Consider the following 57,671-nt stretch of genomic DNA (forward strand, 5'->3'; position numbering starts at 1 on the left):
TGTTCAGCTCGACTCTAATGATATTTCCGCTGGTCACGATCTGGTGCGCAGGCCCGATCATCGCCTACCGCCAACTCTGGCCCGCGCCTGACGCACCGCAGACCTGAAGAAGCGCCTCGATCGGCGAGGAAAGAGAGCGCGACCGGGACACCACCGCCGCCGGCCGATCTCCCGAAACACCACAACTAGTTGGATCGAACAAGTTTCAGCGAAGGGACGCGACCTTCCCTGCTACGGAAGTGGGTCGACTTCTTGCCGAGGCGGACGTGACCGTCTTGTGTTGCGGTGGATCCGGCGTCATGGCCGCTGTCGCCGAAAATCATGAAATCGACTGTGTGGAGCCCCCGAATTCCTACCCACTCATGATCATGTCACGACCGAAAACCGCTGTGAAGAAAAGAAATAAAAACGACCTTCGCCGACAGTATCTCGCTGAGTCATGTTTACTGATCCCGCCGGAAAAAGTGTGGACGGAACTCCGATCGCAGACTCGGAGCATTGTCGCACAAACCTCCCTCCTCACGTCCTCCAGCAAAGACGCCGGAAAAAGATCGATACGGTCGCGGCGGATTTCGCGCGCGTCGCGAACGGCTACCGCGCGCCTGAAGTACTCGATAATTGGACAAAGATAGAAGGATCAGACCAATGAAGCGTGGCATCAGTGTTGCTGTCGGTATGGTATCCGCGCTGTCCAGCGCCTTCCTGGCGGGAATTCCCGCGCATGCGGCTCCCCCTAAGCTCCCCGACCTCCAGGACGTGTTCCGGGCGCAGATCTTGGACTACCAGACTGCGGATACCAGCAAAGTGACGTTCACTAATAACTTTGTGGCGCTTACGGGAAGTCCCAAGGTCACTCTGGGTAAGCAGTGGTTCGCGGGCACGTCGACCTTGCGGAACACCAGCGACCAAGAACAGACCATGACCAGCCAGAGTTTCTCCAGGACCGTGGCCAACACGACGACGACGTCGGTCACGCGCGGGTTCGATGTCTGGACCAAGGTATCGGCCTCGCTGAATCTCAGTAAGGCACTGAACGTGGGTGCCGAACTGAATACGACCTGGAGCTTCAGCCAGACGCACAGCACCTCGACATCCACGTCGTCGACCTACACCGCTCCCGGACAGACTGTCAAGGTTCCTCCCCACTCCACAGCCACGGTCAACGTCACCTTGCAGCAGTCGGTGGCCACCGGAAACGTCGACCTGAACACCGACATCGGCGGCACCATCACCAACATGCGGGGTCGTAATGCGATGGGTCCCTTACCCTACTTCACATTCAAGATCTATGACACGATCAGGTACTTCCAAGATCACAAACAGACTGTTGATCACAGGGTGCCTCCACCGCTGCGAGATGGATTCTCGCTGAACGACGCCAGGAAGGTGCTCAACTTCAAGGGTGCCGGAACCTACAATGCTACTTACGGGGCGAACTTCCTGGTCAAGATTTCGATCAAGCCTGATGCTCCCAACGCGCCCGCGCCGAAGACCTTGACACGAACCTTCAAGGCGTTCTGATCTGCGTGCGTATACCCGCCGCAGGTGCTGGTTCGGTATGAGGGCCTCGGTAGTCGGTAGGGTACTACGGTGAGACACGGCGGTTCTTTCGGTCGCGTGGTGGATGCGTGAGTTGGCGCTTCACATCCTGCTGCCGGAAGAACCGCTCCTTTTCAGCTCATCCCATGCCGCACATCGGCGATGTCAGCCTGTTCACCACCTCCACCGTGCGGCGGGAACATAGCAAGGAGTACCGAGCACGCGCACCCCCTTTGCGACCTGCCGCCGTCTTTACCTGGATGTGGCGCCCGTCCCGATCTGTTGTGTCGTGTGACTTCGTGGAGTTGAGTTCCAGCACCCTGCCCCGGTCACTTCTTCCCAGACGCCAATCCGCTACGGAACTCCACGACATCGCCATCGGCCATCACATAGTCCTTGCCCTCCATCCGGACCTTCCCCGCCGCCTTGGCCGCTGCCATCGACCCGGCCTCGACCAGATCGCCGAAGGCCACGACCTCCGCCTTGATGAAGCCGCGTTCGAAGTCGGTGTGGATGACCCCCGCCGCCTTCGGCGCGGTATCACCCTGGTGAATGGTCCAGGCGCGTGCTTCTTTCGGGCCCGCGGTGAGGTAGGTCTGTAGGCCGAGGGTGTGGAAGCCCGCGCGGGCCAGAGCGTGCAGGCCGGGTTCGGACTGGCCGATGGATTCCAAGAGTTCGATGGCGGATTCCTCATCCAGTTCGAGGAGTTCGGCTTCTACTTTGGCGTCCAAGAAGACCGCGTCGGCCGGGGCGACCGAGGCTTTCAGCTGCTCGATCTTCGCCGCGTCGGTGAGCACCGACTCGTCGGCATTGAAGACGTAGAGGAAGGGTTTGGTGGTGAGCAGCGAGAGTTCTTTCAGCAGCTCGGTATCCACCTTGTCGCCCGCGGCGAACAGGGTGGTGCCGCTGTTGAGGATCTCCTGTGCGGCTTTGGCGGCGTCGGCGACCGGCTTGCGGTCCTTTTTGACCTTGGCTTCCTTATCCAGCCGCACGGCCGCTTTCTCCAGGGTCTGCAGGTCGGCGAGGATGAGTTCGGTCTCGATCACTTCGATGTCGGCGCCTGGATCGATCCGGCCGTCGACGTGCACGACATCGTCATCGGCGAAGACCCGCACCACCTGGCAGATGGCGTCGGCTTCGCGGATGTTGGCGAGGAATTTGTTGCCCAGGCCCGCACCCTCGGAGGCGCCCTTCACGATGCCCGCGATGTCGACGAACGACACGGTGGCCGGCACGATCCGCTCGGAGCCGAAGATCTCGGCCAGAGTGTTCAGCCGCGGATCGGGCAGCGGGACCACGCCGACATTGGGCTCGATGGTCGCGAACGGGTAGTTCGCGGCGAGCACGTCGTTCTTGGTCAACGCGTTGAACAGCGTCGATTTTCCGACGTTGGGCAGGCCGACGATTCCGAGGGTGAGACTCACGAGGAATAGAGTCTACGCCGGGTGCGGACTCTTCTACCCCGCGCCCGGCACGTCTGCCCTGGAAAGTGGTGTGCGCATGCAGTCCCGCCGCCGCGCACACCGCGCTGGGGCGACCCGCTCGATCAGGGGATCAGGACAACTTTGCCGAGGTTGGCGCGTGCTTCGATGACGGCGTGCGCGGCAGCGGCGTCTTCCAGAGCGAATTCGGCGTGCACAGCGGGGCGCAACTGACCGGAGACGAAATACTGCCACAGCTCTTGTCGCCAGTGCTCGTACCGGTCGGGCTGTTCCCGCGCGGTGCGGGCCAGCTGGAAACCGAGCACTGATGTGGCGTCGGCGGGCAGATCGGATGCCTGGTCGGTGTCGACACCGCTGCTGTAGGCGACCAACCGTCCGCCAGGAACCAAAGCCGCGAGCGCGGAGGTGCGCACGTCGCCACCGACGGCGTCGAGCGCGTAGTCGGCGGAAACGCCCCAGGGCTGCTCGTGATACTCGACCACTTCGTCAGCGCCGAGTTTCTGCGCGAATTCCGCCTTCGCGGGATCGGATACCGCGCCGACCACCCGCGTCGCGCCACGGACCCGCGCCAGCTGAACCGCGAGATGTCCGGTGCCACCCGCGGCGGCGGTGATGAGCGCGACCTCGCCGTCCTGCGCAGCAGCGGTATCGAGTGCGCCGAGCGCCACCAATCCGCTGCGCACCAGCGCGACCGCGTCGAGGGCCGAGGCGCTGTCGGGAATCGGCGACGCATCGGCCGCGGGAAGCAGCGCGTAGTCGGCATAGCCGTGCCCGGATACCAGACCGGTGACCCGGTATCCGGGCGTGTACCCGTCGACACCCTCACCTACCGCGACCACTTCACCGGCCACCTCACCACCCACTGCGATCGGTTCACGCTGCTCGCGCACCGTCCGCACCACCGGAACAGCCACACCGATCGCCTCGACACGAACCAGCAGCTCACCCGGTCCTGGCGTCGGCACCTCGACCGAGACGAGCTCGAGCACCTCGGGTCCACCGTTGTGCTCGTATTGCACCCGCCGCATCGCACCTCCAGAATTCGTCAGAAGGCGCAACGGTAACCGGCGCACAGCGCGCGACCACACTCCACTACGCTGTGTAGTGCTACATCTCACCATGGCGCGGCATAGACGGAGAGCTGGTGGCTGGTGGAGCGGCCGTTGTCGCGGACTTCGACTCGCGGGAGCCGAAGTCCTCATCTACTGGGCGCCTAACGCCCGCCGAACCCCGACATCACGATGCCGCGGACAAACGCGCGCTGGGCGATCGCGTAGATCACCAATAGCGGAAGCAGAATGATGACCGCGGCGGCAAGGAGGATCGGCCACTGGGTGTGGTATTGGCCTTGTAGCCGGACCAGACCCAATGTCGTGGTGGCGATGTCGTCACGCTGGATCATGACCAGCGGCCAGAGAAAGTCGTTCCACACGGTTATCCAGGTGAGCACGGCGAGCACCATGACGGCGGGACGGGTCTGTGGCAACAGCACCCGCCAGTAGACCTGCCAGGTGGAGCAGCCGTCGAGGATGGCTGCCTCCTCCAATTCCACGGGCAGAGTGCGGAAGAACTGGCGCATCAGGTAGGTACCGAACGCACTTCCGAACAGACCGGGCACAATCATCGCCCACGGCGTATCCACCCAGCCGAACGCCCGCATCAACAGGAACTGTGGGATCACTGTCACGGTCAGCGGCACCATCAATGTCGCGAGATAGGCGAGAAAAAGCAGGTCACGGCCGCGAAAATGTAGCCGAGCGAAGGCGTAGCCCGCCAAGGAACAGAAGAAGACCTGCCCCGCGGTGACACATGCCGCATAGACCGTTGTGTTGAACAACATCCGCCCCAGCGGCAGCAACTCGAAGACCTTCCCATAATTCGACCACTGCGGGTGTCGCGGAAACAATGCGGCGTCTGCAACGTTGCCGTTCGGTTTCAACGACCCGGCCACTGCCCACAGAATCGGCAAGAGCGCACACCACCCGATGCCGCCGAGTACGGCGTAGCCCACAGCCCCGCACACCATCCGCCGTACGATCGCCCGGTCCACCAGGCCGCGCATGCTGTCCATACCGATACGGCGGACCAGCCCGGCAGTCACGTCTCTGTCTCCACCCGCCGGGCCATACGCAGCTGAAGCAGCGTGCACAACAACAACATCGCGAAGATCACCCAGGCGAGTGCGGACGCGTAACCGATTTCGTAGAAACCGAAGGCATTCTGGAACAGCATGATCCCCAACAGGTAGGTACCGGTCTCGGGGCCGCCATTGCCACCGGTCAGCGCGTAGGCCTGATCGAAGGCCTGCACCGAATTGATAACGGTGATAGCGAGGACGAACGACAGCGGACCACGAATCAACGGCACAGTGATCGCGTAGAAACGCCGAAGCGCTCCGGCTCCATCGAGTTTCGCCGCCTCGTAGAGCGGCTCCGGCACCCCTTGTAAAGCGGCGAGCAGGATCACCGTCGCGAACGGCACACTCTTCCAGACCGTGACGATACTGAGCGACACCAACGCCCAGTTCGGATCGGTCAACCAGGGTACGGCGCCGAGACCTAGCCTGCCGAGCACGCTATTCAGCAGCCCTTCCTCGGTGAAGAGAAACCGCCATACCACCGCCATGGCGACGGCCGAAGCTACCAACGGCAGAAAGGCCATCGTACGAAACACGCCGATACCGACCAATGATCGATTCAGCACCACGGCAACGACGAGTCCGATTGCTGCCGTTGGCACCACGGTCAGCACCGTGAAAACGGCGGTATTACGCATCGCGATGAGAAACAACGGGTCAGAACCGAACAACCGCAGATAATTTTCCAGGCCGACAAACCGCATGGGGCCGAACAAGTCCCAGGAATGGAAACTCAGATACAGCGAAAACCCCAATGGGAACAGTAAGAAAATCGCGACGGCCACCAGGTTGGGTGCGACGAATACCCACCCCGCGCGTTCTCGTCGGCACGCCAGCCGAGAGAGGCCGCGCCGACTGGCTGCGCTTCTGGGTCGCGCTCGCTGCGCTTCGTTCATGACATGCCCAAAAGAGCATCGATATCGGCGCCGCAGTAGTCGTATAACGAGGCAGCGTCGGCGGCACCGCGCAGAACCCGATTACCGCCGCGCTCCAACAGGGCGGAGATCTTGCCCCAAACAGGGGTTACCGGCAGCGGCCTGGAATGAGCCGGACCGTCGGTGAATACCTCGAGATTGCCGATCCGACGATGCGCGGCGGCAAAACCCGGCGAGCGCATAGCAGACCCGAGCGCCGGGACGAACAGGCCGGATGCGGCGACGATGGCCTGTCCTACCGGTCCGGTCGCGAATTTGACGAATTCCCAAGCCTGTTCGATGCGCGGACTGTCCGCTGCGATGGCCAGGCCCGTACTGCCGACGGCGGTGATAGCACCAGGACCACCATGCGGACCGACCGGCAACACCGTGACATCGAGAGCGAGATCGTCGTGACCGGCGAATTCGGCGTAGAGCCAGTGGCCGCCCAGCGCCATCGCCGCGCGACCGCTCCGGAACAGTTCCGGCGCCGAGACCGACAGTGTTTCGGCCGCTCTCGGCGCTACGCAATACCGCACCGCCAGATCCGCGTAGAACTGGAATCCGGCGACGAATCGCGGATCTCCGAGGTTACTCCTGGTCGGATTCACTGGCGGGGTGAACCACTCGGCCCCATTGTTCCTGCCGAAACAGGCCGCCGAGAAGTACGGTACCCAGGCATCCACGAAACCCCACCGGGTCCGTCCGGATCGCTCGTGTCTGGTCAGTGCACGGGCGGCGATAAGGAACTCGTCGTAGGACCAGGCATCGGACCAGCGAGCAGGCGGGGTGATCCCGGTCTCGGCGAAGCATTCCCGGTTGTAGTACAAAAACACCCCAGACCACTGCTCGGGCAGGGCATACTGACCGCCTGCGTAGCTGAAGGTGTCGTACAGCACTGGGTAGCTGTCGGCGCGTAGCGTGGCGGCGTAGCCGGGATCACGGTCCAGCAGAGTATTCAGATCCAACAGCACACCACGGTCGGCCAATCCGGCATACAGCAGCTCCCAGGCCATCAGCACATCCGGGCACTTACCGCCCGCGCAGTAGGTGAGCATCTGCTGCAGCGGGTCCGGACCGGACATTATGGTGCGGATGCTGATATCTGGGTGGCGGCGACGGAACTCCTCGATGATCCGCAGCCGCACCAGCGCCTCCTGGGGCCGGGCCTGGAAGAAGAAGGTCAGCGCATTGTCATCGGTTCCGCAGCCACCTGCCGCCAGCAGCGCGGCGGCAGGTACCGAACCGAGCAGCGTCCGGCGACGGACCCGGGCGAAGGAATCGGCACGCGACACAGCCCTCCTTCAGGACGGATGTGGAGCTTCTCGAACCGCTGGCAGTACCGCCCGGCCGACGGTGCCGACCAGCGCATGAACAATATTTCACGCCGCGGGCCCAACTCCTGGAATCGGCACGACGGCGATTGTCGATCAGATAGGTTGGCATACGTTTCCGCAAGATCCTGCGTGTTCCACAGAAAAGTAGGCAGATGGCGACAATCGAATATCTACGAACCGATCCCGAGCTACCACCCGTCGGTGTGGTCGACCGGTCCCCGATCACTCCGGCCAAGAAAGCGATCTTCGCCGGGATCGCCGTACTCGGCGCCCTCGCCTGGGCGATACTCGCTATCTCGCGTGGTGAATCGGTCAACGCGGTGTGGATTGTGATCGCCGCAGTGTGCACGTACATCATCGCCTACCGGTTCTATGCCAGGTTCATCGAACGCACGATCACCAAGCCGCGCGACGATCTGGCCACCCCCGCCGAGATCCTGGAGAATGGCAAAGACTACATGCCGATGGATCGGCGGGTGCTCTACGGGCATCATTTCGCCGCCATCGCGGGCGCTGGTCCGCTGGTCGGTCCGGTGCTGGCCGCGCAGATGGGCTACCTGCCCGGCACCCTCTGGATCGTGATCGGCGTAGTGCTGGCGGGTGCGGTGCAAGACTACCTGGTGCTGTGGATCTCGATGAAGCGGCGCGGTCGCAGTCTCGGGCAGATGGCCCGCGACGAGCTGGGTGCGCTCGGCGGCTGGGCGGCGATGCTCGGCATTGTCGTGATCATGATGATCCTGCTGGCAGTGCTCGCGCTGGTGGTGGTGAACGCACTCGCGCACAGCCCATGGGGTGTCTTCTCGATCGGCATGACCATTCCGATCGCACTGTTCATGGGGGTTTATCTGCGGTTTCTGCGTCCGGGCCGAGTCGGAGAGGTGTCCGCGATCGGGTTCGGCCTACTGATTCTCGCCATCGTGAGCGGTGGCTGGGTGTCGGCAACCGATTGGGGCGCGGACTGGTTCACCCTCACCCCGGTGACTCTCTGCTGGCTGCTCATCGCCTACGGCTTCTTCGCCTCGGTGCTGCCCGTGTGGCTGCTACTTGCGCCGCGGGATTACCTGTCCACCTTCATGAAGGTCGGCACCATCGGCCTGCTGGCAGTCGGCATCCTGATCACGCTTCCAGTACTGCGGGCGCCCGCGGTCTCGACATTCGCTGCCTCCGGCACCGGTCCGGCTTTCGCAGGCTCGCTGTTCCCGTTCCTGTTCATCACCATCGCCTGCGGTGCGCTGAGCGGCTTCCACGCGCTTGTCTCCTCCGGAACCACCCCGAAGCTGCTGGAAAAGGAGTCACATGCGCGGATGATCGGCTACGGCGGCATGCTGATGGAGTCGTTCGTCGCGGTCATGGCCATCGTTACCGCCTCGATCATCGACCAGCACCTGTACTTCGCGATGAACGCGCCCGCCGGGCTCACCGGCGGCACTGCGGAGCAGGCCGCGGCCTATACCAACGGTCTCGGGCTCAGCGGTCCGCCCACGACACCGGCGCAGCTGAGCCAGGCGGCGAGCGATGTCGGCGAGACGACCATCGTCTCCCGCACCGGTGGCGCACCGACCTTGGCGGTCGGCATCGCTGAGGTGTTCCACCAGTTCCTCGGCGGCGCGAGCATGAAATCGTTCTGGTACCACTTTGCGATCATGTTCGAGGCGCTGTTCATCCTCACGACGATCGACGCGGGCACCCGCGTGGCACGGTTCATGCTGTCGGATGTGCTGGGCAACTTCGGCGGAGCGGCGAGGCGGTTCCGTGATCCGTCCTGGCGGGTCGGCGCGTGGCTGTGCTCGGCTCTAGTAGTCGCAGCCTGGGGGTCGATCCTGCTGATGGGCGTCACCGATCCACTGGGCGGCATCAACTCACTGTTCCCCTTGTTCGGCATCGCCAACCAATTGCTCGCGGCGATAGCGCTGACCGTCGTGCTAGTGATAGTGGTGAAGAAAGGCCTGGTGAAGTGGGCTTGGATTCCGGGCATTCCACTGGCCTGGGATCTGGTGGTGACCATGACCGCGTCCTGGCAGAAGATATTCTCCACTGACCCGAAACTAGGGTTCTGGAAGCAGCACGCGCTCTGCCGAGCTGCTCAGGACGCTGGAGAACTGTGCCTGACTGCGAAGACCCAGGGCGATATGAGCGCGATCGTGCGCAATACCTTCATTCAGGGTACGTTGTCGATCGTGTTCGCGGTGCTGGTGCTGCTCGTGGCGGTGGTCGGGTCGGTAGTCGCTTTCCGTGCCTGGCGCAGTGGCGACACCATGACCACCGAGACACCGCAGCAGCCGTCGAAGACCTTCGCGCCCAGCGGGTTCTTCGCCACCAAGACGGAGAAAGAAGTCCAGCGACAGTGGGACGAACTGTTCGCGACCGGAAACGCCGCCGACCCCGACGCCGAGCGTATCCACGCGCGATGAACGAGGCTGCGGCCACCGGCGCCGATCGATCCGCCCGATCGCTCGGCGCCCGGCTGCGCACTGTGGTCGCCGCCTGTCGCACAGGTGTTCGCACAGGCATCTGGTGGTTCGACTCAGTCCTGGGCGGGCGGGACTACCAGCGCTATGTCGCGCATCTGCGGCGCTCGCACCCGAACTGCGAAATTCCCACCGAGCGGGAGTACTGGCGACAACGGCATGCTGAAGCAGACCGCAATCCCGCCAATCGCTGCTGTTGAACGCCCGTCCCCGAGCGGGAATCCCGATCGATGCGCAATGGTGACAGTGACTGACATCAATGGCCGATTTCCGCTAGCGCAGGTCCTCGGCAACTGCCAATGTGGTGGGCGTGACGATCATGGGATTGGATTTCGAACAGTGCTACCGGGCGGTATCGACCCGCGACGCACGATTCGACGGACAATTCTTCACCGCGGTGCGAACCACCGGAATCTATTGCCGTCCCTCGTGTCCGGCGGTCACGCCGAAACCGGCCAATGTGTCGTTCCTGCCGACCGCCGCTGCGGCCCAGCAGGCCGGATACCGTGCCTGCCGCCGCTGCCTGCCGGACGCTACGCCTGGCTCGCCACGGTGGAACACCAGTGCGGATCTCGCAGCGCGCGCGATGCGGTTGATCAGTGACGGTGCCATCGAACGTGGCGGAGTGACCGGGTTGGCCGATGCTCTCGGCTATTCCCAGCGGCAGCTGAGTCGGGTACTGAGCACCGAGCTCGGCGCTGGCCCTCTGGCACTGGCCAGGGCGAATCGGGCACACACCGCGCGATTGCTGATCCAGACCACCACGATGTCCATGTCCGATATCGCATTCGCGGCGGGCTTCACCTCCATCCGCCAGTTCAACGACACGATGCGTGAGGTCTTCGCGGTCGCCCCAACCATCATGCGAACCGAGGCACAGCGCGCGAAATCCGGAATACTCGCCCCTGCCGGCGCGGGCAGGCTCACGGTACGACTGGCCTATCGGGAGCCTCTGGATCATACCTGGCTGGAGTGGTTTCTGTCCGCGCACCTCGTCCAGGGCATGGAGCTGTGGGAGGACCGCGTCTACACCAGAAACCTTCGCACACCACATGGGCACGCCACCGCACGGTTGAGTTTCCAGCGCCACCATGTGCGGGCAGAACTGGCCCTGCGTGATATGCGCGATCTGGCGCCGACAGTGTCCCGGCTGCGGCATCTGCTGGATTTGGATGCCGACCCCGTCGGAATCGATGCGGCGTTGGGCACCACATCCGATCGACCCTGGCCTGCTCTGCCACCACCGCCGGACGCGGAGACGAACACACCCGAGGCGACACCCGACATCGATCGCTCCGACCTCAGGCGACCGGCATTCCGTCCAGGCATCCGAGTGCCCGGCTGCCTGGACGGAGCCGAACTGCTGCTGCGCACCATGATCGGACAGCAGATCTCGGTGCCCGCCGCAGTGACGCACACCGCCCGGTTAGTCGAGGCGCTCGGTGTGCGAGTGGAGGGGCCGCTCCCGCTGCTGTTCCCCTCCCCTGAGACGATCGCCGCGCACGGCGCCGAAGTCTTGACTGGTCCGGCACGGCGAATTCAGGCCATCGTCGCGGCCGCAGAAGCTCTAGCCTGTGGCACGGTGCGGCTGCACCAAGGACGCACCGCCGCCGAGCTGCGCCACGAACTACTTGCGCTGGACGGCGTCGGGCCGTGGACGGCCGACTATGTGACCATGCGCCTGCTTGCCGCCCCAGACATACTTCTCGACACCGATCTGGTCGTGCGCCGCGGCGCGACCCTGCTCGGCGTCGACTTGTCGGACACCACGCGCTGGGCGCCCTGGCGGTCGTACCTGTCTATGCAGCTGTGGCAAGCGGCGTTGTCCGACCGGATCACGTTCTCGACGACCCCGCGTCGCCGATCCCCGCGTTCACCTCATGAAGGTGCACCACGAAAGCGCACCACGAAAGGCTCTGTCGAAACATGAACAATAACAGTGTTCTTCGCACCAATACGATTGGAAAAAAAAGCACAACAGCTGATTTCGCGATAATCGATACCACTCTGGGTCCGTTCACCGTCCTCATCGACGCAGACGGTGTGGTACTGGCTGCGGGCTGGACCCGCGACGCGGAGAACTTACGCAGCCTGATCCATGCCACCCTACGCCCGACGCAACTGCGACAACGGGATACGCTGGGTGCGGTAACCGAGGCGGTCACCGCCTACCATGCGGGTGATCTCACCGCGATCGAGCCGATTCCGGTGCGCCAACTCTCCGGACAGTTCCTGATGCGTGCCTGGGATGTGCTGCGTACCGTCCCGGCAGGCAACACACTCACCTACACCGAATTCGCGGCCCGCGCGGGTCGCCCCGAAGCCACCCGCGCCGCGGCCAACGCGTGCGCCCGCAATGCCGTCGCCCTATTCGTGCCTTGCCATCGGATCCTGCGTATCGGCGGTGCGCTCGGCGGATTCCGCTGGGGGGCAACGGTAAAACGCAAGCTACTCGACCACGAAAGTGGACATCTCGGCCTGCCGAGCACTGAATGGCCATGATCGGCGAATCCGGCAATAGCCGATCGCGGCAGCGGTCGTGGTGATCCCGACCGCGTGACTGCTCACCTCAGGCGATAGTCGCCTGAAGCCGAGAACCGGCGCGTCCACGGACAACATGCAGTCGGCTGGGAATGCGTTGCCGCATCTCGTCCACATGACTGACCACGCCGACCACCCGACCCCCTGCACGCAGTTCGTCGAGCACACCCATTACAGCGTCAAGGGTATCGGCGTCCAGACCACCGAAACCCTCATCGATGAAGAGTGTGTCCAGCACCATCCCACCGGATTCGGCTGCGACCGTATCGGCCAGGCCGAGCGCCAAAGACAAGGCGGCCATGAATGTCTCACCGCCGGAGAGCGTCTTGGCCGGACGAATGGCGCCAGTGTAATCATCACGGATATCGAGTCCGAGCCCGCCGCGACGACCACGCGGTCCAGCTTTATCCGAATGGACGAATTCGTAACGACCACCGGACATCCTGCGCAATCGTACAGAGCCTGCCTGCGCCACCTCTTCCAAGCGTGCGGCCAGAACATAGGAGTGCAAAGACATCCGGCGGTTGTTCGCGCCGCGCCCGGCGACCACATCAGCGAGCCCGTTCAATTCCTCGAAGACCTGTTGCGCAGGAGCGATCCGGCCGACCGCGGCCCAGAGCTGACTGCCCAGTTCCGCGAGCCTGCTCGCCCGCCTGCTCACTTCGGCATGGACGGCAACCGCGGTGTTCAGCGCGTCCTGCGCGGCCGCCATCTGTGCGTCCAGCTCCGTCAGGTCACCGGGCTCTCGTGTCATCGCCGCCTGGATCTCCGGCTCCACCAGCACGGCTTCCGCATGCGCACGGGCCCGGTCGGCAGCTACGAGTTCCGCTTCGATCTCATCCTGCCGCACACCGGTGCGGGATGCGGCAGCGACCACTTTCGCGTATGCGCTCAATACGGCGATGTCATCTGGAGCAACGCCGGGCGCGGCACGCGGGACAGGATCAACGGTCGCGAAACCTGCCGTACCAGCGAGCTTTACCACGCGGTCTGCGAGCGCCGAAACCTGCTCATCCGCCGCTACCGCTGCTGACCGGGCATCACGTAGGGCGGTCGCCTCAGCAACCAGGGCGGTGAGCCGGGCACGACGGCTGTCGATGGTTCCATCGGCACCGGCCACCGCGCGCAGCCGCTCGGTGAGCTCGGCGCGGTGTGTTTCAGCGGAGGCGATAGTTGCGGCGATCGCACTGCGGCGAGCTTCGTATTCGCGCAGCTGCTCGTGCACTCGCGCCTCCTCTGCGCGCAGGCTGCTGCGCTCAGCGGTCAGGCTATCGGCGTGCTCGGCCAGTTCGGCGAGGTCCGCATAGCGATCGGCCGCGATATGCATCATTGCGGCGAGCTCTACTCGATCGGCGTCGCCACCACGGGCGACGAGCGCTTCGATCTCGCGCTCCAGTTCTGTGATGCGGGCCAGTGCGCGATCCCGGATGAGCTCGGCCGCATGCTCGGCCGCCGTGGCGGCCTCTTCTTCCGCAGTGGACACCGCGGCCGCCGTAGACCGAGCAGGCGCGGGATGCTCGGCGGAGCCGCACACTGCGCACGGGCTTCCGTCGACCAGCTCACCGGCCAGCTCGGCAGCCATTCCGGTCAGCCGTCGCTCGCGCAGGTCGAACACCCGCTCCTTGGCATCGAGGTGCGCAGAGCGGGCTGTGTCGAACTCCAACCTGGCGTGATCGAGTGCACCACGGCGGGCAGCCAACTCGGCGGCCGCTGTCACGGCGGTCTGCAGCCGCTCGGTTTCCGCGCGCAGGCCGGGCAATGCCGCAGCCGCTTCGGTCGCCTCACGCAATCCGGCCTCGGCCATAGCGAGCGCGGCTGGCAGCTGTTGACTTCGCTGAGCAAGCGTATGGATACATCGGACCAGTGCCGTGTCCTCGGCACGCAATGTGCTGAGTTCGCTGTCGAGCCGGGCACGACCGACCGCATCGGCACGTACTCCGTCCAGTCTGCCGATCTGTCCGCTCCATCGCCGAATCGTCGCATCGATATCGGCATCAGCACGCACCTGGGCCGCGACATCGGCTCCGAGGTTGTCGCTCCCGAGCAACTCTGCCCCGCCGAGATCAGCACTCGCCGGTTCCAAGAGCCGGGCCGTCAAGCGCTGGGCCGCTTGTTGTTTTTCCCCAGCCAATCGCCGCTGTTCCCTGACCGCCGACCTTGCCTCGTCGATGGCTGCCGCTACCGGCTCGGCGCGCCGAGCCAGCTCGAGTTCTTCCTGCAAGGCGCTGCGCCGTTGCGCGCCCGAAGCGTGCTCGTCCAACTGCTGCCGCGCCGCGACCAGGCGACGATGCAGTTCATGCCACCGCCGCTGTTGTTCTGCATGTTCCCGTGTCTGTATCACGATACGCTCGCAGCGTTCGACCTCCGCCACAGCCGTGCCCAGCTCAGCGCGGGCGGTGGACAGCAAAGCCTGCGACCAGTCGATCGACTCCGCCAAACCGACCGAATCCCCCGCCCCGGCGAGCAGACCCACCTGGATGATCAGTCGCTTGATGTTTTCGGTTCCTGCATCCAGTTCAGCCGCGGCGGTACGGCGTTTGTCGGCGAGCCACTGCTCAACAGCACCGAAACGCCTTGTATCGAAGAGTTTTTCGAGTAGTTTCTCGCGATCTTCGTTGTCCGCCCGCAAGAATCGCGCGAAATCACCCTGCGGCAGCAACACTACCTGGAAGAACTGATCGGCGCTCATACCGAGCAGCCGCAGGATCTCGGTGCCGATATCAGGTATCCGGGAAAGGTTTTCGCCGTAGCCGTCCAACCAGGTCAGTGTCGCCTTGGCGGGCACAGTGCGCATACCGACACCAGACCGTTTGCGCCGCTCGAATTCCGGGCTGCGGGTGAGGCGAAGCCGTCGACCGCCCAGGGTCGCCTCCAACACCACCTGCGGCGGTGTCTGTTCCGGTGCGTGATCGGAGTGCAACCGCTTGCTCTCCCCGCGCGCGCCGGGCACCTTACCGTAGAGCGCGAACGCAATCGCGTCCAGCACCGTGGTCTTGCCCGCTCCGGTCTGGCCATGCAACAAGAACAAGCCGTCGGCACCGAGTACGTCGAAATCGACAGTCGCGGTGCCTGCGTACGGGCCGAACGCGGTCATCTCCAGCTTGTGCAGCCTCATGCCACGCCGATGTCCCGCTTCGGCGTGGCCACGCTACGCTGCCGCCTCCGGGCCTGACCGCTCATGCTCTGTCCCTCCTCCCCGCATGAGCGGACCCCTCCGTGGCCACGCTACGCTGCCGCCTCCGGGCCTGACCGCTCATGCTCTGTCCCTTCTCCCCGCATGAGCGGACCCCTCCGTGGCCACGCTACGCTGCCGCCTCCGGGCCTGACCGCTCATGCTCGTGCTCATGCGGGCACTTCCTCGGTCCTGGTGGCCACGTGCTCAGGTTCTGCGACCGCGGCGGCCAGCGCGCGTTCCAGCCATGCCATATCGTTCGAGTTCGGCATGCCTCGGACGTCGGCGAGAAAGCTACGGGCTACTTCGATGTCACGGCGGCCGTGCACTCGCTCACGGTAGCGCAGTTCCGAGTTCCCCTCGGGGCGCGCCCATTCCACATGCACAGCATAGGGAAAACGTTCCCGCAGCTTGCGCATAGCGTCGACCGGACGGGCCGGATCGGTGAGTACGGCCGAAACGTAGTGCTGTTCGGCTGCACTGTGCCGCGCGTCGTTCAGCAGCTCGTCCAAGGTGCCGGTGAGTTTACTCAGGCTCCGGACCGTCGGCAGATCCCGACGCCGGACCGCAGGTGCACCAGATGCGTCCAGATCCACGATCCAGACTGCCTTACGATGTGAACTCTCTGCGAACGAATACGGCAGCGGCGAGCCAGAGTAGCGCACCGACTCCAGCAGCGTCTGCGGTGAATGCAGGTGACCGAGCGCCACGTAGTCGATGTCGTGGAAGGCGGACAGCGGCACCGTCTCCACTCCGCCTACGGAGATCGTCCGTTCCGACCCGGTCGCCTCCCCACCGACGACGAAGGCATGTGCCAGCACAACCGTGCGCGCACCTGGCCGCCGCGCGATATCGGTACGGATCCGGGCCATCACCGCGTCCAAGACCTCAGCATGAGAGCGAGCTTGCGGTACGCCCAATTCAGCGCGAGTGAGCTCTGGTTCCAGATAGGGAATGCCATAGCAAGCTACGAGCCCATGCTCATCTTCCAGCAAGACCGGCTGATCTGCCTCGGCAGTGGTGGTGCGCAGATGCAATCCACCCGCTGCGGCGAAACTGGCGCCCGCACCCAACCTGGCCGGCGAATCGTGGTTTCCCGAGGTGGCCACGATCTGCGCTCCGGCCGCGCGAATGGCTTCGAGCCCCCGATTGCATACCGCGATCGCATCGGCGCTCGGAACCGAGCGGTCGTACACATCACCAGGCAGCAGAACCACCTCGACCGATTCCTCAGCCACCAGTTCCGCGATCGCGGTCAGCGAACGAACCTGGTCAGCAAGCAGATCGACCCCGTGAAACGTACGTCCGATGTGCCAGTCCGAGGTATGCAGCATCCGCATGTCGCGAAACCGTAGGACAATCCGCCCTCCGACTTCAACCCCGACTCCACCTCCATGATCGATTCCGCACCCCTGATCACGTTACCCCACGTCATCGGCTTCAGGTCGCGGCAACGATCGCTGTCCGGAGTACGGTAGCGCCGACCGCACCCCCGGGAACCGCCAGGCCTGAAGGCGGCAGCTCTGTGTGAGTGGCAACACAATCACCTGGACCATCTCGGCATGCAACTCGGCAGTTCCTCGGTGACTTTCTTGGACCACGCTGTAGGTCGGTGACCAGGTCGATAGTCGTGCCGCCACAGTGCCGAGCGCGCAGGCAACTAGTCTGCATACCGTGGCTGCTTCCCAACGTGCGCGATCCCGGGTACCCGCGCCGCAACGTTCCCTCATGCCTTCTGTGCCGGGAATCCCGGTCGGCGGGGCGATCCTCATCGCGGTCGCGTGTACGTTTCTGGGATTTCTGATCGATGCCCGAAACGGCGGCAATGAGCTGACCGGCACCTTCGCTACGCTGTACACAACCGGGTGCGTGGCTGCTGTCGCTGCCGTACGCTACCGTGGCTTGTTCGACGCCATGGTGTTGCCGCCGCTGCTGCTGTTCATCGCTGTGCCGTTGGCCTATCAGAAACTCTCCGGGGGCAGTTCGACCTCGATAAAAGACATCCTGCTGAATCTGGCGATCCCGCTGGTGAGCCGATTCCCGACCATGATGCTGGCTACAGTCATCGTCTTGCTGATCGGTGGTGTCCGAATCCTGATGCATCGTCGTACGGAGGGGAAGAACAGTTCGCCCTCACCACGGCGCGGGGCAAGCCGACGCGCGTCACGGTCCAGGAAGACAACGACGCGGGCCAAACCTGACCGCCCCTCCGACACTCTCGCAAAGGCGACACGACGCAAGACCCGCCGCCCGAAAGCCGGGCCAAGATCGAACCAGGTGGACAAGCCTATGCCACGGTCATCCCGCCGGGCCACGCCTCAGGTCGCCGATACCCCACCACGGGGCGCTTCGCCCCGGCCTAGAGAAGAGCACGTCAGCGCGCACAGCGCCGGTGCCCCGACCATCGCCATACCCCGCCTCCAAGGCAAACCACCACGCGGGTCGGGGCACCACGATATTCCGCCACACCCTCAGCCCACGGTGCGCTACCGCGACCGGGGTACGGCCCGTGCCGAACAGCGGCGACCGGAGAACTTGTAGACCACGCTCATCCGAGCCCGCTCGCCGAGCAAACGGACCCGACTCAGCGGCGAACGCCGCGTAGTTCCCTGGGCAACGCGAAGACAAGGGTCTCGTTGGCCGTAGTGACCGGCTGGACATCGCTGTAGCCATGCTCGGCCAGCATGTCCAGGACAGCACGGACCAGAATCTCTGGGACCGACGCACCCGAGGTGATGCCGATGGTGCGAACACCGTCGAACCAAGCCGGGTCGACCTCGCGAGCGAAGTCCACCAGGTAGGCGGCCTTGGCACCCGCGCCGAGCGCGACCTCGACCAAACGCACCGAGTTCGAGGAATTACGGGAACCGACCACGATCACCAGGTCGCATTCCGGCGCCATCGCCTTCACCGCCACTTGGCGGTTCTGCGTGGCGTAACAGATGTCGTCGCTCGGTGGGTCCTGCAGACCAGGGAATCGTTCCCGCAGCCGTTTCACCGTCTCCATTGTCTCGTCCACACTCAGCGTGGTCTGCGAGAGCCAGATCACCTTCGACTCGTCCCGCACACTGATCGTGTCGACCGCGTCGGGTCCGTCGACCAGTTGAACATGTTCTGGTGCCTCACCGGCGGTACCCTCGACCTCCTCGTGGCCCTCATGCCCGATGAGCAGAATGTCGTAGTCGTCGCGGGCGAAGCGCTTGGCCTCCTGGTGCACCTTGGTCACCAGCGGGCAGGTCGCGTCGATAGTGTGCAGCTTGCGCGACACGGCGGATTCGTGCACCGCGGGCGAGACACCATGCGCGGAGAATACGACGACCGCCCCCTCGGGGACCTCGTCGGTCTCGTCGACAAAGATCACACCACGCTCGCGCAACGTCTCCACTACATGCCGGTTGTGCACGATCTCTTTACGTACGTAGATCGGCGCGCCGTGCTTCTCCAACGCCTTCTCCACGGTTTCGACTGCGCGGTCCACGCCGGCACAGTACCCGCGTGGCTCGGCGAGCAACACACGTTTTCTGCGATCGGCAGCCGGTGCGGCACCTGCCGATCGGGCGATTCCGACGTTCAAGGGGATGGCCGCTGACATGTCCACAGGATACGTGTGACCAGCGTCCCTGCCACGTCCGGGAGCCGACTGTTACCTCCGCTCGACACAAGCCCGGTCCGGGCAGAGCCGAGACATCCAGTCGCAGGAAGTGGAACAGCGGCGGCATGAGTACGTCTCGGTCACGCTGCTGATCGAGTGCCCACGGGCCGGTGGCTCATTCCATCGTTACTCACCACAGCCGTTACTCACCACAGCCGTTACTCACCACAGCCGTTACTCACCACAGCGCCCTAACCCCGCAGCACCGCGAACACTGCGATTCACGGAGTTGCGCACCGTACTCGCCGAAGACATACGTCTATCCTCCACATATGATCGCAGCTCCGCGAAATCCGGGCCGATCCGTCACGCGCCGAGGCGGACGAATATCCGAATCCTGTGCACACCTCTTTTGTATGGCACCCCTTTTCGGGCAGTCTAGGACCATGCTTCGACCACCTTTTCTGGCCCGCGTCGCCGCAGGCGCCGCCGTGTACGCGATCGAGGAGAGTCGTCGGCTACCCACGGCGGCAATACATTTCCCGATCACGGCTATCAGTCAAATGCTACAGACGACTATGCACATCCAGCAGTTCGTGACCAGCCTGGCATTGAAGGGCGATACAGTTTTCGGACATTTGTCCGACCGTCCGGTCGAACAGCCGGAATGGGCCACATTCGACGAAGACCTCGCCGACGAACCGGACTCCGAACCCCGCCGAACCAGCCGATTCGATCGCTACACTGCCGACAGTGTCCCCACCGCTACCGAGGACCAATCGTCCTTGATTCCCGAATCGATATCCGAACCCTTCACCACAGAGAGCTCGGTTCGCGGCGCCGAGACCAACGGCCACATCCGCCCCGAGCCCGAGCCCGAAGTCGTCGAACCGCAGGTCGCCACCCGCTACAACTACGCCACGATGACCTTGGCACAGCTGCGCGCCCGGCTGCGCATGCTGACGCTAGAGGACCTCGAGGCGCTGCTGGAATATGAGCAGCGCACCCGCGCCAGGGCACCGTTCGTGACCATGCTGACGAATCGGATCGCCACCGTGCAAGCCCAGTGACCGAACCAGGACCCCCTCCTGCACCGCTGGTTGGCCGGAAAACCTCCGGCCAACCAGCAGACAAGCCCGCGAATTCCGCCGAGCGCCCATGGCCGGTCCGTTCGGTAGCCATCAAAGTCGCCCAATGGATCGACCGACTCGGCAACATCTGGGTAGAAGGGCAGATCACGCAGATCAACCTGCGTCCCGGTACACGGACGGCGTTCCTGGTGTTACGCGACCCGTCCGCCGATATGTCCCTGTCGGTGACCTGCGCTCCAGACCTCATCCGCACCTCTCCGGTCCCGCTACGCGAGGGCAGCAGGGTGGTGATCTACGGCAAACTCTCCTTCTTCACCGGTCGGGGCACGATCTCATTGCGCGCCATGGAGATTCGCTCCGTCGGTATCGGCGAACTATTGGCCCGTATCGAACGACTGAAGGCACTGCTGGAAGCCGAGGGCCTATTCGATCCCCGTCTCAAACGACCACTCCCATTCCTGCCTACGACGATCGGGCTGATCACCGGTCGCGCAAGCGCAGCGGAGCACGATGTGTTGAGTGTCGCGCAAAATCGTTGGCCTGCAGTGCGTTTCGAGATCAGAAATACTGCGGTACAGGGGCCGAACGCGGTGCCTCAGCTACTCGCCGCGCTGGTCGAGCTCGATCATGAACCCACCGTGGAGGTGATCGTGCTCGCACGCGGTGGCGGTAGCGTGGAAGACCTGTTGCCGTTCTCCGATGAAGCCCTGTGTCGCGCTATCGTAGCCGCGACCACCCCGGTCGTGAGCGCGATCGGCCATGAACCCGACAACCCGCTCAGCGACTTGGTCGCCGATCTACGCGCGGCCACCCCGACCGATGCCGCCAAGCGGGTGGTTCCGGACGCAGCTGCCGAGCTGTCGGCAGTCGAGGAGTTGCGCGCCCGTGCCGCGGCCGCATTGCGCGGCTGGGTCGACCGCGAGACCAACACCCTCACCCAACTGCGTTCCCGGCCCGTGCTCGCCGACCCACTGCGCGCTATCGACCAGCGCCAGGACGAGATCGAGCGCCTGCGCACGGCAATGCGGCGGAGCGTCGAACAGCTGCTCCACAACGAATCCACAGCGACCAGACATCTGCGTGAGAAGCTCACCGCAGTGGGTCCGGCCGCGACACTGGCCCGTGGTTACGCTGTTGTCCAGCGCGTCATCGGTCAGGAACGCCAGGTGGTGCGCTCGATCGCGGACGCGCCAGTTGGCAGCCGACTGCGGATCCGGGTCGCCGATGGCGCTGTCACAACTGCCACCCTCGACACCGAGGCACTCGGCACGACACACACCGATACCGAGAGGAACTGACCTTGGCCGAATCCGGCGAGTCCACACAAAAGAACGCGGCAGAAGCCGAGCCGGACGGTGACTCGGATATCACCGGATTCGGCTATGAACGCGCCCGCGACGAACTGGCCGACATCGTGAAAATACTCGAGCAAGGCGGCCTCGACCTTGACGAGTCCCTCACCCTATGGGAACGCGGTGAAGCTCTGGCCAACCGCTGTGAACAGCATCTGGCAGGCGCACGTCAGCGGGTAGCGGACGCACTGCACCGCACCGACTCGGCGCAGCGAGAATGACGCTCCGGCGCGCTACCCCGGATATCCGCACCACCGGCTCCCACCGACCGCGGATTCAATTCCGCTGAACCGTTGACGACGCGGTGAGCCACCGAGCGAACGCTGCCGCGAACGAGTAGACCGGGTGTTTCAGGGCTGCAGCGGGACGGCGGCGGCGATCGCCCTGGCCAGCATGGTGAAGGCGGCCTGGTCACCCGCACCGGTGATCAACACTCGGGACTGACCGAGGTCTGCGATCCAGGCAGTCTCCTCACCCGGCTCCGCATAGGCGGTCCACTGCTGTCTGCCGACCTGTTCGACACCGCTGGCGTACCGGGATCCGAGCACGAACCTGGCCAGCGCCTCTTCCGTCGCGTCGCTCTGGGTAAATCGCATATACGTGCCCTGCTGCGTAATGTAGCCCACGGTGCTGACCGCTCCACCGCCTGGGCCGCTGATCGTCTCGCGACTGCCGGAATTCGGTGTCCAGCTATCTGGTACGGCTGGATTGCGGATCGGGAACGGCAAGGTCCGAGCGTCGGCAGTGAGAGCGGCCCGCGCATCGAAGTGCGGGATCTTCCCCTGAGTCGGGCCGCTCGCGGCGAAACTGCACTGGCTGGCCAACCCCGCGAACACCACCGCGATCACCACTAACGGAATCAGCGACCAGAACAGATCCCGGTAGTCGTTCATGATGCGTGGCTTTTGGTAGGACACGCTCTCAGTATCCACTCGCGCGGCAATGCTCCGCCGAGCACCCCGATCCCGAACAGGGGTAACAGCCACGTCATACCGAATGAGACAATCGACCGGATACGCATCGATGCACAGGAGGCACCCGTAATGACGGCAACTTCCCCGACCCCGAGCCGCCGCGAGGCGCCCGACCGCAACCTCGCACTCGAGCTGGTCCGCGTGACGGAAGCCGGAGCGATGGCCGCGGGCCGGTGGGTGGGGCGCGGCGACAAAGAGGGAGGAGATGGCGCCGCTGTCGATGCCATGCGTCAGCTGGTCAGCTCGGTATCCATGCGCGGCATCGTCGTCATCGGCGAGGGGGAGAAGGACGAGGCGCCGATGCTGTACAATGGCGAGTCCGTAGGCGACGGTACCGGTCCCGAGGTGGATTTCGCGGTGGACCCGATCGACGGCACCACGCTGATGTCCAAAGGCTCGCCCGGCGCGATCGCCGTGCTCGCGGTCGCTGAGCGGGGCGCGATGTTCGACCCGTCGGCGGTGTTCTATATGCACAAGATCGCAGTCGGCCCCGACGCCGCCGACGTAATCGATATCTCGGCTCCGATCAGTGAGAACATCAGCCGGGTCGCCAAGGCCAAGAACTCCTCGAAGTCCGACCTCACCGTCTGCATTCTGGACCGCCCGAGGCATACGGAACTGATCCAGCAAGTACGCGACGCGGGTGCCCGCATCCGCCTGATCTCCGACGGCGACGTCGCCGGCGCGATCGCCGCGGCCCGCCCGGATTCCGGCACCGACATCCTGGTCGGCATCGGCGGCACCCCCGAGGGCATCATCGCCGCCGCCGCGATGCGCTGCATGGGCGGCGCACTGCAAGGCATGCTCGCACCGAAGGATGATGAGGAAAGACAGAAAGCCATCGACGCGGGCCACGACCTGGACCGCGTGCTGAACACCGAAGACCTGGTCTCCGGGGAGAACGTCTTCTTCTGCGCCACCGGCGTCACCGACGGCGACCTACTGCGCGGCGTCCGCTACTACAGCGGCGGCGCATCGACCCAATCCATCGTCATGCGCTCGAAATCCGGCACCGTCCGCATGATCGACGCCTACCACCGCCTGACCAAGCTGCACGAATACTCATCAGTCGATTTCATCGGCGATGAACACGCGGTCCCGCCGCTCCCCTGACCCCAGAGCCCCCGTTGTTCGTGGCGCCGCGGACAATGGGAACCACGGGGGCTGGAGTGATAGTCCACTAGGATATCCAGAGGCGATTCGGACAACCGGGGGCGAACAACCTCAGGCGTGGCTGCCTCAGGCACTGCGACCGCGGCATAGGGTCGAAAGCATGACCGAGGACACGCAGTACCGCATCGAACACGACACTATGGGCGAGGTTCGGGTTCCGGTGGACGCCCTGTGGCGGGCGCAGACCCAGCGGGCCGTAGCGAACTTCCCGATCAGCGGGCGCGGTCTGGAGCGCGCACAGATTCGCGCACTCGGTCTGTTGAAGGCCGCGTGCGCCACGGTGAACCGCGACCTGGGTCTGCTCGATCCGGGGAAAGCCGACGCCATCATCGTCGCGGCGAACGAGATCGCGGCCGGCGACCACGACGATCAGTTCCCGGTCGACGTCTTCCAGACCGGCTCCGGAACCAGCTCGAATATGAACGCCAATGAGGTGATCGCCTCCTCGGCCGAGCGCAACGGTGTCATCGTGCACCCGAACGACGACGTGAATATGTCACAGTCATCCAACGACACCTTCCCCACCGCAACGCATCTCGCCGCTACCGAAGCGGTCATCACCGATTTGGTTCCCGCGCTGGAACATCTGCGCCTGGCGCTGCTGGACAAGTCGACCGAATGGCAGACCGTAGTGAAGTCCGGCCGTACGCACTTGATGGATGCCGTGCCGATCACGCTCGGCCAGGAATTCAGCGGCTACACCCGGCAGATCGCGGCGGGCATCGATCGCATCATGGCCGTGCTGCCCCGGCTCGGCGAGCTGCCGATCGGCGGAACAGCGGTCGGCACCGGGCTGAACGCACCGGGAGGCTTCGGTGCGAAGGTCGTCGCGGAGCTGGTGCGCGCCACCGGGATCGACGCTTTGCGCGAGGCCGAGAACCACTTCGAGGCGCAGGCGGCCCGGGACGGTCTGGTCGAGGCATCCGGTGCCCTGCGCACGATCGCGGTGAGCCTGACCAAGATAGCCAACGATATTCGCTGGATGGGCTCGGGCCCGCTGACCGGACTGGCCGAAATCCAGCTGCCCGATCTGCAGCCGGGTAGCTCGATCATGCCGGGCAAGGTGAACCCCGTTCTCCCTGAGGCGGTTACGCAGGTCTGTGCACAGGTGATCGGCAATGACGCCGCGGTCACCTTCGCAGGCGCGAACGGCGCCTTCGAGCTGAACGTGTACATCCCGGTGATGGCACGCAACCTGTTGGAGTCGATACGTCTGCTGGCGAATGTCGCACGACTGTTCGCCGACCGATGCGTACGTGGGCTGGTCGCCAATGTCGAGCACCTGCGCACGCTCGCCGAATCCTCGCCCTCGATTGTCACACCGCTGAACTCGGCGATCGGCTACGAAGAAGCGGCCGCGGTCGCCAAAGAGGCACTCGAGGAGGAGAAGACCATTCGCCAGACCGTCATCGACCGCGGCCTGCTCGGTGAGCAGCTGACCGAGACGGAACTCGACCGCCGTCTCGACGTGCTCGCCATGACCAAGGCACAGGAACACGACTGACCGAACCGGCAGACTCGAGAACGCCTCGGCAATGCCACCGAAATGTAGGCTGGTTCACCGAGGCATCCCAGCTGCGAGTTTCTCAACCAGCAACGAAAGATGCCCGGAGTGGACATCGCATGACGTGCGGGGATCAGTTGCTTCGTCGCCAGCTGGCTGGGCTACGATAACCGCTGGGTCGGTACCGAGTTGCGATTCGCGCGATTTGCGAATGAGTTACGTCGTCATCAGATACTACCGACCGGACCATCCAAAGTATCACCAACGACGCGATGGTCTCTTCGGCTATCTCATGCCCGTGGAAGGTGACGAGGGCTTCGCGGTTGGGTGAGATTGATGCAAGGAGGCTTATTCACTGGCGATCTTGTAGAAGTGGAGTGCGATCACCGTGGAAATTGTTTCGGTGAACGTCTCGATGGGTCGACGGTAGTCGGTGTGCATGATCCTCCAGGTTTTGAAGTGCGCGATCACCTGCTCGATGAGCGCCCGGACGCCGTTGACCGCGGAATTGAATTGTTTCTCCCACTCCAGCAGAACCCGGCCGACGGGCTTCTTGATGGGAGTGATAAGTCCGCTGCCTTGAAACCCTTTGTCTCCCAGCGATGCTGCGACATCGATGCCGAGCAGCACTCCAGATTCTTCGATGCAGTGCATATCGTGGCGGGAACCGTCGATGGCATCGGAGATCCACGCCAGTCGACCGTGCGGGTCCGCGCCGACCTGGACGTTCATCCCGGTGGTCTTGTGCTTGCCCGAGTACAGTTGCGGGTGCGAGCGCCACGACCAGCACGGCAACAGCGTCCCGTCGAACAGGTACTGGGTGTGCGGGTCCAGTTCGTCGGCCGTGGGCACCCAGTCGCGCAGCGCGGTGTCGAGTAGCGGTGTGATCGCGGTGATCGCACGGCTGATCGTGGACTGCGACACGTCGTGGGTCTCGGCGAGTTCGGCTTGGACTCGGTTGCGGCGCAGGTAGGTCAAGGTCACCACGACCGCACGGAACAAGCCCAGAACCGGTGGGCAGATGCGCTTTCGGTGATCGCCGGTCTCGGTCCAGGTGGTATGGACGAGGATGCACAGCTCGGTGATCTGATCACGGTGGAAACCAGTGGTATTGTACATGTGCGGCGGCCTTGCTCGTATGAAAGTTGTTGTGTGGTAACACAATTCTCTACACGAGCGGGCCGCCGCCCGCATCCGGAGACGCTGACTCCCATCACGAAAAGATCCCGAACACGCCCCGTGAATAACCCTCATCGATCCGCTACAACCTCGGTAGTGAGGACGACACTGTCGGTGCTCGATTACCAGACTTCCAACTCGACAACAATCAGTGGGTCAGCGGCATGTTCCACAATGGTCGAGGCGTCTTCGTTACCACAATCGAATCTATGGCCACCGCCGCCGCACCTTGGAAAGACCGCGTCGACACCCTCCACACCTCAACGCTGCCGCTGAAAGTTGAGGCTGTACTCGTACGTCCCGACGGCCATATCTGTTGGGTCCCTGGAACCCCGATCGAAGACGCACTACGGCTGTGGTTCGGCAACCCGCGCTGATCAAGCCCACTACGCAACCTTCAGGGCATCAGAGTAGGTTTCTGAGCATTTGAACTGTGATTTCGGCGTGCCGGTGGGAGCGGGCACGGTGAACTCCGTTCTTCCAGAAGCGGTTACCCAGGTCGGCGGACAGATGATCGGCAATGACGCCGCTCATCTTCGCCGACGCGAACGGTGCCTTCGACTCGCCATGACCAAGGCACAGAAACACGACTGACCGAACCAACCGGCTCGAATGCCACGATGCACCCATATCCGCATTGTCGTGGCATTCGGCCTGCCGGAGTGATCAGTCGCGCAGATACGCCAGTTCAGCGCGCGCCGATTCACCATCCGATCCGAAATCAGTGCGAGTGAAGACATTCCACCGCCGCAATAAGGGAGCGAAAACCAGCTCGCCTTCCTCGGCGCGATCGTAGATTCCCGCCGCGGCGAGTACCGCGTCGCTGCAGCGGCCATCCGCCAGCTCCACCGTGGGAACTTGGAAGCAGGCGATCTGATCGGCGACAGCACGCATGGTCTGGTTCGGTACGAGGTCGAAGGCCGCGGCAACCAGGTTCGCGAAGAACTCCGCCTGGAGTTCGTCGTCCCGCGCTATACGCTCGGCGATGGCATCGACCTGTGGATTCTCCCCGAGCACCGCGATATTGCGATGCTGGATCACGCTGGCAGCCTCCTCGAAAGCGCAGGTGGCGAGCATATCGAGCAGGTGCATCGCCGGGCGGCGGAAACCTCTGGTCATCTGCGCCATGCGCAGCCGCTCCAGCTCTTCCGGGTCGGCTGCCCTGGTGACCATGAGGTAGTTGCGGATCACGATCGCATGGCGGTTCTTCTCGGCTGTCCAGCGACCGACCCAGCGCCACCACGCACCAGTGCGCAGATGCTTGCCGACCTCACGGTGATAAGAGGGCAGATTATCGGCGATCAATACGGAGACGGTCAACGCCAGAAGGGCGGTTTCGCTGAGCGTGGACTGCTCGGGCGTCCACGCTGTGCCGCCGAGGAATGGGAAGTTTCGCCCCTCTGCCCACGGCACGAGATCGTGTGGTTGCCACTCTTTGGCGGTATCGATGTGCTTGCACAGCAGCAGATCTACGTCCATCGCGAGCGATTCGAGCAGTTCGCGGTCGGTCAAGAGAGTATGCACCGAGTCACCCTAGCGGTTCGGCCCTGGAAACGGGGGTGAGATGGACAGGAAACCGAGATCGTGCGGCGGTCGAGGACAGGGGAAACGGACTACGACTTCGGTATGACGGTGATCACACCATCCACCCACGTGATGGTGCCACCGAAGAAATCGCTCTGTTTCCCGCCGGGAATGGTCTTCTCGTCGCTGACCGGATAGCCGAGCTTCCCCTGTGCGCCGCCGTTCTCCTGCCACGCCCTGCGGATCTCACCCCACACGATGCGAGGTTCGCTTTTCCTGGCCATGTAGATGGTGCCGCCGGCGAAATCTTGATATTCACTGGCGTCAGGACCGCTTTCCTCAGCCGCCAGCGGAAGGCCGAGCGGACCGGCCGGACCGCCGCGGCGCAAGTATTCATGGTAGATATCGCCGGACACAGCGATCTCACCGGCCACCGTCACGATCCTGGTCTCCTCCGCGGCCTCGACCGTGGTGGTCGTCTTGCGAGGTCCGGTGTGGTGAGTCGTTTCCACGGCTCGGGGAGCCGCGGGAGTCGCTGTCATGCCCGCTGTCGCAGTAATGCTGCCTTCGTCGCCACCGCAGCCGAGCACGGTCAGTCCGGTTGCGGCGATCGCCACAGTGATCCCAGCCGTTCGTCGATCGAAGTGGAGCATGTCCATCCTCTCGCAATGAGCTACCAGCACCCCACGGGCTCCGTGACGCCGTGTGTAGCCTCGGCCGATCGCCGGTATGACCCGATGATCGATACGCGATCATCGGGTCATACCGAACAGCTATCGCGGCGGATAATACCTGGCGGACAAGCCACGACACACGACACCGGACAACACGCCTGAATCAGGCGTGCGGGCCGTACTCCTCCAGCATCTCGGTGACCAGAGCCGCGATCGGCGAACGCTCGCTACGGGTCAGCGTGATATGCGCGAAAAGTGGGTGGCCTTTGAGCTTCTCGATCACCGCCGCGACACCGTCGTGTCTGCCGACCCGAAGGTTGTCGCGCTGGGCCACATCGTGTGTGAGTACCACCCGCGACCCGGTTCCGAGTCTGCTGAGCACTGTGAGCAGTACGTTCCGCTCCAGTGACTGGGCTTCGTCGACGATCACGAACGAATCGTGCAGCGATCGTCCGCGAATATGAGTCAGCGGCAGTACTTCCAGCATGCCGCGGCTGAGCACTTCCTCCATGACTTCGCGACTGGCCAGACCGTCGAGTGTGTCGAAGACCGCCTGCGCCCATGGCCCCATCTTCTCGCTCTCGGTGCCGGGGAGATAACCCAGATCCTGGCCGCCGACCGCGTACAGCGGGCGGAAAACCACCACCTTGCGCTGCGTGCGCCGTTCCAATACGGCCTCCAGGCCCGCGGTCAACGCGAGCGCGGATTTGCCCGTGCCCGCCCGCCCACCGAGCGAGACGATCCCAACGCTCTCGTCCAGCAAGAGGTCCAGCGCGACCCTCTGTTCGGCGGAACGGCCGTGCAACCCGAATGCCTCGCGCTCCCTGACCAGCCGCACCTGTTTGTCCGGGGTGATCCGGCCGAGAGCACTCGAGCCCGCGCCGAGTATGCGGATGCCGGTGTGGCAGGGAAGTTCTCGCGCCTCATCGAGATCGATCACCGATTCGGCGTAGAGCTGATCGATCTGGCCCGAGCTGACATCCAGTTCCACCATTCCGGACCAACCGGATGTGACCACGTCCTGCGCGTGATACTCGTCGGCGGGTATCCCCACCGCACTGGCTTTGACTCGCAGCGGGATGTCTTTGGATACCAGCACCACTTCGCGGCCCTCGGCCGCGAGATTGAGCGCACAAGCCAGAATCCGGGCGTCGTTGGTGTCGGTACGAAACCCCACCGGAAGGACTATGGGATCAGTATGGTTCAGTTCCACCTGTAGCGTTCCACCCGCGGAGCCGATCGGCACCCGCTGGTCCAACCTGCCGTACTGCAGGCGCAGATCATCCAGATTGCGCAAGGCCTCCCGCGCGAACCAGCCCAGTTCATGATGATGCCGTTTGGCCTCGAGTTCACCGATGACCACCAGGGGCAGCACCACGTCGTGTTCGCCGAACCTGGTGAAAGACCAGGGATCCGACAGTAGAACAGACGTATCGATGACGAATACCTTACCGGGCACGTGCGAGGGGCTGGCCCCCTTCGCGGCGGCTCCGCTGTGCGCGGAGCTGGAATTCGCCGAGGGAGCGGAAACGGAGCGTGCAGCAGTCACGGTGGGCTCCTCTGTGTTCATGCGGAACTCGCACGAACAATCTCGCTGGACCGGGTCCGTCCTGATAGATCCGACGTTGCCGTCAGAAGCCACGAGGGCCGGGCGCCGGCCCTCTCGCACTGAATAGCTCAGTCACGGTCAGGACCTCCCGTACGAGCCACACCGCCGCGGCCCGCATACCCGACGCTACCTGCGAACCATGCTTCTGCGCTCAGGACGCAGGAGCATGTCCGTGAATTTGTCGTAAACCGGAGTACCTCGTCGGCACAACACAGCATCGGCACAACACAGCAGAACGAGCACTTTCGGACAAGGCCAGGCACCGGATACGGCACGGAGGCGCACACCACGACCGGACCTGCGGCAACCAGAGCGCACGCAATCGCCCGCACATGGTGCTCAGCCCGCGGCGGCGCCGGGCCCAAGGCCTGGCAGCGAGGTCAGGAAACATGCGCGCAGAGTTCGTACTCGCGGACATCCGATGCGGCGGATAGAGTCGCTGACATGTCCGGTGCGGAGGATTTGGCGAAGTTGTCGTCGAAGGAGCTACACGACCGAGCGATCAAGCGCGCCGTGCGCCGCGGTGATGTGAAGTTCTTATGGCGTCTGCTCACCTCGATCCCGGCCGCGGAGGCCGCCGCGGGCAATATCGCCGAGAGCGAGATGGACATCAAGTACATCCTGCCCCTGATCGATGACTACATTCACGCAGGAGACGGCGCGATCGCCGAGGTATTGCGTCCGATCTATTGGCAGTATCTGACCCAGCACTCCTGAGCTGGGTCAACGGCGGTTCAATGCCGCGCGCCAAAGGCCCGCAACGATGCCGCGCAAAAAGTTTTCCCAGCTGAAGTGATCGTGCCACAGGATGATTCGGCCGTCGCGCAGCTCGAATGTGCCGGTCACCCAAAATCCGACGCGCACAGGACCGAAGTGCAGGTAGTCGGTGCGGTCGGTGAGCACAATCTCACCATCGGCGGCGATATGGTGCATATCGACGGCGAATCCGAGCCAGTCATGGCGCAAGCCGCGCAGTACACCACCGACCCGGCGGATACCTCGAACATCGGGCAATGAAGTGTTCTTCCAGACAATGTCCGGATGCAGCAGTTCGGTCGACTCCTCGGACGCGCCCATCTCCAATGCGGCGAAGAATTTCCGCACCGCGGTGATCGAGTCCTGTTTCAGGTCGAGTTCGTCGGTCATGGCCACAGCCTAAGCCGCGCAGGGCGGTAAGAACGCACGATACGCACGGCAAGTCCGTCACGAATGCCCTCAATGTCGATTTTCGACAACACCGGGCACCTGCTCCTGCGACCGCTTCAGCGGCACGGCTCCGCTACCGGGCGACACGCTGTGGCGGTCTCAGCGGATCAGCCCAGCAGATGCCAATCCTCGAGGCCCTCGTACAACGGAACGTCCGCGGCCAGCTTGCGCACCCTGGCGCGCAGCGCATCCAGATCGGCGGCACCACTCAGCGCACCGGCGATGATGTCGGCGACCTCGGTGAACTCGGTGTCGCCGAAGCCGCGAGTGGCCAGAGCAGCGGTACCGATGCGCAAGCCGGAGGTGACCATAGGCGGTCGCGGATCGAACGGAACGGCATTGCGATTGACCGTGATTCCGATCTCGTGCAGCAGATCCTCCCCCTGCTGGCCGTCGAGCTCGGAATTGCGCAGGTCGACGAGTACCAGATGCACATCGGTACCGCCGGTGAGCACGCTTATGCCCTTGTTCGCGACATCAGCCGCGGTGAGACGCTCGGCGAGGATCTTCGCACCGGACAGCGTGCGCTCCTGGCGATCATGGAACTCTACGCTCGCGGCGATCTTGAAAGCGACGGCCTTGGCCGCGATGGCGTGCATGAGCGGACCGCCCTGCTGCCCCGGGAATACCGTGCTGTTGAGTTTCTTGGCGAACTCCTGCTTGGCCAGGATCAGACCGGACCGCGGGCCGCCGAGAGTCTTGTGCACGGTCGAGGAGACCACGTCGGCATAGGGCACCGGGGAGGGGTGCAGTCCTGCGGCGACCAGGCCGGCGAAATGCGCCATGTCCACCCACAGGTAGGCACCGACCTCATCGGCGATCGAACGGAATGCCGCGAAGTCCTGGTGGCGCGGGTAGGCTGACCAGCCGGCCACGATCACCTTCGGCCGCGCGCCGAGTGCGATATCGCGCACCTCGTCCATGTCGACGCGGTGATCTTCCTTGCTCACCCCGTAGGAGTGCACTTCGTAGAGCTTTCCGGAGAAATTCAGACGCATGCCATGAGTGAGGTGACCACCGTGCGCGAGGTCGAGGCCGAGCAGCTTGTCGCCCGGATTCAGCAGCGCCATCAGCACCGCGGCGTTCGCCTGGGCGCCGGAATGCGGCTGTACGTTGACGAATTCGGCGTCGAACAGCTCCCTTGCCCGCTCCCGCGCCAGATTCTCCACAACATCGACGTGCTCGCAGCCACCGTAGTAGCGCCGTCCCGGGTACCCCTCAGCGTACTTGTTGGTGAGCACACTGCCCTGCGCCTGCAGCACCGCACGCGGCACGAAGTTCTCCGAGGCGATCATTTCGAGCGTATCGCGTTCGCGGGCGAGTTCACCTGCCATCGCGGCGACCAGCTCCGGATCGAGCTCACCGAGGGACTGAGTATTGACAGAGGAGGTCTTCGGCGTCACGCCCTCAGTCTATGGGCCGTAGTCTCGGTCTCCGGCAGGGGGCTCACTCCACCGAGACACAACGGAGCGGCCACAAGGGCGCTTTCCCGAGCCACTTACCGTATGGACTATGAAAGCGCAGGAGAGCGCGGAGATTTCGGTGCGCATCACCTTCACCGGCGCGCCTCAAACAGCGGCGCGTACCGCGCCCGGCGTAAGCGGTTCATCGAGTAGCCTGCGGAAGCGGTCGGACCGGTCTTCGGTGCCGACCGCTCGGTCGAGCCACCCGCCGAGCAGCCGATATCCCTCCACATAGGTGGAGATGTAGGCCCGCCACAGCGGCGAGGACAGGAAGCGCAGCGACTGCCGCGCCCGTTGCGGCGTCATCAACCCCCAGGCCCGCAGGAACTCCACCACCTCGTCGGAGGTGCGCCGCCGGTCGTGCAGCAGCAGCGCGGCGTCCTGCCGCACACCGAGCAACATGGCCGAGGCGTCCGAAAGACGTTCGGCCCGTTCACCATCGAAGCGTAGACCGAGATCGGCGTAGATCTCCTGTGCCCACCTGCCCCAGCCCGGCCCGACGAGGGAGCGTAATGCCAGATCGGCCAGACCCTCGGCCATCAGGCACTGTGGGGTGTTCACCAGAAACAACGTCTGCTCGGCCTGACCTGCGGCGACCAGTCCGGCTTCCTTGCGACAGTGCTCGGTGTGATGCCCCGGATAGGACTCGTGCGCGATCAGCTGCGGCAGATACGCCATGTACTGGGTGAGGTCGGCGTTGATCGCGACTCGGGAACGATAGTTGCCCAAGTAGTAGTTGAACCCGGACCAGGGCTTGTCCCCGACCACTTCATAGGTCACGTGCTCGTGCTCGGGCAGCGGGTAACGGGCGCGGACCAGTTCGCGCAGTGCGCCGGAAAAGGCTTCGACGCAGGCCGGCAGACGCTCCGGCGGGATTTCGTCGGCCTTGCGGTGTGCGGCCATCCGTTCGGCCAAGGGGCCGTCCCCGGGGAGCACCTCGGCCATCCGCCGATGCGCCTGCCGGTAATCGGCCACGTCACCAAGTGCGATATCGACGTCGAAGTACGACTCGACCTCTTCGACAAACCCGATCTCCTCCCCTGCGAACTTACGTCCGGAACATTCCAGCGCCCGCAAGTGCACATCGAGGAATGCCGCACGCTCCGGTGACAACCCGGCACCTGGCACTGCCGCACGCAACTCGACGGCCCGACGGGCCAACTCGCGTGGCTGCGGCGCAGGCGCGTTCTGCACTGCGCGGCGCAACGCTGGATCACCGGTGTAGGCATCGACGAAACCTTCCTCCAGCCGGTCGAAGGCGAGGCCGAGCCGCAGGTATTCGGTTACGAGCGGATGCGCTTCCATGCCAGCCGACAGTAGCGGGTGCCGCCTCGGCCTGCGACTCAGTTACTCCCAGGTAGTGGTACCCCACTCATCCCGCCATGGTGACGCGGAGCAGAATTCGGCTATGCGGCGAAAGCTTGACCGAACCTCACCGGATCCGCACCAGTACTGTGCGTGTTTGCCGATGCGGAGCGTCGGGTAAGTGGCACGAATGAGCGAGCCGAGTCCATACGTGGAATTCGACCGGAAACAGTGGAGGACACTGCGTAAATCGACTCCACTGGTGCTCACCGAGGAAGAATTGGTCGGACTGCGTGGCCTCGGGGAACAGATCGATCTAGAGGAGGTCGCAGAAGTCTATCTCCCGCTCGCTCGGCTCATCCACCTCCAGGTGGCCGCGCGCCAACGCTTGTTCGCCGCGACCGCGACCTTCCTCGGCGAGACCCATCCGGACCGCCAGGTACCGTTCGTGATCGGCGTCGCGGGCAGCGTCGCGGTGGGTAAGTCCACCACCGCCCGCGTACTCCAGGCACTGCTGGCTCGCTGGGATCATCACCCGCGGGTCGACCTGGTAACCACCGACGGGTTTCTCTATCCCAGCGCGGAACTCATCCGGCGCGGCATCATGCATCGCAAAGGTTTTCCAGAGAGCTACGACCGTCGCAAACTGCTGCGATTCGTCACCGAGGTGAAATCCGGCGCGGCGGAAGTATGCGCACCGGTGTATTCCCACATCTCCTACGACATCGTGCCGGGACAGCTGCACTGTGTACACCAGCCCGACATTCTGATCGTCGAAGGACTGAACGTGCTGCAGACCGGGCCGCGGTTGATGGTCTCGGATCTGTTCGACTTCTCGATCTACGTCGACGCGCGCATCGAGGATATCGAGAAATGGTATATACAAAGGTTTCTCGCGCTGCGGGCAACCGCATTCGCCGATCCGGACGCGCATTTCCACCACTACTCCGGATTCACCGACGAGCAGGCGACTGCTGCGGCCCAAGAGATCTGGAACAGCACCAACCGACCGAATCTGGTGGAGAATATTCTGCCGACCCGACCGCGGGCGACCTTGGTATTACGCAAGGACACCGATCACAGCATCAACCGATTACGACTGCGCAAACTATGATATCCCTTACAGTTCACCCCCAGAGCGAATGACGAGAACAATCGGGGTCACACCATCGCAGGATCGAATCAGATACCGAAGCGACGGTGCCGCGCGGCATAGTTGCGCAGCGCGCGCAGAAAATCCACCCGCCGGAACTCCGGCCAGTACGCTTCGGTGAACCACATTTCGGAGTATGCGCTCTGCCACAGCAGGAACCCGGATAGCCGCTGCTCGCCAGAGGTGCGAATGACCAGGTCGGGGTCTGGCTGCCCGGAGGTGTAGAGATGCTGGCCGATCGCGTTCACAGTGATCGCTTGGACCAGGTCTTCGCCGGTCTCCCCGGCGGCGATCTCCTGACGGACCAACGAGCGGACCGCATCGGCGATCTCTTGTCTACCACCATAGCCGACCGCGACGTTGACGTGTACGCCCGAACGGTCCTCGGTGCGCTCGATCGCAGTGCGTATCCGTTTGGCGATCAGCTCGGGAAAACCGTCGAGGGAGCCGACCAGATGCACGCTCCAATTCTGCTCTGGGGCCGAAAGTTCCTCGACCACATCAGTGATCACCTCGAACAACGTCTCCAGTTCGTCCGCACTGCGCCGCAAGTTCTCAGTGGACAGCAGATAGACAGTCACCATCTCGATGCCCTCGGCCTCACACCAGCCGACCAGTTCGGCGACCTTCAACGCCCCCACCCGATGGCCCTGACTGACATCGGTGAAACCATTCTCCCGCGCCCACCGACGATTTCCGTCACACATCACCGCGACATGCCTAGGATGTTGCTTGTCCGCCAGCTGCCTGGACAACCGGGCCTCGTAGATGCGATACGGCAGTCCCCACACCTGACTCGGAAGTTCCACGTAAGCAACCCTACGCCTTGAAAGCCCGTTCTCGGCATCGACCGCGATACGCCGGTAAAGTGGCCGAAAACCCAAAGCTACGGTTACGTAGGTTACCGGTGGTTCAGCTTAGGAGGTAGCTCGTGTCCGAGTTGGTCGGTGCCGCCGACATGCCCTTGGTCGCGGCAGCGCCAAGGGAAGAAACACACCCCCCGGCACTGAACAAACCGCGTATGCGCGGATGGATCCACACCTGGGCCTTCGGTGTCGCGGCAGTGGCCGCTGTCGTACTGAGCGCGACCGCTGCCACGGTATCGGTAACCGCCGGGTGGGCGACTCTGGTCTACGGCCTCACAGTGTGCGGGTTGTTCGCTGTCAGCGCGACCTACCATCGAGTGAACTGGCCGACTGCCACCGCTCGCATCTGGATGAAACGGGCGGACCACTCGATGATCTTCCTGTTCATCGCAGGCAGCTATACCCCGTTCGCCCTGCTCGGTCTGCCCGAGCGCACAGGACGGACGTTACTGGCCGTGGTCTGGGCGGGAGCATTGGCCGGAGTAGCGGTGAAGATGCTCTGGCCGACCGCACCCCGCTGGGTCGGCGTCCCGCTGTATCTGCTGCTCGGCTGGGCTATTGTGCCGGTCGCCGGGCAATTGAACAGCCAGGTCGGCATCACACCGCTACTGCTGCTGTTGATCGGTGGTCTGTGCTATAGCGGCGGCGCCATCCTCTATGCGACCAAGTGGCCGAACCCATGGCCGACCGTCTTCGGTCATCACGAGTTTTTCCATGCGGCCACAGTGCTCGCGGCGCTGACTCACTATGCGGCGATCTGGCTCGTGGTGTTGCGTTGAACGCAACACCATAGGGTCGAAAACAAGGGCAACGTGCGATGCAACTGCACCCGATCGAAAGCAGCTCACCAATCCCTACAGTTCAGGTGCTCACGACAGTCCAGCGTATCAACATAGCAAAGCGCACGCGGGTCGAGTTCATTTGTGCCGCGGCCCCGACGTGGCTTGTGCGCAGACCCACCCCGACCCATCGGCTACCCGGATCACAGGCCCGATGATCGCGAAACTCACCGTATGGGCGCTCACCGCACGGGCCGGTCTGGCTGCGATGGTCACTACGGCCAATCTCAGTGGCGTCACAGTGATCATAGTCCAGCTGTGGTTGAACGGGTTCATCGAAAGTCTCGGCGCGAACTGGCTGCGGGCGCTGGCACTCGCCGGCGTCTATCCAGCGGCCGGGGTCCTGATCGGTGTCCTACTCGCGGTGCGCGACCGGAAGGTATATTTCGGCTGGCTCGACGCCACACGCACGCCGACCGCAGCGGAAGCTCGCCGTTTGCTGCGACTACCGACCGCGATCAGCCTGAGGGCGCTCGCACTGTGGATTCCCGGCGTGATCGCGGCAACGGCGATCTTCGAGCATCTAACCCCCCGCAGTGACCGCGGCGTGATCGCGGCGCTGTTCACCCTCGGCGCGTTGGAGTCGGCAGCGGTCACCTTCCTGATCGTGGATCGGCTGATCCGGCCGACGATTCCGGTGGTCGCCGAAGTGCTCGGCTGGACGATGCACTGGAGTTCCTCTGTACTCACACGAGTCGTGGTGACCTGGGCGGTAGCGGCAGCGCTTCCACTGCTCATGCTGATCGTCGTGCTCGCCGCCCCGACCGCGACACCGACTGACCGAGTCAGGACCGCTATCTACTTGTCCGCGGTCAGCATCGGAGTCGGAGCATTGGCGACCACTTTTCTCGCACGTGCTGTCGCGGCGCCGATGCACACACTGCGCCGAGCGCTGGACCGGATCACTCAGGGAGACCTGGGCGTCCAGGTGCCGATCGACAGTACCAGCGAGATCGGCAGACTCGAGCACTCGGTCAACGAGATGGCCGCGAATCTGCGTGAACGACAGCGAATGCGCGAGGTGTTCGGCAGGCATGTCGGGACAGAGGTGGCCGAGCGCGCGCTCGCGGTCGGGGCGGATCTCAGTGGTGACGTGCGCGAGGTGACAGCACTGTTCGTCGATGTGACCGGCTCGGTGGAGCTGTCCACCGGGTTGCCGCCACACGAGTTCGTCGCCAAACTGAACCGGCTTCTCGCGATCGTTGTCGCAGCGACCGAGGAGAACAACGGACTGGTCAACAAATTCGAGGGCGACGCGGCCCTGTGTGTCTTCGGAGCGCCGATAGCCCTGCGCGACAACGCGACCATGGCCCTGCGCGCCGCGCGCCGTATCCGCGATGAGGTGACAGCCTCCGGCGAACTCGACATCGGCATCGGGGTGGCGCGCGGGCCGGTCTTCGCCGGCAACATCGGCACGGATACCCGGCTCGAATTCACGGTGATCGGCAACGCGGTCAACGCCGCTGCCCGTCTCACCACCGCGGCTAAAAGCGTGCCGCAACGGATCTTGGTGAGTACCGCCGTGATCGAGGCCGCTACGGCGCACGAAAGGTCCGAATGGACCTTCTACAACACTATGGTATTGCGTGGCATGAAGGAGCCGACCGGCTGCTGGACCGACAGCAGCGCCCCAGCCCCCGATCAAATATCCTGACGCCCGGATACAGACATCACCAGGCGAAATCGACCAGATCATCCACATAAGCACCGGCTAGCGGAGCCAGAAGACACAGCAACGCCAGGGGCGGAGCCAGAAGACACAGCAACGCCGGGGGCGGAGCCAGAAGACACAGCAACGCCAGACATCGAACCGAACGCCCCCTCCGTCGACGACCGGGACTGCGCTGATCCGTCCGCACAGGGACACCCGATCGAACAGCGGCTCCCCTAGTTCCGCTGGAGCGCCATGCGGAGCTGATCCGGAGTCGAGACCGGCAGGTCGCACACCGAGCCACGGCAGACATAAGCGGCAGCGGCATCGCGAACCAGGGGACGGTCAGCCAGTAATGGGACGGCATTCGGTGCGGCGGCGAGAACGATCGAACCGCCCGGAGCCACCAGACGAGCGGTAGTGAGCAATTCGGTGGGGTGGGTAATGGAATCGGCGGTGGCAATAGCGACCTGAAGCGGCCCACGCAGGGCTGCTTCGGCCACCGCGAGCCAATGCCCCGCCGAACGGGGAGCGCGCGCCAAGACCACCGCGCCGCATTCGAGTGTGCGATCGGCGAGCTCGCGATAGCGCGCGGCACGCTCCGGATCACTCACAGCCGCAGCGGTGAGCAGCGCTTCGGACAGCGCGGACGCACCGGCCGGAGCGGCACCGTCGATGGGGTCGCGTGGACGGGCTATCAATGTTTCGGCATCGTCGGCAGTGTCGAACCAGCTACCCGGACGCTCGGGGTCGGCGAAATGCTCGATCGCCATGTCCAGCACTCGTTGCGCGTCATCGAGCCAAACGAGCTCGCCGGTGGCCTGGTGAAGCGCGAGTAACCCGGTAACCAGCCAGGCGTAGTCCTCCAGAATGCCGGGCGCCGCGCCTGCGGTGCCGCCGAGTGACGCACGCCGCAGCCTGCCGTCCACCACATGCTCGGCAAGCAGGAAACGTGCGCAGCGGACCGCCGCGGTCACCCACTCCGGCTCGTCCAGTGCGGCCGCCGCCTCGACGAGCGCGGTGATCGCCATCCCGTTCCACGCGGTGACCACCTTATCGTCACGCCCCGGTTGCGGGCGGCGATCACGGGCCGCGATCAGCATCGCCCGCACCCGCTCCAGACGCGCTTTGTCCCGCGCCCCGGACGGCTCGGTGTACCGGGTCAACACCGATGTGCCCTGTTCGAAGTTTCCCGCAGTGGTCACCCCGAAGAATTCAGCGGCCCACGTCCCCTCGGTCGGCCCGATCACGCCGGTCAGTTCGGCGGGCGTCCACACATAGGTCGCACCCTCCACGCCAGGCACGCCTGGCTCCAGCTGTGTATCGGCGTCCAGCGCCGAGGCGAAGCCGCCATGAACTGTCCCCAGGTCGTCGAGCAGAAACCGTACAGTCTCACAGGCGACCCTGCGTGCTAATGATTCCGGTGCCGCCGAGAGGTCACGCCGCGCCAGATGCGCGTAGACACGCAACAACTGTGCATTGTCGTAGAGCATTTTCTCGAAGTGCGGCACCACCCACGCGGCATCGACCGCATACCGCGCGAATCCTCCGCGCAGCTGATCGTAGATGCCGCCGCGGGCCATCGCCTCAGTTGTGCGCGCGACCACATCGAATACGGCGGAATCCCCGGTCCGCTCCCAGTGCCGCAACAGGCCCTCCAGTAACGCCGACGGCGGGAACTTCGGCGCACCACCGAATCCGCCGTGCGTACTGTCCTCGGCGCGGAGCACGTCGGCAACGGCGTGGCCGAGCAGTTCTGCCGTGATCGCCACCTCGGCGGCGGGCAGCCCCGCTGCCTGCGCCCGCAGCGCCGCGGCCACCTGCGCGGACGCCTGCTGCACCTCGTCGCGGCGGGTGCGCCAGGTGTCGGTAATCGCGGTGAGTAGCTGAGTGAACGACGGCATGCCGCCACGCGGGAGTTTCGGATAGTAAGTACCGCAATAGAACGGTGCGCCGTCCGGGGTGAGGAAACAAGTCATCGGCCACCCCCCCTGCCCTGTCATCGCGACCGTGGCATTCATATAGACCGCGTCGAGGTCGGGCCGCTCCTCTCGGTCGACCTTCACACAAACGAAGTCCTCGTTCATCCGGCTCGCGGTCGTCACGTCCTCGAACGACTCGTGCGCCATCACATGACACCAGTGACAGGAAGCGTATCCAACCGAGAGCAGGATCGGCACGTCCCGCATACGCGCTTCGTCCAGCGCCTCGGCATCCCACTCACGCCAGTGCACCGGGTTGGCCGCGTGCTGGCGCAGATACGGCGACGTGGCGCTACCGAGCCGATTCATAGCCTCTACTCTCCCACGATGCGTCGGCGGCTACCCAGCGACGACACGGACCCGCTCAGCTCGACTCGGCACGGCCATCCGAGTCCGTGCCTCTTACTCCTTCACCATGGCGCGTGATGCCGTGCTCAGTTCCCTCGTCGGCCTCCTGGTCCGGTTCCGGGCGCTCGGGTTCGAAGGTCGCAGGCAGACCCTTGATATGCCGGTTCATCGACCGGATCAGCAAGAAGGTGCCTGCGAGCAGGACGAGTACGATGACAAGCCCGAGCGGTGATGCCTTGCCGAACTCCGGTCCGGTCGGAGTGGTCGGTGTCTGGGCGAGCAAGACCAACATCACGACAGCTCATCCTCGATTCCCGCGAACAGATCGGTCTCCGGAAGCATGGTCTCCACCCGAGTCCTGGCCAGCTCGAACTCTTCGGTGGGCCACAAACGCTGTTGCATCTCCAGCGGAATAGCGAAGAACGCGCCGTTCGGGTCGATCTGTGTCGCATGCGCGCGCAGAGCGTCGTCACGTTGCGGAAAGTACTTGGCACATTCGATCTGGGTAGTGATCCGCGAAAATATATCGCCGCGTTCAGCGGCGTAATTACGCAGCCGGTCCATCCACTGCTGCAGCGGGAACGGCTCGCCGGTGCGTTCGTAATCCTCGGCGAAAACCTCCATCCGCCGCATGCTGAACCCGTGGTCGTAGTACAGCTTCAGCGGCGTCCACGGCTCACCCGCGGCGGGAAAATGCTCGGGGTCACCCGCTGCCTCGAACGCGGCCACCGACACCTCATGGCAGCGGATGTGATCAGGATGCGGATAGCCGCCGGTCTCGTCGTAGGTGGTCACCACATGCGGCTTGAATTCACGCATCACCCGGACCAATGCCTCGGTCGCCTCCTCCAGCGGAACCAGCGCGAAGCAGTCCTCGGGCAACGGCGGCAGCGGGTCACCCTCGGGCAGACCCGAGTCGATGAAGCCGAGCCAATGCTGACGCACGCCGAGCGCGCGGGCGGCGGCGGCCATCTCCTGCCGGCGAATCTCCTCGATCCGCTCCAAGACCCCAGGCGTGTCCATGGCTGGGTTCAGGATGCTTCCGCGCTCTCCGCCGGTCAGCGTGACAACAAGAACGTCATGTCCTTCATCTGCGTAGCGGGCGGTAGTCGCGGCACCTTTACTGGATTCATCGTCGGGGTGGGCGTGTACCGCCATGAGGCGAAGGCCACTCAATTCTCGTTCACCATCGCTCTCGGTCGCGGGTGTCTAGGCTTCGTTACCTATAGTTCCATCCGATCCATATTTGTTCCGACCTACCCCCCAGGAGCGATCACCATGAGCGAGCCCGGGCCGCGCGCAGGCGGTGACGCGAAAGTCATGGCGGCTACACCGAACGGCCCTCGCACCGACCGGTACGGAACACAGTCGGCGCCCCGACGGCACTGGATCGCGCCACTCCTCGGCGCGCTCGTCGTATTGGCCGGATTCGGCGTCGCCTACCTCGGATATCAGAAATACGGCCCAGGGGACATCGAGGCCGAACAGCTCGGTTACACCGTGGTCAACGACTCGACCATGAGCGTCCGCTTCAAAGTCACCCGCGCCGACCCTTCACAGCCGGTGGTGTGCTTCGTACGTGCGATGGCCAGGGACAGCACCGAACTCGGTCGCCGCGAAGTACTCATCGGACCTTCCGACAGCGCGACAGTGCGGCTGACCACCATCGTGCGGGCGTCAGCGCGACCTGCGGCGAGCAGTGTCTACGGATGTAGCGCACACGTGCCGGACTACCTTCGAACAGACTGACCTCCTGAGTCGCCGAGCTGGGCGACTGCTTCGAATCAGCGGCACATCTTCGGCGACTTGCCTACGAAATCAACTCCGACCTGCGCGTTTGTGAATCATGCTAAAATGACTTGATACACGGTTCCGGGGCTCGGAGCCGTGTTTGCTGCATTGGCGGCCAGCGCTGAGGGTCCGGGTTTGTGAGTTTGCCCGCGACCGAGGGGGCCTGTAGGGGTTCGACGAACTTCCCAGGGTGGCTCCAGCCGTCGACCGGTGCGTGCTCGCCGCCAGTGGGTACTCGCCAGTGCTCAGGGAATCCCGGCCTGCCGGGAACAACTACTAGGGAGTGATCGAGATGACTGAGACGCAAGTGACCTGGCTGACCCCGGAGTCGCACGACAGGCTCAAGAGCGAACTCGACGCGCTCATCGCCAATCGTCCGGTCATCGCCGCCGAGATCAATGAACGCCGTGAAGAAGGCGATCTCAAGGAGAACGGCGGATACCATGCTGCCCGCGAGGAACAGGGGCAGCAAGAAGCGCGTATTCGCCAACTGCAGGAGTTGTTGAACAACGCCAAGGTCGGCGTCGCTCCTACCAAATCCGGCGTCGCGCTTCCTGGGTCGGTCGTGAAGGTCTACTACGACGGCGACGAGTCCGATACCGAAACATTCCTGATCGCCACCAGAGAAGAGGGCCTGCGAGACTCCAAGCTGGAGACCTATTCGCCGAACTCCCCGCTCGGCGGCGCGCTCATCGATGCCAAGGTGGGCGAGACCAGGGAGTACACACTGCCCAATGGCAACACTATGAAGGTCACCCTGATCAGCGCCGAGCCCTACCACAGCTGATGGTATGGGCCGTGGCGCGGCCCTACTCACAACCTCTGCGAACAACCTGCGCGAACATGAGCAGCCGTACCCGGACAGGGGGTACGGCCGCTTACGCATATCAGTGAATCTAGCTCAACGCCTGCTCGATATCCGCGAGCAGGTCGCTGACATCCTCTATACCGACCGACAGCCTTACCAGATCCGCAGGAACCTCCAGTTCAGAGCCCTCGGTCGAGGCATGGGTCATCGCCGCTGGATGCTCGATCAGCGACTCGACGCCACCAAGAGATTCGGCCAAGGTGAACACTGTGGTTCGTGCGCAGAACTTGCGCGCGGCTTCGACACCACCACGCAGACGCACCGAGATCATCCCGCCGAATCGCCGCATCTGCTTCTCGGCGAAGACATGGCCCGGATGCTCCGGCAAGCCGGGGTAGATCACCTGCGCGACCACCGGGTGCCTGGACAAGAACTCCGCGAGCGTTTCGGCATTGTCGCAGTGTCGGTCCATTCGTAACGCGAGAGTCTTGGTGCCGCGCAGCGTGAGAAAGACGTCGAACGGGCCTGGGACCGCACCCGCGCCGTTCTGCAAGAACGCGAACGCCGCGTCGAGTTCCGGATCGTCGGTGATCAACGCACCCCCGACAACGTCGGAGTGACCGCCGAGGTACTTGGTGGTGGAGTGCACCACGATGTCGGCACCGAGTAGCAGCGGCTGTTGCAGATACGGGGTCGCGAAGGTGTTGTCGACCACGAGTTTGGCGCCCGCGGCGTGCGCTACATCGGCCAGCGCAGGAATATCACCGATGTTCAGCAACGGATTGGTCGGAGTTTCGATCCACACCAGTTCGGTATTCGGCCGGATGGCGGCACGGACCGCGTCCACATCGGATATGCGGGCAGGCGAGTGCTCGATGCCCCATTGGCGGAACACCTTGTCGATCAGACGAAAAGTGCCACCATAGGCGTCATCGGGAATCACGATATGGTCGCCCGGACGCAGGGTAGCTCGCAACGCACAGTCCGTCGCGGCCATCCCCGAAGCGAATGCCCGGCTGTAGCGGCCCGCTTCCAAAGCCGCGAGGTTCGTCTCCAGCGCGGCGCGCGTCGGATTTCCAGTACGGGCGTATTCGAACCCGCCGCGCAAACCGCCCACACCGTCCTGGGCGAAGGTCGAACTCGCGTAGATGGGCACATTCACCGCGCCGGTCTGGGGGTCGGGATCGAACCCGGCGTGCACGGCCCGTGTGGAGAATCCCAGCTCGCTCATAGGCTCAGCCTAATCGGGAGGCTCTCCGGACCCGCTGCCGGTAGGCTCCTACGGCGGGTCGGTATGCATATGAGCAGGTTCGGATCACCGCAGAGGTGCTGTCCTCATAGGCTGATCCCATGGTCACTGTCGAAGAACTATTCGCCACCGATACGCTGCTGTCCGAGGACGAGCGCGAGATCCGGGATACCGTCGCCACCTTCGCAGCCCGTCGACTACGCCCGCACATCGCGGACTGGTTCGAGGCAGGCGTCTTCCCAGCACGCGAACTCGCACCGGAACTGGGCAAGCTCGGTCTGCTCGGCATGCATCTGAACGGCTATGGTTGTGCCGGCATGTCGGCGACCACCTATGGTCTGGCCTGCCAGGAACTGGAGGCGGTCGACTCCGGCGTGCGCAGCATGGTCTCAGTACAGGGCTCGCTTGCGATGACCGCGATCCACAAGTACGGCTCCGAAGAGCAGAAGCAGCAATGGCTTCCAGAACTCGCCGCCGGCCACGCACTCGGCTGCTTCGGGCTGACCGAACCCGACTTCGGTTCCAATCCCAGCGGCATGCGGACCAGGGCGAAGCACGACGGTACCGACTGGGTGCTGAACGGCTCGAAGATGTGGATCACCAATGGATCGGTAGCCGATGTCGCGGTGGTCTGGGCGCAGACCGAAGAGGGGGGGAAGCAGGTGATCCGTGGATTCCTGATACCCGCGGACACGCCTGGGTTCACGGCGCGGGAGATGCGCCGCAAGCTGTCGCTGCGCGCCTCCGTCACCGCAGAACTGGACTTCGACGACGTCCGCCTGCCCGCCGACGCAGTGCTGCCGGGATCACGCGGGCTCGCCGCGCCGTTGGGGTGTCTGAGCGAGGCACGCTTCGGCATCATCTTCGGCGCGCTCGGCGCCGCCCGCGACTGCCTGGCCACGACTATCGAGTATGCCCGCACCCGCGAGGTGTTCGACAAGCCGCTGGCCGCTTACCAGCTCACCCAGGCCAAGCTGGCCGATATGGCCCTGGAACTCGGCAAAGGGCAATTGCTCGCACTGCATATCGGGCGTCTGAAAGATCGTGGCGCGGTCACATCCGAACAGGTGAGCGCGGGCAAGCTGAACAGTACGCGCGAGGCCATCGCGATCGCACGCGAATGTCGCACCATTCTCGGCGCCAATGGCATTACGCTCGACTATCCGGTACTTCGCCACGCGAACAACTTGGAGTCGGTACTCACCTACGAGGGCACCGCTGAGGTACACCAGCTGGTACTCGGCCGGGCCTTGACCGAAGCCAACGCCTTTCGCTGACAGGCTTCCCCGCTCCGGTCATGCAGAGAAGACCTCCGGCCATGCCGGGAAGACGAGAACATCGACCGACTGTTTCGGCTCAAGCTGGACCTCCATGGTCGGGGCGCTCGGAATACTCACCGGTTTTCGGGTGAACGCTGTCGTCTGTCGATGACACCTCCTCGCTCACGCCAGGTCCGTTCCTCTGATATGAGCGAGGTCCCCTGGCAGCCTGCTGATCGATCCAGAGCTGCTCGCGGACAACGGACGCACAACTGCATCGGCGGGCATCGGCACGCAGCTCGGCCATGGACATCCTCTCCCCCAGGCTGCCCAGCATACTGCCCGCTACAACGCGTGCCGCATGGGCAACCGCGCCTACGAACACCACAATGCCGACCGCGGCAATCGGCTCGGGCAGCCGGGCGATGAGGTCATTGGTCATGTCGCTGACCGGATTCGGGCCGAAGACGCTGAAGCCGAGCTGCAACGCGATCAGCAAGATCACCGCGTACGCCAGCTTCGCCACGATGTCGGATGCGGAGTAACGACTACGCGACAGCAACTCCCGAATCCCACCCCGCGCCACACGCCGGTCGAACCCGGCCCTCTCCAGCACCTTGACCACGGCCATGGCAACCGCTTTGGCCGCCAACCAGCCAATGAGCAGGATAAGCAGAAACCCGGCCAGTTTGGGCGCGAACACGACGATAGAACTCCACACACCGGACAATCCCTGCGGAAAATCGATAGCAGAGCCGGAAATGCGCATACCAACATCCCTTCGCTACCCGATGATTTCGCTCTCCGACGACAACGCTGACACCGCGTCAATAGCCACGAACAAGAGCCACGAACAAGAGCCACGAACAAGAGCCACGAACAGGTCGGCCCCGACTACTTCCCGCACGGTTATACCGCGCGACTTCCCCGAAGTCGTGATTTGCGGATCGATTACCGCCTTCACCGTCGTCCGAGAACAAGCTTGAATAAGCACCGAAAAGCGACTGGCCACCCGACCGCGGTCCACTAGGCCGGATCGCCTTCTCGTCAATCTGCCGACCCCATACTTTGAGTCGGCTCTTCGCATATAGCGCGGAACCAGGGAAGCCGGTGGACAGTGAATTGTTATACTTCGTTATCTCGGTTTACCTATAGTTCGCTCACCACGTGGGCGGCCGGGAGTACGGGCGAGGACAACATGCCTGAGCAGAGTGCGACGTCGACCGCCCCGGCCACCACCGGAGCTCTCGTCAGGAGAGGCGCCCACACCGTGCGTCCTCCTCGTGAAAGTCGATAACACGCGTCGCGCGCGGAACCTGGTGCAGGTGGGCGGGTCGCGCCGTAGTACCGACGAATGACCGATGGGAAGGTGAGCATGGAAATCCTGGACTGTCCGGGCGCAACCGTTATGGGCATCGAAGTGGTGGCGCACTGGCAAGACCTCGGTGCTGAAGTCTCCCGCGCGTGGAGTCGCGTCTTCGCATCGTTGGCGGAACTGCCGGTGAGCGCATCCGGACGGCTGGTCGACGTATCGCTGGAGGTCACCGAGGGGCGGTACCGCGAGTTGGTCGGGGCAGTGGTGGACTGTAGCGAACCGTGTCCGGACGAATTCTCCGTAGTGCAGATCGCGCCACAGCGCTTGTTGTTCCATCGGCACAAAGGTCCGGTGACCGATATAGCGAAGAGTTTCGGGACGATGTTGGCATGGGCCGAACGCAAAGGGATTCCGCCTACGGATTTCAAACTCGATGTGGGATACACGCCGGCGGGCGAAGAAACCGCACACGACCTTTATGTCGGGCTCGACCCGGCGATGTCCTGGCATCGTATCCGGCGCGCGGCACAGCAGAGCCGGGCGGAAGTGCGGTGAACGGGCGGTCACGCTGATCCGTAGCGGGTTGTGCTTCAGTGGTGCTAGCTGTTGCGCGGAAAACCGAGATCCACGCCGCCATGGCTCGGGTCCAGCCAGCGGGAGGTGATCGTCTTCTCTTGGGTGAAGAATGCGAACCCATTCGGGCCATACGCCTTCGCGTCGCCGAACAGCGATGCCTTCCAGCCGCCGAAACTGTGATATGCCACTGGTACGGGGATCGGCACGTTCACGCCGATCATGCCGACGCGCACCTGCCGCTGAAAGCGCCGCGCCGCGCCGCCATCGCTGGTAAAGATCGCCGTACCGTTGCCATAGGGTGAGGCGTTGATGAGCTCGACGGCATGTTCGAAGCCCTCGACCCGCACCACCGAGAGCACCGGCCCGAAGATCTCATCGCGATAGACCGCCGAGGCAACCGGCACCTGGTCGATCAGTGTCGGGCCGAGCCAGAACCCATTCGGGTCTCCGTCGATGGCGGCGGCACGGCCATCGACTACCAGACGCGCCTGGTCCGCGATTGCGGTATCGAGATACCCGGCTACTCGATCACGATGTTCGCGGGTGATCAGTGGCCCCATATCGCAACCGCGGCGGCCGTCGCCGGTACGCAGGCCGGTCATACGCGCAGCGATCCGGGCGACCAGGTCGTCGGCGATGGCGTCTACCGCGAGCACCACGCTGACCGCCATGCATCGTTCGCCTGCCGAGCCGAAGCCGGCATTGACAGCCGCGTCCGCGGCCAAGTCAAGATCGGCGTCCGGCAGGACGAACATGTGGTTCTTGGCCCCGCCGAGCGCTTGCACGCGTTTGCCGTGCGCACTGGCGGTCCGATATACGTAATCGGCGACCGGCGTGGAGCCGACGAATGAGATCGCGACAACCTCGGGGTGGGTGAGCAATGCGTCCACCGCCTCCTTATCTCCATGCACGATGTTCAGCACGCCCGCGGGTAACCCTGCCTCAGCCGCGAGTTCGGCCAGCCAGTTCGCCGCCGAAGGATCCTTCTCGCTCGGCTTGAGCACCACGGTGTTCCCGGCCGCGATCGCAATCGGGAAGAACCACAACGGCACCATGGCCGGGAAGTTGAACGGGCTGATGATGCCGACCACACCGACCGGCTCACGCACCGAGTACACATCGATCCCGGTCGAAGCATTCTGGCTGAACTCGCCTTTGAGCAGGTGCGGCATGGACAGCGCGAATTCGACGACCTCGAGCCCGCGGGCGACCTCGCCTGCCGCGTCGGCCAGTACCTTGCCGTGCTCAGCGGTCAAGATATGCGCCAGATCACCACTGTGGGCATGAAGGAGTTCGCGGAAATTCAATAAGAAGCGGTGGCGGGTGGCGACCGAGGAGTCGCGCCAGCCGGGCAATGCGGTGGCAGCCATAGCGACCGCTACGCCGACGTCGGCACCGGTGGCCATCCGTACACCGCGCTGCGGGGTGCCCAGAGCCGGGTCGTATACCGGGGCGGTACGAGTGGATTCGCCCGTCCAGGATTTGCCACCGACCCAATGGTCGACAATATCGGTGGTCGTTGGTCCCGTCATCGAAACTCCTCGGCGGGCAGAGCCGTCAATACCTCGCTCAACACAGCAGCGGCCTTGGCGACCTCGGCTTCGGTAACCACGCACGGCGGTGCTACGTGAATGCGGTTTTCGGCCAGAAATGCAAGCAGTCCCCTAGCGATCAGTTCGGACTTCACCCATGCCATGCTCGCCGCCGATACCGGTTCGCGAGTGTGACGATCAGTGACCAATTCGATCGCCCAGAACACGCCTTCGCCGCGCACCTCGCCGATCACCGAGCAATCCTGCGCCAGTCGCGCCAGGGCCGGGCCGAGCACAGTGCGGCCGATCCGCTCGGCGTTCGCCACAATCCCTTCGGCGGCCATCACGTCCAGAGCCGCCACGATCGAGGCCGCGGCCAATGGATGCCCGCTATAGGTGAGACCGCCGGGGAAGACGGTCTCGTCGAAAGTGCGTGCGATGTCATCGGCGATGACCACCCCGCCCACTGGGACATACCCGGAGTTGACTCCCTTGGCGAAGGTGATCAGATCGGGTGTCACGCCGTGGCCGTCGAATGCGAACCACCGTCCGGTGCGGCCGAATCCGCACATCACCTCGTCGAGAATCAGCACGATCCCGTACCGGTCGGCGATGGCACGGACGCCGGCGAGATACCCGGACGGCGGCAACAAGATACCGGCGGTGCCAGGCACGCTCTCCAACAGAATCGCCGCGATCGTCGCCGGACCTTCGCACTGCACAACCCGCTCCAGATGCCGCAGCGCCCGCTCGCACTCCTGCTCGGCGCTGGTCGCCCAGAACTCACTGCGATACAGGTAAGGACCGAAGAAATGTACGTGGCCGCGAGCGTACTCGTTCGGCATGCGCCGCCAGTCGCCTGTCGCGGCCACTGCCGCCCCGGTATTGCCATGGTAGGAACGGTAGGTCGAGAGCACCTTGTCGCGGCCAGTGTGCAGCCGCGCCATCCGGATCGCGTTCTCGTTCGCGTCCGCACCGCCATTGGTGAAGAACACTTTCTCGAAACCGTCCGGCGCCAGTGCGACGATCCGCTGGGCCGCTCGACCGCGATGTAAATTCGCGACAGCCGGTCCGATAGTGCTCAGCCGGGCCGCTTGTTCGGCGATCGCGGTCGTGACCACGGGATGCTGATGGCCGATATTCACATTGACCATCTGACTCGCGAAATCGAGATACTCCCGGCCCGCGTGATCCCACACCCGGCAGCCGCGACCACCTGCCAGCACCAGCGGGTCCAATGCGGACTGCGCCGACCAGGAGTGGAACACATGACTGCGGTCCAGTTCGTAGGCGTGCGCGTCCAGATCCGCGCGCACGGTGGTCATGCGCTCACCTTCGTCGCCGTGATGTGTTGCCGCAGTAGCGGGATAACGGTCTCACCGTAGACGCGCAAGGTCTCCTCCTTATTGTCGTGTTGCAGGTAGCCCGCGAACTGGTCGACGCCGAGCTCAGCGAGTTTGCGTAGTTTGGCGAGGTGCTCGTCGGGCGTGCCGAGTATGCAGAACCGTTCGACGATGTCGTCGGAAACGAAGTCGGCGTGCGTATTGCCCGCACGACCGTGCTGGTTGTAGTCATAACCTGTTCTGCCCGCGATGTATTCGGTCAGTGCACGCGGCACCAGCCCATCGGCGCCATAGCGCGCAACGATGTCGGCGACGTGATTGCCGACCATTCCGCCGAACCAGCGACACTGCGCGCGCATATGCGCCCGATCGGCGCCGATATACATCGGCGCAGCCACACAGATCTTGATCGAGCCCGGTTCGCGGCCCACTGCGACCGCGGCCTTACGTACGGTGCGGATCATCCACTCGGCGATATCGAGGTCGGCCAGTTGCAGGATGAACCCGTCGGCCACTTCACCAGTCAGCGCGAGTGCCTTCGGCCCATAGGCGGCCACCCAGATATCCAGTGTCGAACCGACGCTCCACGGGAACTGCACCGTATTGCCCGCGTAGTCGACCGGCCGGGAATTGGCTAGTTCCCTGATCACATGGATGGACTCGCGCAAGGCGCGCAGCGTAGTGGGTTTGCCACCGCCGACCCGCACCGCCGAATCGCCGCGGCCGATCCCGCAGATAGTGCGGTTGCCATACGCCTCGTTGAGCGTGGCGTACAGCGATGCGGTGACGGTCCAGTCCCTGGTCGCCGGATTGGTCACCATCGGCCCGACCATGATCCGTTTCGTCTCGTGCAAAATCTGGCTGTAGAGCACGTACGGTTCCTGCCACAACAGATGCGAATCGAAGGTCCACAGATGGCTGAACCCGTGCGCCTCTGCGAGTTTCGCCAATTGCACAGTGCGCGCCGCGGGCGGGTCGCACTGAAGTACCACTCCGAATTGCATGGCCTCTCCTCAGATCAGATACTGACACCGGTCACGGCGCAGGAACTGCCCGTCGCCCTTGCGGCCGCGATATTCGCCATCGGCCACGACGACCTTGCCCCGGGAGAGCACAGTGTCTACGTGACCGTCGATCTCGTAGCCCTCCCATGCCGAGTAGTCCATATTCATGTGATGGGTTTTGCCGAGACCAATGGAGGTGTGGCCATTCGGGTCATAGATCACGATGTCGGCGTCGGCGCCGGGAGCCAGCACGCCCTTGCGGCCGTATAGACCGAACATGCGGGCCGGGGTGGTCGAGGTGATCTCCACCCAGCGCTCCAGCGTGATCCTGCCGTCCACCACCCCCTGATACAACAGGTCCATACGATGCTCGATGGACCCGATGCCATTGGGAATCTTGGAGAAATCACCAAGACCCATGTCTTTCTGTCCCTTCATGCAAAAGGGACAGTGGTCGGTGGACACCATTTGCAGATCATTGGTACGCAGCGCCTGCCAGGCTTGGTCTTGATGTTCTTCCTGCCGGGAGCGCAGGGGTGTCGAGCACACCCACTTGGCCCCCTCGAAACCCGGCGCGCCGAGGTTGTCTTCCAATGACAAATATAAGTATTGCGGGCAGGTTTCGCCGAAAACATTACGACCCCGATCGCGGGCCGCGGCCAGTTGGGCGACTGCCTGCTTCGCGGAGACGTGCACAATATACAGCGGCGCCCCGGTGAGGTCGGCGAGCATTATCGCCCGATGGGTGGCCTCCTCCTCCAGCTGCCAGGCGCGGGCGATGCCGTGATAGTACGGCTCGGTCTTGCCTTCGGCCAGCAGTTGGGCGACGAGCACGTCGATGGCAGGGCCGTTCTCCGCGTGCATCATGGTCAGCAGCCCAGCGTCGGCGCCGATCCGCATGGCACGCAGAATCTGCGCGTCATCGCTGTAGAAGACACCCGGGTAGGCCATGAAAAGTTTGAAACTGGTGATGCCTTCGTCGGGCAGTTCCCGTAGCGCCGCCAAGGATTCGTTGTCGACATCACCGACGATCTGATGGAACGAATAGTCGATCGCGCATTGGCCCGCTGCCATATCGTGCCAGGTCTGCAAGCAGTCCTGCACGCGCTCGCCGAACTTCTGCACCGCGAAGTCGATGATCGTGGTGGTACCGCCCCAGGCCGCTGCCCTGGTTCCGGTCTCGAAATCGTCGGACGCGGTAGTACCGCCGAATGGCATGGATAAGTGGGTGTGCGCGTCGATGCCGCCGGGGATGACGTACTTTCCGGTCGCGTCGACGACGGTGTCCACGGTCTCGGCCGGATTCGCGCCCAGCACGGTACTGTCCGGCCGCACTAGCGCGACGATGCGTTCTCCGTCGACCAGGATATCGGCCGCGACACGCCCGGTTGCCGAGACAACCGTTCCACCCGTGATCAGTGTGGTGGCCATCTGCCCTCCCGGATCAGGGCGCCACGATGGCGTGGTAAGAATCCGGTCGCCGATCACGATAGAACTGCCATTCGCCGCGGACTTCGCGTACCAGGTCCAGATCGATATCGCGGACCACCAGCTCATCACTGTCAGCGGAGGCGATCTCACCGACGTAGTTCCCGCGCGGATCGACGAAATACGAACTGCCGTAGAAGGTGACGGCATCGCCACCGAACTCGTCGCTTTCTGTGCCGATGCGGTTGTTGGCCGCGATGAAGTACTGGTTCGCGGCGGCCGCTGCGGGCTGTTCCAATTCCCAAAGTCGTTTGGAAAGACTCGGTTTGGTGGCCGAGGGGTTGAACACGAGCTCGGCCCCACCGAGTCCGTAGGCTCGCCACCCCTCAGGGAAATGTCGGTCGTAGCAGATATAGATCCCGATCTTACCCACTGCGGTATCGAATACGGGATAGCCCGAATTCCCCGGCCGGAAATAGAATTTCTCCCAGAAGCCGGGCAGATGCGGAATATGATTCTTTCGGTACTTGCCGAGATAACTGCCATCGTTATCGATCACTGCCGCGGTGTTGTAGAAAACACCGGGCCGGTCTTCCTCATACACCGGAAGTACGATCACCATCCGATGACGTCTGGCCAGTTCCGTGAACCGCTGGGTAATCGGTCCCGGCACGGATTCTGCGTACTCGTAGTACTTCTTGTCCTGCACATTGCCGAAGTACGGTCCGTAGAACAGCTCCTGGAAGCAGATGACCTGCACGCCTGCCTCGGCAGCTTGTTCGACGAACCCTTCGTGTTCAGCCAGCATCGACTCCTTGTCGCCGGTCCATGCCACCTGAGTGATAGCGGCCCTGATTGTCGTCACCTGTCGATCTCCCTCCCGGAATTGGTTATGTTATCTTTACAGGTAAACATTTCCTGAATACTTCAGCCAGTGTCGAAAGTGTAATCGCGCTCCGTGATCGAGAAGTGAAAATGGTCGACCGGATTCAGATCGACGACCCCACGCCAGCCGGGATCGCGGGCACCATCGCCCGCCTCATCACCAGTGGCGAACTGCGCGCGGGCGACCGACTGCCCACAGTGCGGGAGCTGTCGGCTCAGCTAGGGGTCAGCCCCGCGACCGTAAGCCACGGCTGGCGAGCGTTGGCGCAGGCAGGACTGGTGGTCACGCGCGGCCGTAGTGGGACCTTCGTCACCGAGAAAAGACCCAGACCGGCACCATCCCGGACCGGCGGAATGACCCGTGGCGCCACCGTCGCGCGGCTGGATCTCTCCCTCGGAACGCCCGACCCCGTGCTACTGCCAGAAATCGGCTCGATTCTGTCCCGACTGGCGCTCAACGCCGAGACCACCGACTACCATCAAGCCCCTGTGGTTCCCGAACTCGGTCGGCTGCTGCAAGCGGGCTGGCCCACCAAGTCCGGCGCACTGACCGTCGTTGACGGCGCGATGGACGGCGTCGTCCGCAGTCTGCACGCCGTGGTCCGTTTCGGCGATCGAGTAATCGTCGAGGACCCCACCTTCCCTTATATCCTCGACCATCTGGAATCGATCGGCGCGCGACTGGTTCCGGTCACGATGGACGAAGAGGGGGTGCTGCCGGAAGAGTTCGCGCGTGCGGTGGCCGCTGGAGCTACCGCCGCAGTTCTGCAACCGCGGGCGCAGAATCCCACCGGGGCATCGATGAGCGCCGATCGCGCCGAGGAACTCGCCGCGATCCTGCGGCGCGCTGACCATCGGTGCATGATCGTCGAGGACGATCATGCCGGTCCGGTTGTCCCCGCGCCGGATATCAGCATCGGCCGCAGACTGCCCGATCATGTGCTACATGTGCGCAGTTACTCCAAATCGCACGGCCCCGACTTGCGGATCGCGGCCCTCTCCGGACCGGAGGACATCATCGATCGCATTGTCGCCACACGAGTTCTCGGTCCCGGCTGGACGCCACGCATCCTGCAGCGCCTGCTGTACGAAATGCTCCGCGACGACACCGTCACCCGCACCATCGAGCACGCGTGCGCGCAGTACCAGCTTCGCCGGCGCGCCCTCGTCGACGCACTACGCAGCCACGATGTGTCCCTCGCCGCAGGACAGGGCCTCAACGTTTGGCTACCGGTAGCCGATGAACGTAGCGCACTGATTCACCTGGCCGCCAACGGCATTCGCGTAGCTCCCGGTGGACCCTTCTTCGTCGCCGACCGTGGCCACCCGCAAGCGGTGCGCGTGACGATCGCACCCCTCACCGAAGACGTCGACGAAGTCGCCGCCGTCCTCGCCATAGCCGCATGCCCCCGCCGATCGGAATACTTCCCCCTCGACCGGCACCGGTCGAGTATGTCGTCGGGGTGAGTGGAGTGATTTGGTCGCCCCAAGGTGCTGTTCAGCCACCATTCAACTACCGTCGGTATTTAGAAACCATGGCAGCGGGAGACGTTGTTACCGGACGCCACCCACCACGCGGCCGATCACTTTCCGATATTGCCAATGCTGAGAAAACCGAGCAGGTCGTGCCTGGTAATCACGCCGACGGGTTTACCACCCTCGACGACCATGAGCGCATCAGTATCCGAAAGCGCCTTCGTCGCAGCGGAGATGGGCTCGCCTGAACCGATCAGCGGGAACGAGGGGCTCATGTGCTCGGCCACAGAATCGGTCAGGTGAGCCCGCCCTTCGAAGACTGCGGACAGCAGGTCGCGCTCGGACACACTGCCTGCGACCTCACCTGCCATCACCGGTGGCTCCGCGCCGACCACTGGCATCTGGGACACGCCGTACTCGCGCAAGATTTCGATCGCGTCGCGCAGTGTCTCCGACGGATGGGTGTGCACCAGGTCCGGCAACGCGCCGGATTTGCCGCGCAGCACATCACCGACCAATGGTTCGGCCGCGCCATCCAGTCGTTCCCGCAGGAATCCGTAAGAACTCATCCACTGGTCATTGAAGATCTTCGACAGATAGCCACGTCCGCCGTCGGGCAGCAGCACCACGATCACCGCATCCGGATCGCGCCGCGCCACTTCGATAGCCGCGACCACCGCCATGCCACACGAACCGCCGACCAACAGACCCTCCTCACGAGCCAGCCTGCGGGTCATATCGAAGGAGTCCGCATCGGACACCGCGATGATCTCGTCCGGCACGGCGGGATCGTAGGCGGACGGCCAGAAGTCCTCACCCACGCCCTCGACCAGATAAGGCCTGCCCGTGCCACCGGAGTACACCGATCCCTCCGGGTCGGCGCCGATGATCCGCACCTTCCCACCGGAGACCTCCTTGAGGTAGCGACCGGTGCCGGTGATGGTGCCACCGGTTCCGACACCCGCGATGAAGTGGGTGATCTTACCTTCGGTGTCGCGCCATATCTCTGGGCCAGTGGTCGCATAGTGACTGTCCGGACCACCGGGATTGGAGTACTGGTCGGGCTTCCACGCGCCATCGATCTCACGCACCAGACGATCGGAGACGCTGTAGTAGCTGTCCGGGTGCTCCGGCGGCACTGCGGTCGGGCACACCACGACTTCGGCGCCATAGGCGCGCAACACATTGCGCTTGTCCTCGCTGACCTTGTCCGGGCAGACGAATACACACTGATAGCCGCGTCGCTGCGCGACCAATGCCAGTCCGACACCTGTATTGCCGGAGGTCGGCTCGATGATGGTGCCGCCAGGACGTAGCTGCCCAGATCTCTCGGCGGCGTCGATCATCTTCACCGCGATCCGATCTTTTGCACTGCCACCCGGGTTGAGATATTCGATCTTGGCCGCAACCAATCCTTCGTTCACCCCGACGACCGAGTTCAATCGAACCAGCGGCGTGTTGCCGATGAGATCCACGACATGATCCGCGATGCGCATGCCCCCATCGTTGCAGATGCGCTAACTGTGCGTTCGCGCACACCGCGCGTAGCCGGTCGGAGGTTACCGGTGTATCGCCGCCCGTCTGTTTAGGATCGCTGCCATGCAGCAGTCCGCCGTCACTCGCGCCGCGACCATTCTGGCAGGAACAGCGACAGCCCTCACAGTCGGATCCGCGGTACCAGCGGCAGCGGCGACCATCGAGTTTCCACAGGTGCCAACGATGGCCAACGGCGGACTGTGCTGGACCACTATCCGCACCTGGGCCGACACCAGTCCGGCATGGCCCGGCCGCGCCATACTCAACGTCCGCGCGCTCCCTGTATCGGGTATCGGACCGGGTGCCTACCCGCTGGCTCCGTTGTGTACGGTGCGCACGGTGGTCGCCTGGCGCAACGTCACCACGGGCACAACCGGCAGCTATGACAACACCGTGGTCACCGGGATCTACGGCAGCATCCAGTACGCGCTGTT

General features: G+C 63.9%; 51 protein-coding genes and 1 pseudogene (2 of these 52 only partly in view). 24 read left to right on the top strand and 28 right to left on the bottom strand.

What is annotated here, in order from left to right; genetic code table 11:
- Positions 1–107, top strand: partial view of a hypothetical protein gene (locus ACX4ZE_RS06855; RefSeq protein ID WP_480272453.1) — the end only. Its footprint begins 409 nt before the window's first position; the window shows 107 of its 516 coding nt (coding positions 410–516); its start codon lies off the left edge, out of view; it ends in the stop codon at positions 105–107.
- Positions 108–645: 538 nt separating this feature from the next.
- Positions 646–1,521, top strand: a complete 876-nt coding sequence (locus tag ACX4ZE_RS06860) for an ETX/MTX2 family pore-forming toxin (RefSeq protein WP_480272454.1) — start codon at positions 646–648, stop codon at positions 1,519–1,521.
- A 347-nt stretch (positions 1,522–1,868) separates the two neighbouring features.
- Here ACX4ZE_RS06860 and ychF read toward each other — a convergent pair whose 3' ends face one another.
- The 5 genes from ychF to ACX4ZE_RS06885 all read right to left on the bottom strand — a co-directional run bounded on the left by ychF (position 1,869) and on the right by ACX4ZE_RS06885 (position 7,327).
- Positions 1,869–2,963, bottom strand: a complete 1,095-nt coding sequence (gene ychF, locus ACX4ZE_RS06865; RefSeq protein WP_480272455.1) for a redox-regulated ATPase YchF — start codon at positions 2,961–2,963, stop codon at positions 1,869–1,871.
- Positions 2,964–3,085: 122 nt separating this feature from the next.
- The gene (locus ACX4ZE_RS06870) at positions 3,086–4,009 is read right to left on the bottom strand and encodes a quinone oxidoreductase family protein (protein WP_480272456.1); all 924 of its coding nucleotides are present in this window, start codon (positions 4,007–4,009) and stop codon (positions 3,086–3,088) included.
- Positions 4,010–4,194: 185 nt separating this feature from the next.
- A complete protein-coding gene (locus ACX4ZE_RS06875; RefSeq protein WP_480272544.1) occupies positions 4,195–5,043 on the bottom strand; it encodes a carbohydrate ABC transporter permease in 849 nt (282 codons plus the stop codon).
- A 35-nt stretch (positions 5,044–5,078) separates the two neighbouring features.
- A complete protein-coding gene (locus ACX4ZE_RS06880; protein ID WP_480272457.1) occupies positions 5,079–6,014 on the bottom strand; it encodes a carbohydrate ABC transporter permease in 936 nt (311 codons plus the stop codon).
- Entirely contained in the window at positions 6,011–7,327 is a 1,317-nt protein-coding gene (locus ACX4ZE_RS06885; RefSeq protein ID WP_480272458.1) for an ABC transporter substrate-binding protein, read from the bottom strand. Before ACX4ZE_RS06885 ends, ACX4ZE_RS06880 begins: the two co-directional genes overlap by 4 nt.
- A gap of 194 nt (positions 7,328–7,521) precedes the next feature.
- On the opposite strand from ACX4ZE_RS06885, the gene ACX4ZE_RS06890 reads away from it, so the two are divergent.
- The 4 genes from ACX4ZE_RS06890 (at position 7,522) to ACX4ZE_RS06905 (ending at position 12,339) form a co-directional block, all read left to right on the top strand.
- Positions 7,522–9,780 carry a carbon starvation CstA family protein gene (locus ACX4ZE_RS06890; RefSeq protein WP_480272459.1) on the top strand — a complete coding sequence of 753 codons (2,259 nt, stop codon included), beginning with the start codon at positions 7,522–7,524 and terminating at the stop codon, positions 9,778–9,780.
- A gap of 62 nt (positions 9,781–9,842) precedes the next feature.
- Positions 9,843–10,037, top strand: a complete 195-nt coding sequence (locus ACX4ZE_RS06895; protein ID WP_480272545.1) for a YbdD/YjiX family protein — start codon at positions 9,843–9,845, stop codon at positions 10,035–10,037.
- Between the two features lie 119 nt (positions 10,038–10,156).
- Entirely contained in the window at positions 10,157–11,767 is a 1,611-nt protein-coding gene (locus ACX4ZE_RS06900) for a DNA-3-methyladenine glycosylase 2 family protein (protein ID WP_480272546.1), read from the top strand.
- Positions 11,764–12,339: a methylated-DNA--[protein]-cysteine S-methyltransferase gene (locus ACX4ZE_RS06905; RefSeq protein ID WP_480272460.1), complete on the top strand. Its 576-nt coding sequence runs from the start codon at positions 11,764–11,766 to the stop codon at positions 12,337–12,339. The genes ACX4ZE_RS06900 and ACX4ZE_RS06905 overlap by 4 nt, the downstream gene beginning before the upstream one ends.
- A gap of 67 nt (positions 12,340–12,406) precedes the next feature.
- Here ACX4ZE_RS06905 and ACX4ZE_RS06910 read toward each other — a convergent pair whose 3' ends face one another.
- Together ACX4ZE_RS06910 and ACX4ZE_RS06915 are read right to left on the bottom strand one after the other, a co-directional pair.
- On the bottom strand, positions 12,407–15,493 hold the full coding sequence (locus ACX4ZE_RS06910; RefSeq protein ID WP_480272461.1) for an AAA family ATPase: 3,087 nt from the start codon (positions 15,491–15,493) through the stop codon (positions 12,407–12,409).
- Positions 15,494–15,720: 227 nt separating this feature from the next.
- Positions 15,721–16,890: an exonuclease SbcCD subunit D gene (locus ACX4ZE_RS06915; RefSeq protein ID WP_480272462.1), complete on the bottom strand. Its 1,170-nt coding sequence runs from the start codon at positions 16,888–16,890 to the stop codon at positions 15,721–15,723.
- 388 nt (positions 16,891–17,278) lie between these two features.
- Here ACX4ZE_RS06915 and ACX4ZE_RS06920 point away from each other — a divergent pair, with 388 nt between their 5' ends.
- Positions 17,279–18,091 (top strand): DUF6542 domain-containing protein, encoded by an 813-nt coding sequence (locus ACX4ZE_RS06920; protein ID WP_480272463.1) that lies wholly within the window; start codon positions 17,279–17,281, stop codon positions 18,089–18,091.
- Between the two features lie 43 nt (positions 18,092–18,134).
- Here ACX4ZE_RS06920 and ACX4ZE_RS06925 read toward each other — a convergent pair whose 3' ends face one another.
- Positions 18,135–19,142 (bottom strand): 4-hydroxy-3-methylbut-2-enyl diphosphate reductase, encoded by a 1,008-nt coding sequence (locus ACX4ZE_RS06925; protein WP_480272464.1) that lies wholly within the window; start codon positions 19,140–19,142, stop codon positions 18,135–18,137.
- Between the two features lie 446 nt (positions 19,143–19,588).
- On the opposite strand from ACX4ZE_RS06925, the gene ACX4ZE_RS06930 reads away from it, so the two are divergent.
- The 3 genes from ACX4ZE_RS06930 (at position 19,589) to ACX4ZE_RS06940 (ending at position 21,806) form a co-directional block, all read left to right on the top strand.
- Complete coding sequence (locus ACX4ZE_RS06930) at positions 19,589–20,212, top strand: lipid droplet-associated protein (protein WP_480272465.1); 624 nt, start codon at positions 19,589–19,591, stop codon at positions 20,210–20,212.
- Positions 20,209–21,531: an exodeoxyribonuclease VII large subunit gene (gene xseA, locus ACX4ZE_RS06935; protein WP_480272466.1), complete on the top strand. Its 1,323-nt coding sequence runs from the start codon at positions 20,209–20,211 to the stop codon at positions 21,529–21,531. The genes ACX4ZE_RS06930 and xseA overlap by 4 nt, the downstream gene beginning before the upstream one ends.
- Positions 21,532–21,599: 68 nt before the next feature.
- Positions 21,600–21,806 (top strand): exodeoxyribonuclease VII small subunit, encoded by a 207-nt coding sequence (locus ACX4ZE_RS06940; protein WP_480272547.1) that lies wholly within the window; start codon positions 21,600–21,602, stop codon positions 21,804–21,806.
- A 129-nt stretch (positions 21,807–21,935) separates the two neighbouring features.
- Here the strand turns inward: ACX4ZE_RS06940 and ACX4ZE_RS06945 are convergent, their stop codons facing one another.
- Positions 21,936–22,502: a DUF4245 domain-containing protein gene (locus ACX4ZE_RS06945; RefSeq protein ID WP_480272467.1), complete on the bottom strand. Its 567-nt coding sequence runs from the start codon at positions 22,500–22,502 to the stop codon at positions 21,936–21,938.
- A gap of 126 nt (positions 22,503–22,628) precedes the next feature.
- On the opposite strand from ACX4ZE_RS06945, the gene glpX reads away from it, so the two are divergent.
- A complete protein-coding gene (glpX, locus tag ACX4ZE_RS06950; protein WP_480272468.1) occupies positions 22,629–23,672 on the top strand; it encodes a class II fructose-bisphosphatase in 1,044 nt (347 codons plus the stop codon).
- A 160-nt stretch (positions 23,673–23,832) separates the two neighbouring features.
- Positions 23,833–25,236, top strand: a complete 1,404-nt coding sequence (locus ACX4ZE_RS06955; protein WP_480272469.1) for a class II fumarate hydratase — start codon at positions 23,833–23,835, stop codon at positions 25,234–25,236.
- Between the two features lie 348 nt (positions 25,237–25,584).
- Here ACX4ZE_RS06955 and ACX4ZE_RS06960 read toward each other — a convergent pair whose 3' ends face one another.
- Positions 25,585–26,355 (bottom strand): transposase family protein, encoded by a 771-nt coding sequence (locus ACX4ZE_RS06960; protein ID WP_480272470.1) that lies wholly within the window; start codon positions 26,353–26,355, stop codon positions 25,585–25,587.
- A 137-nt stretch (positions 26,356–26,492) separates the two neighbouring features.
- On the opposite strand from ACX4ZE_RS06960, the gene ACX4ZE_RS06965 reads away from it, so the two are divergent.
- Together ACX4ZE_RS06965 and ACX4ZE_RS06970 are read left to right on the top strand one after the other, a co-directional pair.
- Entirely contained in the window at positions 26,493–26,792 is a 300-nt protein-coding gene (locus ACX4ZE_RS06965) for an aromatic-ring hydroxylase C-terminal domain-containing protein (RefSeq protein ID WP_480272548.1), read from the top strand.
- 82 nt (positions 26,793–26,874) lie between these two features.
- A pseudogene (locus ACX4ZE_RS06970) lies at positions 26,875–26,977 on the top strand (hypothetical protein); the annotation flags it as partial.
- 104 nt (positions 26,978–27,081) lie between these two features.
- Here the strand turns inward: ACX4ZE_RS06970 and ACX4ZE_RS06975 are convergent.
- From ACX4ZE_RS06975 to ACX4ZE_RS06985, 3 genes are all read right to left on the bottom strand, one after another.
- Entirely contained in the window at positions 27,082–27,939 is an 858-nt protein-coding gene (locus ACX4ZE_RS06975; protein WP_480272471.1) for an acyl-ACP desaturase, read from the bottom strand.
- Positions 27,940–28,028: 89 nt separating this feature from the next.
- Positions 28,029–28,592, bottom strand: coding sequence for an LGFP repeat-containing protein (locus tag ACX4ZE_RS06980; protein ID WP_480272472.1), 564 nt, complete (start codon positions 28,590–28,592; stop codon positions 28,029–28,031).
- A 184-nt stretch (positions 28,593–28,776) separates the two neighbouring features.
- On the bottom strand, positions 28,777–30,162 hold the full coding sequence (locus ACX4ZE_RS06985; RefSeq protein ID WP_480272473.1) for a PhoH family protein: 1,386 nt from the start codon (positions 30,160–30,162) through the stop codon (positions 28,777–28,779).
- 504 nt (positions 30,163–30,666) lie between these two features.
- Here ACX4ZE_RS06985 and ACX4ZE_RS06990 point away from each other — a divergent pair.
- Positions 30,667–30,939 (top strand): hypothetical protein, encoded by a 273-nt coding sequence (locus tag ACX4ZE_RS06990; RefSeq protein WP_480272474.1) that lies wholly within the window; start codon positions 30,667–30,669, stop codon positions 30,937–30,939.
- Between the two features lie 6 nt (positions 30,940–30,945).
- Here the strand turns inward: ACX4ZE_RS06990 and ACX4ZE_RS06995 are convergent, their stop codons facing one another.
- The 3 genes from ACX4ZE_RS06995 to ACX4ZE_RS07005 all read right to left on the bottom strand — a co-directional run bounded on the left by ACX4ZE_RS06995 (position 30,946) and on the right by ACX4ZE_RS07005 (position 34,196).
- Positions 30,946–31,368, bottom strand: a complete 423-nt coding sequence (locus ACX4ZE_RS06995; RefSeq protein WP_480272475.1) for a limonene-1,2-epoxide hydrolase family protein — start codon at positions 31,366–31,368, stop codon at positions 30,946–30,948.
- 167 nt (positions 31,369–31,535) lie between these two features.
- Positions 31,536–32,831, bottom strand: a complete 1,296-nt coding sequence (gene glyA / locus ACX4ZE_RS07000) for a serine hydroxymethyltransferase (protein ID WP_480272476.1) — start codon at positions 32,829–32,831, stop codon at positions 31,536–31,538.
- 165 nt (positions 32,832–32,996) lie between these two features.
- The gene (locus tag ACX4ZE_RS07005; RefSeq protein ID WP_480272477.1) at positions 32,997–34,196 is read right to left on the bottom strand and encodes a DUF885 domain-containing protein; all 1,200 of its coding nucleotides are present in this window, start codon (positions 34,194–34,196) and stop codon (positions 32,997–32,999) included.
- Between the two features lie 181 nt (positions 34,197–34,377).
- Between ACX4ZE_RS07005 and coaA the strand changes: the two genes are divergently transcribed.
- On the top strand, positions 34,378–35,310 hold the full coding sequence (gene coaA / locus ACX4ZE_RS07010; protein ID WP_480272478.1) for a type I pantothenate kinase: 933 nt from the start codon (positions 34,378–34,380) through the stop codon (positions 35,308–35,310).
- Between the two features lie 68 nt (positions 35,311–35,378).
- Here the strand turns inward: coaA and ACX4ZE_RS07015 are convergent, their stop codons facing one another.
- A complete protein-coding gene (locus ACX4ZE_RS07015) occupies positions 35,379–36,158 on the bottom strand; it encodes an isoprenyl transferase (protein ID WP_480272479.1) in 780 nt (259 codons plus the stop codon).
- Between the two features lie 149 nt (positions 36,159–36,307).
- Here ACX4ZE_RS07015 and trhA point away from each other — a divergent pair, with 149 nt between their 5' ends.
- Both trhA and ACX4ZE_RS07025 read left to right on the top strand, forming a co-directional pair.
- The gene (gene trhA / locus ACX4ZE_RS07020; protein ID WP_480272549.1) at positions 36,308–36,994 is read left to right on the top strand and encodes a PAQR family membrane homeostasis protein TrhA; all 687 of its coding nucleotides are present in this window, start codon (positions 36,308–36,310) and stop codon (positions 36,992–36,994) included.
- Positions 36,995–37,208: 214 nt separating this feature from the next.
- A complete protein-coding gene (locus ACX4ZE_RS07025; RefSeq protein WP_480272480.1) occupies positions 37,209–38,708 on the top strand; it encodes an adenylate/guanylate cyclase domain-containing protein in 1,500 nt (499 codons plus the stop codon).
- Positions 38,709–38,941: 233 nt separating this feature from the next.
- Here ACX4ZE_RS07025 and ACX4ZE_RS07030 read toward each other — a convergent pair whose 3' ends face one another.
- Genes ACX4ZE_RS07030 through mca form a run of 3 tightly spaced genes read right to left on the bottom strand, consistent with a single transcriptional unit; the run spans position 38,942 to position 42,193 of the window.
- Entirely contained in the window at positions 38,942–40,996 is a 2,055-nt protein-coding gene (locus ACX4ZE_RS07030; RefSeq protein WP_480272481.1) for a thioredoxin domain-containing protein, read from the bottom strand.
- Between the two features lie 55 nt (positions 40,997–41,051).
- The gene (locus ACX4ZE_RS07035; RefSeq protein WP_480272550.1) at positions 41,052–41,327 is read right to left on the bottom strand and encodes a hypothetical protein; all 276 of its coding nucleotides are present in this window, start codon (positions 41,325–41,327) and stop codon (positions 41,052–41,054) included.
- Entirely contained in the window at positions 41,327–42,193 is an 867-nt protein-coding gene (gene mca / locus ACX4ZE_RS07040) for a mycothiol conjugate amidase Mca (protein WP_480272482.1), read from the bottom strand. The genes ACX4ZE_RS07035 and mca overlap by 1 nt, the downstream gene beginning before the upstream one ends.
- A gap of 120 nt (positions 42,194–42,313) precedes the next feature.
- Here mca and ACX4ZE_RS07045 point away from each other — a divergent pair, with 120 nt between their 5' ends.
- Together ACX4ZE_RS07045 and greA are read left to right on the top strand one after the other, a co-directional pair.
- The gene (locus tag ACX4ZE_RS07045) at positions 42,314–42,784 is read left to right on the top strand and encodes a DUF4307 domain-containing protein (protein ID WP_480272483.1); all 471 of its coding nucleotides are present in this window, start codon (positions 42,314–42,316) and stop codon (positions 42,782–42,784) included.
- Between the two features lie 334 nt (positions 42,785–43,118).
- Positions 43,119–43,613 (top strand): transcription elongation factor GreA, encoded by a 495-nt coding sequence (gene greA, locus ACX4ZE_RS07050; RefSeq protein WP_480272484.1) that lies wholly within the window; start codon positions 43,119–43,121, stop codon positions 43,611–43,613.
- Positions 43,614–43,722: 109 nt separating this feature from the next.
- On the opposite strand, the gene ACX4ZE_RS07055 is transcribed toward greA, so the two are convergent.
- Positions 43,723–44,865: a cystathionine gamma-synthase gene (locus tag ACX4ZE_RS07055; RefSeq protein WP_480272485.1), complete on the bottom strand. Its 1,143-nt coding sequence runs from the start codon at positions 44,863–44,865 to the stop codon at positions 43,723–43,725.
- Positions 44,866–44,984: 119 nt separating this feature from the next.
- Between ACX4ZE_RS07055 and ACX4ZE_RS07060 the strand changes: the two genes are divergently transcribed.
- Entirely contained in the window at positions 44,985–46,160 is a 1,176-nt protein-coding gene (locus tag ACX4ZE_RS07060) for an acyl-CoA dehydrogenase family protein (protein ID WP_480272486.1), read from the top strand.
- Between the two features lie 79 nt (positions 46,161–46,239).
- On the opposite strand, the gene ACX4ZE_RS07065 is transcribed toward ACX4ZE_RS07060, so the two are convergent.
- Positions 46,240–46,911, bottom strand: a complete 672-nt coding sequence (locus ACX4ZE_RS07065) for a membrane protein (RefSeq protein WP_480272487.1) — start codon at positions 46,909–46,911, stop codon at positions 46,240–46,242.
- Between the two features lie 585 nt (positions 46,912–47,496).
- Between ACX4ZE_RS07065 and ACX4ZE_RS07070 the strand changes: the two genes are divergently transcribed.
- Positions 47,497–48,012: a GyrI-like domain-containing protein gene (locus ACX4ZE_RS07070; protein WP_480272488.1), complete on the top strand. Its 516-nt coding sequence runs from the start codon at positions 47,497–47,499 to the stop codon at positions 48,010–48,012.
- Between the two features lie 44 nt (positions 48,013–48,056).
- Here the strand turns inward: ACX4ZE_RS07070 and ACX4ZE_RS07075 are convergent, their stop codons facing one another.
- The 5 genes from ACX4ZE_RS07075 to ACX4ZE_RS07095 are packed head-to-tail and all read right to left on the bottom strand — an operon-like array spanning position 48,057 to position 54,205.
- Positions 48,057–49,565 (bottom strand): CoA-acylating methylmalonate-semialdehyde dehydrogenase, encoded by a 1,509-nt coding sequence (locus tag ACX4ZE_RS07075; protein ID WP_480272489.1) that lies wholly within the window; start codon positions 49,563–49,565, stop codon positions 48,057–48,059.
- Positions 49,562–50,890 carry an aminotransferase class III-fold pyridoxal phosphate-dependent enzyme gene (locus tag ACX4ZE_RS07080; protein ID WP_480272490.1) on the bottom strand — a complete coding sequence of 443 codons (1,329 nt, stop codon included), beginning with the start codon at positions 50,888–50,890 and terminating at the stop codon, positions 49,562–49,564. Before ACX4ZE_RS07080 ends, ACX4ZE_RS07075 begins: the two co-directional genes overlap by 4 nt.
- Positions 50,887–51,912: a TIGR03842 family LLM class F420-dependent oxidoreductase gene (locus tag ACX4ZE_RS07085; RefSeq protein WP_480272491.1), complete on the bottom strand. Its 1,026-nt coding sequence runs from the start codon at positions 51,910–51,912 to the stop codon at positions 50,887–50,889. Before ACX4ZE_RS07085 ends, ACX4ZE_RS07080 begins: the two co-directional genes overlap by 4 nt.
- 9 nt (positions 51,913–51,921) lie before the next feature.
- On the bottom strand, positions 51,922–53,343 hold the full coding sequence (hydA, locus tag ACX4ZE_RS07090; RefSeq protein ID WP_480272492.1) for a dihydropyrimidinase: 1,422 nt from the start codon (positions 53,341–53,343) through the stop codon (positions 51,922–51,924).
- Between the two features lie 13 nt (positions 53,344–53,356).
- Positions 53,357–54,205, bottom strand: a complete 849-nt coding sequence (locus tag ACX4ZE_RS07095; protein ID WP_480272493.1) for a nitrilase-related carbon-nitrogen hydrolase — start codon at positions 54,203–54,205, stop codon at positions 53,357–53,359.
- 110 nt (positions 54,206–54,315) lie between these two features.
- Between ACX4ZE_RS07095 and ACX4ZE_RS07100 the strand changes: the two genes are divergently transcribed.
- Positions 54,316–55,692 (top strand): aminotransferase-like domain-containing protein, encoded by a 1,377-nt coding sequence (locus tag ACX4ZE_RS07100; RefSeq protein ID WP_480272494.1) that lies wholly within the window; start codon positions 54,316–54,318, stop codon positions 55,690–55,692.
- Positions 55,693–55,808: 116 nt separating this feature from the next.
- On the opposite strand, the gene ACX4ZE_RS07105 is transcribed toward ACX4ZE_RS07100, so the two are convergent.
- Positions 55,809–57,197, bottom strand: a complete 1,389-nt coding sequence (locus tag ACX4ZE_RS07105; protein WP_480272495.1) for a cystathionine beta-synthase — start codon at positions 57,195–57,197, stop codon at positions 55,809–55,811.
- 103 nt (positions 57,198–57,300) lie between these two features.
- Between ACX4ZE_RS07105 and ACX4ZE_RS07110 the strand changes: the two genes are divergently transcribed.
- A protein-coding gene (locus ACX4ZE_RS07110; protein WP_480272496.1) for a hypothetical protein crosses the window boundary here: on the top strand, positions 57,301–57,671 show its 5' portion. The gene runs 91 nt beyond the window's last position; 371 of the gene's 462 nt are visible here — the first part of the coding sequence; it begins with the start codon at positions 57,301–57,303; its stop codon lies beyond the right edge, outside the window.

It is taken from the genome of Nocardia sp. TBRC8007, from assembly GCF_056629435.1.

Coding starts and splice junctions, on each gene's coding strand:
- ACX4ZE_RS06890 (WP_480272459.1), top strand. CDS start 7,522: ATGGCGACAATCGAATATCTACGAACCGATCCCGAGCTACCACCCGTC.
- ACX4ZE_RS07005 (WP_480272477.1), bottom strand. CDS start 34,196: ATGGAAGCGCATCCGCTCGTAACCGAATACCTGCGGCTCGGCCTCGCC.
- ACX4ZE_RS06960 (WP_480272470.1), bottom strand. CDS start 26,355: ATGTACAATACCACTGGTTTCCACCGTGATCAGATCACCGAGCTGTGC.
- ACX4ZE_RS06915 (WP_480272462.1), bottom strand. CDS start 16,890: ATGCGGATGCTGCATACCTCGGACTGGCACATCGGACGTACGTTTCAC.
- hydA (WP_480272492.1), bottom strand. CDS start 53,343: ATGGCCACCACACTGATCACGGGTGGAACGGTTGTCTCGGCAACCGGG.
- ACX4ZE_RS06875 (WP_480272544.1), bottom strand. CDS start 5,043: ATGCGCGGCCTGGTGGACCGGGCGATCGTACGGCGGATGGTGTGCGGG.
- ACX4ZE_RS07060 (WP_480272486.1), top strand. CDS start 44,985: ATGGTCACTGTCGAAGAACTATTCGCCACCGATACGCTGCTGTCCGAG.
- ACX4ZE_RS07055 (WP_480272485.1), bottom strand. CDS start 44,865: ATGAGCGAGCTGGGATTCTCCACACGGGCCGTGCACGCCGGGTTCGAT.
- ACX4ZE_RS07030 (WP_480272481.1), bottom strand. CDS start 40,996: ATGAATCGGCTCGGTAGCGCCACGTCGCCGTATCTGCGCCAGCACGCG.
- ACX4ZE_RS06860 (WP_480272454.1), top strand. CDS start 646: ATGAAGCGTGGCATCAGTGTTGCTGTCGGTATGGTATCCGCGCTGTCC.
- ACX4ZE_RS07105 (WP_480272495.1), bottom strand. CDS start 57,197: ATGCGCATCGCGGATCATGTCGTGGATCTCATCGGCAACACGCCGCTG.
- ACX4ZE_RS07100 (WP_480272494.1), top strand. CDS start 54,316: ATGGTCGACCGGATTCAGATCGACGACCCCACGCCAGCCGGGATCGCG.
- ACX4ZE_RS07045 (WP_480272483.1), top strand. CDS start 42,314: ATGAGCGAGCCCGGGCCGCGCGCAGGCGGTGACGCGAAAGTCATGGCG.
- ACX4ZE_RS06990 (WP_480272474.1), top strand. CDS start 30,667: ATGTCCGGTGCGGAGGATTTGGCGAAGTTGTCGTCGAAGGAGCTACAC.
- ACX4ZE_RS06910 (WP_480272461.1), bottom strand. CDS start 15,493: ATGAGGCTGCACAAGCTGGAGATGACCGCGTTCGGCCCGTACGCAGGC.
- ACX4ZE_RS06880 (WP_480272457.1), bottom strand. CDS start 6,014: ATGAACGAAGCGCAGCGAGCGCGACCCAGAAGCGCAGCCAGTCGGCGC.
- trhA (WP_480272549.1), top strand. CDS start 36,308: ATGCCCTTGGTCGCGGCAGCGCCAAGGGAAGAAACACACCCCCCGGCA.
- ACX4ZE_RS06870 (WP_480272456.1), bottom strand. CDS start 4,009: ATGCGGCGGGTGCAATACGAGCACAACGGTGGACCCGAGGTGCTCGAG.
- ACX4ZE_RS06920 (WP_480272463.1), top strand. CDS start 17,279: ATGCCTTCTGTGCCGGGAATCCCGGTCGGCGGGGCGATCCTCATCGCG.
- glpX (WP_480272468.1), top strand. CDS start 22,629: ATGACGGCAACTTCCCCGACCCCGAGCCGCCGCGAGGCGCCCGACCGC.
- ACX4ZE_RS07070 (WP_480272488.1), top strand. CDS start 47,497: ATGACCGATGGGAAGGTGAGCATGGAAATCCTGGACTGTCCGGGCGCA.
- ACX4ZE_RS06995 (WP_480272475.1), bottom strand. CDS start 31,368: ATGACCGACGAACTCGACCTGAAACAGGACTCGATCACCGCGGTGCGG.
- ACX4ZE_RS06930 (WP_480272465.1), top strand. CDS start 19,589: ATGCTTCGACCACCTTTTCTGGCCCGCGTCGCCGCAGGCGCCGCCGTG.
- ACX4ZE_RS07065 (WP_480272487.1), bottom strand. CDS start 46,911: ATGCGCATTTCCGGCTCTGCTATCGATTTTCCGCAGGGATTGTCCGGT.
- ACX4ZE_RS07080 (WP_480272490.1), bottom strand. CDS start 50,890: ATGACCACCGTGCGCGCGGATCTGGACGCGCACGCCTACGAACTGGAC.
- ACX4ZE_RS06900 (WP_480272546.1), top strand. CDS start 10,157: ATGGGATTGGATTTCGAACAGTGCTACCGGGCGGTATCGACCCGCGAC.
- ACX4ZE_RS07025 (WP_480272480.1), top strand. CDS start 37,209: ATGATCGCGAAACTCACCGTATGGGCGCTCACCGCACGGGCCGGTCTG.
- ACX4ZE_RS07035 (WP_480272550.1), bottom strand. CDS start 41,327: ATGTTGGTCTTGCTCGCCCAGACACCGACCACTCCGACCGGACCGGAG.
- mca (WP_480272482.1), bottom strand. CDS start 42,193: ATGGCGGTACACGCCCACCCCGACGATGAATCCAGTAAAGGTGCCGCG.
- greA (WP_480272484.1), top strand. CDS start 43,119: ATGACTGAGACGCAAGTGACCTGGCTGACCCCGGAGTCGCACGACAGG.
- ACX4ZE_RS06980 (WP_480272472.1), bottom strand. CDS start 28,592: ATGCTCCACTTCGATCGACGAACGGCTGGGATCACTGTGGCGATCGCC.
- ACX4ZE_RS06925 (WP_480272464.1), bottom strand. CDS start 19,142: ATGTCAGCGGCCATCCCCTTGAACGTCGGAATCGCCCGATCGGCAGGT.
- ACX4ZE_RS07085 (WP_480272491.1), bottom strand. CDS start 51,912: ATGCAATTCGGAGTGGTACTTCAGTGCGACCCGCCCGCGGCGCGCACT.
- ACX4ZE_RS07075 (WP_480272489.1), bottom strand. CDS start 49,565: ATGACGGGACCAACGACCACCGATATTGTCGACCATTGGGTCGGTGGC.
- ACX4ZE_RS06905 (WP_480272460.1), top strand. CDS start 11,764: ATGAACAATAACAGTGTTCTTCGCACCAATACGATTGGAAAAAAAAGC.
- ACX4ZE_RS06955 (WP_480272469.1), top strand. CDS start 23,833: ATGACCGAGGACACGCAGTACCGCATCGAACACGACACTATGGGCGAG.